Consider the following 53,494-nt stretch of genomic DNA (forward strand, 5'->3'; position numbering starts at 1 on the left):
AGAATTTGATATAGCTCTTAAATTGACGAAGCTTGCGCTTCATTCAAAAATTGTAAAACTTTTTTTGCCTCATCGTTCAGTTTTCAAAGACCAAATTGTTGTCGTGTTAGCGACTTTTTAATAATAGCGATTTGACTTATGAAAGTCAACCACTTTTTATTATTTTTTTTACTCCCTGATGTTTTTCTGCGTGAACAACATCAGCGACGTTTATTAATATATCAGTATCCTAAAAAATCGTCAACAATTTTTCTAAAAAAACTTTATTTTTTTTGCATCCACTTAATCAAAACACAAAATCGGTCGCTGAATCGCTCCAAATGACAAAGAACGATCCACGACCGATTAAATTTTATGATGACTTAGACGGCATCTGTTTTTTCGTTTTTTTCTTCGCCACTTCAGACGAAGCCGGTTCAGTGACTTGCCCCGTCTGTTGAAAGCGATGAAGCATCAATACTTGATAGGCATTCGCGAACACTAATGTTGCAAGGGCCGGCCAGAGTAATGGAATTTCATCCGTTGTTTGAAGGGCCGGAATCCATTCAATCAAAGTAATGACGGTCATTAAGAAAAGTGTCGGGATGAAAGCACTCATATTCGTTTGTTTCGCTTTACTCGCAGCAACTACCCAAGCGACAATTAATAACACAAGCATCTCGCCGATATAACGCCACATGTGATCATTTCCAAATGCGAGCATCCGTAAATAGACGGCATCAAAGATCGCAAAGGCGATTAACAACACCTGGACGCGATTCCATAGACGTGGCCCTCGGAATAAATCAAGACCGACCCGATGGATGATCAAATAGGCGAAGAAGCCCATCATACTGATCCCGGTCCATGTGCTCGAGTAACTAAGCGCAGTGACAATTGCCTCCCAAGACTGACTGACTAAATAACCCGGGTTCGCTAACAAGTTCATAAGGAACCCGAACAACGTCCCAAAAACGAGCGTTGTCCAAAACAAACGTAAAAATCCTTGTACTTTCATCTCTCACCGATTCACCCTTCTATTTGTTTAATGACTGCTTGCGCTAACTCGTCATACGCATGCTCAAATGGATGACCATCCCGATAGACAGAAGGTGCGAAGTCCTCTTCATTGTCATACGGTTGGCCAAGCGGAATTTGAGCAAGCAACTTACTCTTCAGTGCTTCTGATAGTTTTTCTCCACCACCATAACCGAATACGTATTCTTTTTCGCCTGTCAGTTTACTTTCGAAATAAGCCATGTTCTCAATGATACCTAGTAGTTTATGGTTCGTTTTAATCGCCATTGCCCCAGCACGAGCAGCAACGAAAGCAGCTGTCGCGTGAGGTGTCGTCACAATCAACTCCTGGCATGATGGGAGCATCGAATGGATATCAAGTGCGACATCCCCCGTTCCTGGCGGTAAGTCGAGCAATAGATAGTCTAGGTCGCCCCACTCGACGTCATTGAAGAAGTTATTTAACATTTTTCCGAGCATCGGTCCACGCCAGATAACGGGTGCATTGTCTTCAACGAAAAAGCCCATTGAAATGACCTTCACACCGAAACGCTCGACTGGAATGATCTTTTCGCCGCGAACAACTGGTCGTTCTTCGATGCCAAGCATATCCGGAACACTAAATCCGTAAATGTCCGCATCGATCAATCCAACCTTCTTGCCCGCTCGTGCAAGCGCGACCGCTAAGTTGACAGACACTGTAGATTTCCCTACCCCACCCTTACCTGAAGCGATGGCGATAAATGTTGTCCCTGAATTCTCACGAAGAATCGCCGGCTTTGTCGCTTCCTTCAAACTTTCGTCGTTCAATGCTTCAAAGCGAAGTCCAACCGTCTTAAAGCCTTTCCCCTTGAGCAATGTGACAATCTCTTGTTGTAATTGAAGCTGTTCCCCGCTCCCTGTTTGTCCGAGTGCCACTTTTACACTGACATAATCTTCTTTAATGCGGATGTCTTTTACCCCCGCTGTATCTCCAAGCGTTCGGTTGATCGTTGGATCAACGAGCCCCGCCAATTCCTCGCGTACTTGCTCTACTGTAAGCATATCGCTTCCCCCTTCTAACTGTTTCGATATCAGTATATCAAAAAAAGCGTTTTCTTGACGGCTTCGGAATCGACTATTTCAAACAAAAAACTCTCCACCCGAAAGGATGGAGAGTTCGAACCACACCGCGAAGATTAACGCTTCGAGAATTGTGGTGCGCGACGTGCTGCTTTAAGACCGTATTTTTTACGTTCTTTCATACGAGCGTCACGAGTTAAGAAGCCTTTTTCTTTGAGGCTTGGACGGAATTCTGGGTCCGCTTGAAGAAGCGCACGTGATACACCGTGGCGAATCGCTCCAGCTTGTCCAGTATATCCACCACCGTTAACGTTAACGATTACATCGTATTTTCCTTCTGTTTCAGTCAATACGAGTGGTGATTTAGCCATCATGATCAAAGTCTCATGACCGAAGTATTCTGAGATATCGCGGCCATTTACAACAACTTTACCGTCACCTGCAACGAGGTGAACGCGAGCCACCGAGTGTTTGCGGCGGCCTGTTCCGTAGTAACGTACATCTGCCATCGTTTAGTTCCTCCCTGTGTCTCGATTAACCGCGAAGTTCGTAAACTTCTGGTTTTTGTGCTTCATGCTTGTGTTCAGTTCCAGCGTAAACGTGGAGTTTGTTGAATTGTTGACGACCGAGTGATCCTTTTGGAAGCATCCCTTTGATCGCGAGTTCAAGCATACGCTCTGGACGTTTTGCGAGAAGCTCTTTTGCAGTTTGTGATTTCAAGCCGCCTGGATGACCTGAATGACGGTAGTAGATCTTGTCATTCAACTTGTTACCAGTCAATTTGATTTTCTCAGCGTTGATGATGATGACGTGGTCTCCGCAATCAACGTGTGGTGTGAAAGTCGGCTTGTGCTTACCGCGAAGAAGTGAAGCTACTTCACTAGTCAAACGACCAAGTGTTTTGCCTTCTGCGTCGATAAGGAGCCATTTGCGTTCTACTTCAGATGCTTTAGCCATGAATGTTGTGCGCATGTGGAATACCTCCTAGAAATGTCTGTTCACTTAATTTTTTGATGCTTTATCATAATCCTAGTTTACGGGGCTAAGATTGTGGTTCATCTCTAAATTTGAAAATGAAATGCCAATGAATATAATACGATTTTATAGAAGGAATGTCAATCTACTTTTTCATAATTCACATTCCACAAATATAAACCATGCGGGGGCGCGGTTATTCCCGCCATACGGCGGTCTCTCGCCTCCAACATTTGTGCGATGTCGGCAGGCTCATACTTGCCTCGCCCTATCTCGATGACTGTCCCTACCATAATTCGCACTTGATTGTACAAAAAGCCAGAACCCACGAAACGAAATATGATCTCATCATCTACTTCTAACACTTCCGTTTCATAGATAGTACGAACACGATCCTCGACCTCCGCCTTCGTCACTGAGAACGAAGTGAAGTCATGTGTTCCTACTAACAGCTTCATTGCTTGACGCATCGACTCTAGGTTTAGCGTGTAAGTAACGGTCGCAGCATAGTGTCGTCGAAACGGGTCCTCGGTCTTACGAATATAGTAGCGATATTCTTTTCGCTTGGCCCCGTAGCGAGCATGGAACATAGCATCAGCCTCTTCAGCCTGTTTGACATGGATATCATCCGGCAACATCGCGTTTAGCGCTTTGACGAATCGTTCCGCAGGCATCTGTAGCGACGTATCAAAGTGAATCACTTGTCCTAAGGCATGGACGCCGGCGTCTGTACGACCTGAAGCGACGATTTTTACCGGTTGACGATGCATGCGTGCTAACACCGTCTCAATCTCAGCCTGAACCGTATTGCCGTTCGGTTGTACTTGATATCCCGCATAGTTGGTCCCGTCATAGGCAACTGTCAATTTAATTCGTCTCATCCAATCCCTCTCAATCCAAACAATATGAGTGTCAGTACGACAAAGATAAACAACACCATCGTGTCACGCGTATGCCACTCCATCTCGCGCAATCTCGTCCGTCCTTCACCCCCACGGTAGCCACGCGCTTCCATAGCTGTAGCGAGGTCCTCAGCACGCTTAAACGCTGAGATGAATAATGGGATTAGTAACGGAATAACTCCTTTCAATCGAGACTTCCATGGACCGCTCATCAAATCGACGCCCCGTGCTTGTTGCGCTTTCATAATGCGGTCCGTCTCGTCCGCAAGAGTCGGTAGGAAACGGAGCGAGATGGAGAGCATTAATGCAATCTCATGGGCAGGCACACGAATCCGTTCGAATGGCCGGAGACCAGCTTCAATCGAGTCGGTTAATTCCATCGGTGTCGTCGTCAATGTCACGAGCGTCGTCAACATGACGAGATAGAAGAATCGGAGCGAGACGATCAGGCCCATGCGAACCCCTTCCGAATAAATTGCAACCGGTCCGAATTCGAAGAGGAGGGTGCCGTCACGATTGAATAACAACTGCAAGACCAATGTGAAGACGATTAAAAATAAAATCATGCGTAGCCCGTTCCATAAGTAGCGCCACGATAACTGCGATAGTTTGACCACAAACAACGTGAAAGACAGCAGAAACAAGTTCGTCCATAAATTATCTGCTAAAAAGACGACCGGGATGAACCCTAAAATGAAGAGCGTCTTCGCACGTGCATCGAGTGAGTGGAGCCACGAATGTCCCGGTATATATTGACCGATAATCATGTCGCTCCCCCTTTCAACCGTTCCGCGACCCAATCCGCCAGTTCGCTCTCAGTGCGTACGAGTGGAATTACAGTTTCTCCAAAAGCCGGTGCCATATCGCGGGCGAATCGTAAAACGTGCGGGATGTCGAGCTGGAGACGTCGCACGAGCGTCTCGTCTTGGAACAGGTCAAACGGATCTCCGTCAAACGCCACCTCGCCGCGCTCCATCACCACGACGCGTTCCGCATAGGCGAGCACATCATCCATATCGTGCGAAACGAGAATAAGTGTCAGATTCAATTCTTCTCGTAACCGTTTGAATAAGGCAAGCATATCCCGTCTTCCAATCGGATCGAGACCTGCTGTCGGTTCATCGACGATAAGGACGTCAGGACGACTCGCCAAGACCCCTGCAATCGCAACACGGCGCATTTGTCCGCCCGAGAGATCAAATGGGGAACGTTCCCAAAGTGATTCATCCAAACCAACGAGTCGAAGGGCTTCATGGGCACGTTCTTTCGCTTCGGCATCTGTCGCGCCAAAATTGCGCGGACCGAACATGACGTCGCGTTCGACCGTCTCTTCAAACAATTGATGTTCGGGATATTGAAAGACGAGCCCAACGCGACGCCGAAGCGGCAAGAGATTCTGCTTTTTATCACGACGCGAACGAATCGGTGTGACGGTGATGTCATCGACTACCACACGCCCGTCTGTCGGTCGTAATAATCCGTTCATATGTTGAACAAGCGTCGATTTCCCTGAGCCTGTATGCCCAAGAAACGCAACAAGCGCTCCCGACGGAATGGTTACATTCACATCGCGCAGCGCGGTTCGTTCAAACGGAGTATTGATTTGATATTGATATGTTACTTCTTCAATGCGTATCGGCATAGATGGTTCACCAACTCCGAATGTTGTAGCATCAAACGATCGAGTGGAATGCCACGCTCCTTCAGTTCGAGTTGCATCCGAACGATAAACGGGACATCTAATTGGATGTCACGAAGCGCATCTGGATGTTGAAACACGTCTTCAGGTGTACCGGTCATCGCAATCTTACCTTTCGATAATGCAATGATACGGTCGGCAAACAACACTTCGTCGAGCTCGTGTGTAATAGCGACAACCGTCATCCCTTCCGAGACGAGCTGTCGTACCGTTTGTAATACCTCTTGTCGCCCGATTGGGTCGAGCATCGAGGTCGCTTCATCGAGCACGAGGACACGCGGGCGCATTGCGAGAGCCGCAGCTATCGCAACGCGCTGCTTTTGTCCACCGGATAACTGATGCGGTTCACGGTCCGCTAGTTCCGATAATCCAACGCGCGCTAGACTGTCATCAATTCGACGAACCATTTCTTGACGTGGAAGTCCCATGTTTTCGAGAGAAAATGCCACATCATCGCGCACGGTCGCCCCAACAAATTGATTGTCGGGATTTTGAAAGACAACCCCAATCCGCGTCCGAACGTCCCACACGTCTGCGGCGTTCGACGGATCGAGTGTCTCGACGTGGACTTCCCCCTGTTCAGGAATGAGAAGTCCGTTCCACAATTTCGTCAGTGTCGACTTGCCAGAACCATTATGGCCGACAATCGCAAGCCATTCCCCTTTGTACACATCGAGCGATAGACCGTTAAGTGCCGGCTCAGATTGTCCAGGGTAATGAAATACGACATCCCGTACCATAATTTGTGCTTCCATAGGTCGACTCCTTTCTTATGTGGAAACAGGGCACTACGTCACCGCATGCCCTGTCGACTGCCTAATGAATTAGACGAGTTCGATGATTACAACTTCTGCACCATCACCGCGGCGTGGGCCGACTTTCATGATGCGCGTGTATCCACCTTGACGTTCAGCGTAGCGTGGTGCCACGTCTTCGAACAATTTTTGGATAGCGTCTTTTTCTCCAGCGTTCTCTTTACGAACGAATGAAGCTACTTGACGACGGGCATGAAGATCGCCACGTTTCCCAAGAGTGATCAATTTTTCAACGACTGGGCGAAGTTCTTTCGCTTTTTGTTCAGTTGTTTGAATGCGCTCGTTGATGATTAGGTCAGTTGCAAGATCACGCAAAAGCGCCTTGCGTTGCGAGCTTGTACGGCCAAGTTTCGAATAAGCCATTACATTTCCCTCCTTCGGTTGAACTTAGTCTTCTTTACGCAAGCCCAAACCGAGTTCGTCCAACTTGTGTTGAACTTCTTCGAGTGATTTACGTCCGAGGTTACGAACTTTCATCATCTCTTCCTCTGATTTGTTTGCGAGTTCTTGAACAGTGTTGATGCCAGCGCGCTTCAAGCAGTTGTACGAACGAACTGAGAGATCGAGTTCTTCAATCGTCATTTCGAGTACTTTTTCTTTTTGGTCTTCTTCTTTCTCGACCATAATTTCTGCATTGAGAGCTTCATCTGTCAAACCAACGAAGATGTTCAAGTGTTCCGTCAAAATTTTAGCCCCTAATGATACAGCTTCTTCCGGACGAATTGAACCATCTGTCCACACGTCTAATAAAAGCTTATCGAAGCTAGCGTCTTGACCGACACGTGTTTTGTCTACTTCGTAGTTCACGCGTTGAATCGGTGTATAGATCGAATCGATTGGAATGACACCAATCGGCATATCATCACGTTTGTTATCTTCTGCCTGGACGTAACCACGACCACGGCGAGCAGTCAAACGCATGCGAAGCGTCGCATTGTCAGCGAGAGTCGCGATGTAGAGCTCAGGATTCAAGATTTCAACGTCGCTATCATGGGTAATGTCTGCCGCAGTGACAGCACCGGCACTTGAAACGTTAATCTCAAGCGTTTTCTCTTCTTCCGAGTACACTTTTAGTGCTAACTTCTTGAGGTTTAGTACGATTTGAGTGACGTCTTCGACGACACCGTCAATCGTAGAGAACTCGTGAAGCACGCCATCGATTTGAACCGCTGTTACCGCTGCACCTGGGAGCGATGACAATAGAATTCGACGTAGTGAGTTACCGAGAGTAGTGCCATATCCACGTTCAAGCGGTTCTACTACGAATTTACCAAACGTAGCGTCCTCGCTGATTTCGACCGTTTCGATCTTTGGTTTTTCAATCTCGATCATCTGAACCCCTCCTTGAGTATATCCTGCCGTGCAGTTTGAACTGCTAAAGTATATGCTGTCGTGCTAGGTAAACCCTTCACACGTTCAAGCGATTATACGCGGCGACGTTTCGGAGGGCGGCAACCGTTGTGCGGAACTGGAGTTACGTCACGGATTGCAGTAACTTCAAGACCAGTAGCTTGGAGTGCACGGATAGCCGCTTCACGTCCAGCACCAGGACCTTTAACGTTAACTTCTACTGTACGCATACCGTTGTCCATTGCAACTTTCGCTGCAGTTTCAGCAGCCAATTGTGCTGCGAATGGAGTCGATTTACGTGATCCTTTAAATCCAAGGTTACCAGAAGTAGCCCATGAGATCGCGTTACCTTGCGTGTCAGTGATTGTGATGATTGTGTTGTTGAATGTAGAACGGATGTGTACCACACCGACTTCAACATGTTTTTTAACTTTACGTTTAGAACGTACGTTTTGCTTACGTTTCGCCATTGTTCAATTCCCTCCTTTACTTCTTCTTGTTCGCTACTGTACGGCGTGGGCCTTTACGAGTACGCGAGTTGTTCTTCGTGTTTTGACCGCGAACAGGGAGACTACGGCGATGACGGATACCGCGGTATGCGCCGATCTCGATCAAACGTTTGATGTTAAGTGAAACTTCACGACGAAGGTCACCTTCAACTTTGATTCCGTCAATTGCTTCACGGATACGGTTGAGTTCATCTTCAGTAAGGTCGCGTGTGCGTGTCTCTTCAGAAACGTTAGCTGCCTTCAAAATTTCTTGTGCTTTTGTTTTACCAATACCATAGATGTATGTGAGCGAAATAACGATACGTTTTTCGCGTGGAATATCTACACCAGCAATACGTGCCATGTGTGCACCTCCTCTGAAATTAACCTTGTTTTTGTTTGTGTTTCGGGTTTTCGCAAATTACCATTACTTTACCCTTACGACGAATGACTTTACATTTTTCGCAAATCGGTTTTACCGACGGTCTTACTTTCATGAGTATACCCTCCTCCTGGAAAAATCGGAGTTACTTATAACGGTACGTAATCCGCCCGCGAGTCAAGTCGTATGGAGACAACTCAACAGTTACGCGGTCACCTGGAAGGATCCGAATGTAGTGCATCCGAATTTTCCCTGAGACGTGCGCGAGCACCGTGTGGCCGTTTTCTAACTCCACTTTAAACATTGCGTTCGGAAGTGGTTCGACAACAGTGCCTTCCACTTCAATGACATCTTGTTTCGCCATCATTTATTCCCCTTTCTATATGAAAATCTTTAGGAGCACAGACGATCTATTGCCATCTACTGTGAGAGAAGGATCCATGACGGATCAGTATGGAACAATAGAGCCTCATTCACCGGAATCGAGTTTCGTTAAAATCTCGTATCCATCGTCTGTGATGGCGATGGTGTGCTCAAAGTGGGCGCACATGCTACCGTCCACTGTGACAACTGTCCAGTTATCAGTCAGTGTTCGAACATAGCGTTGACCAGCGTTCACCATTGGTTCAATGGCTAACGTCATCCCAGTCTTCAGGCGCGGCCCTTTCCCCGGTGGACCATAGTGTGGAATTTGCGGCTCTTCATGCAAATCTTGTCCAACACCATGACCGACGTATTCGCGGACGACAGAGAAATCATTTGATTCAACATATGCTTGAATCGCATGCGAAATATCTGTCAATCGCCCTCCAGCCTTGGCGTGCTCCAATCCTTTATACAGACTTTCTTCGGTTACGTCAAGTAGCCGCTGTGTCTCTTCTGAGATTGTTCCCACTGGATAAGTCCAAGCGGAATCTCCATGATATCCATTGTAGTAGGCACCGATATCGATTGAGATGATATCTCCATCTTTCAATACCCGTTTTCCTGGAATACCATGAACAAGCTCTTCGTTCACCGAAGCACAAACACTACCGGTAAAACCGTTGTAGCCTTTGAACGATGGTGTCGCACCTTGGCTGCGAATGTAATCTTCCGCAATCCGGTCGAGCTCAAGCGTCGTGATTCCTGGTTTAATGTGCTGTTTGAGCACCTGGTGCGTTCGAGCAACAATTTGCCCAGCCTCACGCATAATCGCAATTTCACGAGGCGTCTTCGTGATGATCATTCAGTATCACCAAGTAATGCTTTGACATCGGCATACACGACATCGATTGGACGATCTCCATCCAATGTACGAAGATACCCTTTTTCAGCGTAAAAGTCAATGAGTGGTTTCGATTGCTCGATGTTGACTTCAAGGCGACGGCGAACCGTTTCCTCTTTATCGTCTTCACGTTGCATAAGAGCCGACCCATCCACATCACAGATGCCTTCCACTTTTGGTGGGTTGAAGATCACATGATATGTCGCGCCACACGTTGGGCAGATCCAACGACCTGTCAAGCGTGGAACGAGAATTTCCGCATCCACATCGATGTTGACGACGTGGTCAATCTGTTTCCCCAAATCTTTAAGCAAACTTTCGAGTGCCTCTGCTTGAGCAACAGTACGCGGGAATCCATCGAGTAAGAAACCTTTTTCTGTGTCATCTTGACTAAGACGTTCCCGTACGATTCCGATTGTTACCTCATCCGGTACGAGTTCACCTTTATCCATGAATGACTTAGCTTCTTTACCGAGTGGCGTTCCGCCTTTGATTGCCGCACGAAACATGTCGCCTGTCGAAATGTGAGGGATTTGGTACTCTTCTACAATTTTAGCAGCTTGAGTCCCTTTCCCAGCACCCGGTAAGCCCATGAGTACTAGATTCATCTCGGTTAGCCTCCAGTTTTGATTTTCACGAAGATCTCGTAAACACGACAGGAAGGAAGGGTTGACCCTTCCTTCCGCTTTAACGGATAAAGCCTTTATAGTGTCGTTTTACAAGTTGACTCTCGATTTGTTTCATCGTTTCGAGGGCTACCCCGATGACGATCAATAAGCTCGTTCCTCCGATTTGAACGGAAGTTGGAAGACCGGCAAGCTTAATGAAGATTGTCGGCATGATCGCCACGAACGATAAGAAAATCGCTCCGAAGAAAGTCAATCGATACAGCAACTTCGTGATGTACTGTTCTGTTTGCGCCCCAGGACGAATCCCAGGAATATAACCACCTTGCTTCTGCAAGTTTTCTGCCATCTGCTCTGGATTCACCTGAACAAATGTATAGAAGTAAGAGAACGCAATGATTAACGCAACATAAATCGACATTCCGATTGGCGCCGTCGTGTCAAAGTACGTTTGTAATTTTTGCGTTGTCTCTGGAGAAGCAATGAAGCTTGCAACAGTTGGCGGTGTTACCATGAAGGAAATCGCGAAGATTACCGGGATAACACCTGCTGCGTTTAGCTTGATTGGCAAGTGCGTCGACTGTCCGCCCACTGGGGTACGGTTTGCCGTGCGTTTTGCATATTGGATTGGGATTTTGCGTGCCGCTTGTTGAACATAAATGATCCCAACCGTCACGGCCAAAATCACAAGGGCCAATACAACCAAGTAAACGATATTAATGAACAATGCATCTCCAGCGTTTTGGAGTTTTGTTTCATAAACCTGCGTAAAGATTCTTGGGAACCCGGCGACGATACCCGCGAAGATGATGATGGAAATACCATTCCCAACACCTTTCTCCGTTGTCATTTCACCAAGGAACATCAAGAACGCTGTACCCGCAGTGAGTACAATCGCGATCACAAAGTAAGTTGCCGTTCCCCATGTCTCATTGACGAGACCTGGGTACAGGCGGTTAAATCCAAACGACAATGATGTCGCTTGAACAAAGCCTAAGATGATCGTCCCATAGCGCGTGACCGTCGCTAACTTTTTACGGCCCGCCTCTCCTTGTTTGGCCCATTCGGCAAACTTTGGAACGACGTCCATTTGTAAAAGTTGCACAACGATCGATGCCGTGATGTACGGCATGATCCCCATTGCGAACAAGGAGAAGTTCTGTAAAGCATTTCCTCCAAACAAGTTCAAGAAGTCAAGAAGACCTCCTGAGTCAAAACGCAACACATCCGTATTCACCATCGGCACCGGGATATGAGCCCCGATGCGGAAAATGATGATGATTGCGAGTGTGAAGAGAATACGCTGTCGAATATCTTTCACGCGCCACATATTGGAGATCGTCTGAAACATCAGATCACCTCAACTGTACCGCCAGCTGCTTCGATCGCTTCTTTCGCTGCACCCGAGAACTTGTTGGCTTTTACAGTCAATTTAGTTTCAAGCTTGCCGTTGGCAAGAACTTTGATTCCGTCTTTAGCAGAGCTGACAACACCAGTCTCAATTAAGAGTTCTGGAGTAACTTCAGTACCTGCTTCGAAACGGTTAAGCGTGTCTAGGGAAACAACCGCATACTCTTTACGAGTTGGGTTGTTGAAACCGCGTTTTGGAAGACGACGGTAAAGTGGATTTTGTCCACCTTCAAATCCTGGACGAACGCCACCGCCCGAACGAGCTTTTTGACCTTTGTGTCCACGACCAGAAGTTTTACCGTTACCAGTCGCCATTCCGCGACCGACACGGTTACGTTCGTGACGTGAACCTGGAGTTGGCTTCAATTCATGGAGTTTCATAGTGGCACCTCCTTATTTATTAAAATCTTTATTATTCGTTGATTTCTTTTACAGTCACAAGGTGCGACACTTTGTTGATCATACCGCGCATCGCGACGTTGTCAGGGACAACGACCGTTTGATGCATTTTACGAAGACCGAGTGTACGTACAGTAACACGCTGACCTTCCGGACGACCAATAGTGCTGCGTGTGAGGGTGATTGCGAGTTTCGCCATGTCTAGTTCCCTCCCTTAGTTAAGAAGTTCTTCTACGCTTTTACCACGTAGTTTAGCAACTTCCTCTGCTTTTTTGAGCTCTGTCAAGCCTTGAACCGTCGCACGGACGATGTTGATCGGTGTGTTTGAACCTAACGATTTCGAAAGGATGTCACCTACACCTGCAAGTTCGAGCACCGCACGAACTGGACCACCAGCGATAACCCCAGTACCTTCAGAAGCTGGTTTCATGAATACACGACCTGCTCCGAATACTCCTGTGATTTCGTGTGGAATTGTTGTACCAACCATAGGTACTTGTACCATGTTTTTCTTAGCGGCTTCAATAGCCTTGCGAATCGCTTCTGGCACCTCTTGTGCCTTACCTGTACCGAAACCGACGTGACCATTTTTGTCACCTACGACTACGAGAGCAGCAAAACGGAAGCGGCGGCCACCTTTTACGACTTTCGCGACGCGGTTTACGGTAACAACGCGTTCTTCAAGTTGTTCCATGTTAACGTCTAACTGGCGCATCGAGTGTCCCCTCCTTTTTATTAGAATTTAAGACCTGCTTCACGAGCTGCTTCTGCAACAGCTTTGACGCGGCCATGATAGAGGTATCCACCACGGTCGAACACAACTGTGTCGATACCTTTCTCGAGTGCACGTTCTGCAGCAAGTTTACCAACAGCTTTCGCTGCTTCAACGTTACCGCCATTTGTAAGATCGAGAGCTTTATCTTTCGAAGATGCAGACACAAGCGTTGTTTGTGCCGCGTCATCGATAAGTTGAACGTAAATGTGTTTGCTCGAACGGAATACGTTCAAACGTGGACGAGCTGCCGTCCCCGTGATCGTACGACGTACGCGAGCATGACGCTTTTTACGAACTGCATTTTTATCTGCTTTTGTGATCATTTATGCCACTCCTTTCCGTTCATTTCGTGACGAATTACTTACCAGTCTTACCTTCTTTACGGCGAATACGTTCATCAGAGTAACGAACACCTTTACCTTTGTAAGGTTCTGGAGCACGGTACGAGCGGATTTGAGCAGCAACGTGACCGACGCGCTCTTTGTTAATCCCTTTTACGATGATTTGCGTGTTTGAAGGAACTTCGATTTCGATACCTTCCTCAGCAACGTACTCGATTGGGTGCGAGTAACCGAGGTTGAGGACGAGTTTGTTACCTTGCTTCGTAGCACGGTAACCAACCCCCGAGATCTCAAGTGTTTTTTGGAATCCGTTCGACACACCTTGTACCATGTTGGCAATAAGGGCACGTGTCGTACCGTGAATTGTACGGCTTTCTTTCGATTCGTCTGGACGAACAACCGTCAATTCGTTCTCTTCAATTTTGATTTCCAATGCCGGGTTAGCTGAAAGCGAAAGTTCACCTTTAGCACCTTTTACTGTGACCGTGTTGTCATTAGCAACTGTTACAGTAACGCCAGCAGGAATCGTAACTGGTTTTTTACCAATACGTGACATTGATTACACCTCCGTTCTTGTTAGAAAAGTGACTTACCAGATGTAGGCGAGCACTTCGCCGCCGACTTGTTGTTGGCGAGCTTCTTTATCAGTCATAAGACCTTTAGATGTCGAAAGAACTGCGATTCCGAGTCCTCCGAGTACTTTTGGTACTTCATCAGCTTTTGCGTATACACGAAGACCTGGTTTCGAAATACGTTTGAGACCAGTGATTACACGTTCGTTGCTTGCTCCATATTTAAGGAAAAGACGAAGTGTACCTTGTTTAGCGTCCTCGATATATTCAACATCGCGAATGAAACCTTCACGCTTAAGGATTTCAGCGATCTCACGTTTAATGTTCGAAGCTGGGAGCTCCATTTTTTCATGGCGAACCATGTTAGCGTTACGGATACGTGTAAGCATATCTGCAATAGGGTCTGTCATTACCATGCGATGTACCTCCTTTCACACTGTTAGTGGATTACCAGCTTGCTTTTTTAACACCAGGGATTTGACCTTTGTATGCAAGATCACGGAACTTGATACGGCTGATCCCGAATTTACCCATGTAACCATGCGGACGACCTGTGATGCTGCAACGGTTGTGCAAGCGTACAGGTGACGAGTTACGTGGCAATTTGCTGAGTCCGATATAATCGCCTTCAGCTTTCAACTTCGCACGCTTTTCAGCGTACTGGGCAACGAGTTTCTCGCGTTTAAGTTCGCGATTCACCATTGACTTTTTAGCCATGTTGTCGACCTCCCTTTAGATTATTTTTGGAATGGCATACCGAGAAGTGTGAGTAATTCACGTGCTTCTTCGTCTGTGTTTGCTGTTGTAACAACAACGATGTCCATACCGCGTACTTTAGATACTTTATCGTAATCGATCTCAGGGAAAATAAGTTGCTCTTTCACGCCAAGCGTGTAGTTACCGCGTCCGTCGAATGCTTTCTTCGATACACCGCGGAAGTCACGTACACGTGGAAGTGAAACAGTTACCAATTTGTCGAGGAAATCGTACATACGCTCGCCACGAAGTGTAACCTTCGCACCGATTGGCATACCTTCACGAAGCTTGAAACCAGCGATTGATTTCTTCGCTTTCGTTACGAGTGGTTTTTGACCAGAAAGAATTGATAATTCTTCCACTGCCATGTCAAGTGCTTTCGAGTTCGAAACAGCATCACCTACACCCATGTTGATGACGATCTTTTCGATTTTCGGTACTTGCATGACTGAGTCATAGTTGAATTTATCCATCATCGCTTTCACGATGTCGCTTTTATACTTCTCTTGCAAACGGTTCATAGTCGAATGGACCTCCTTTCGTCACGTTCTTCTTATTTATCGAGTACTTCGCCCGATTTCGCGACACGAACTTTTTTACCATCGACTACTTTGAAACCAACACGAGTTGGTTTGCCAGTTTTAGGGTCGAGTGGCATTACGTTCGAGACGTGAATTGGTGCTTCGATCTCAAGGATCCCGCCTTGTGGATTCGCTTGTGATGGTTTCGCGTGTTTTTTCATCACGTTTACACCTTCAACCAATACGCGGTTCTTGCTTGGCATAGCTTTGAGGATAACCCCTTGCTTGCCTTTATCTTTACCAGACATTACCTGGACTGTATCGCCTTTTTTAACATGCATCGTTTGCGCACCTCCTTATAGGATTGAAATTGGAAATTAAAGTACTTCCGGTGCCAACGAAACGATCTTCATGAATTCTTTTTCACGAAGTTCACGTGCAACTGGCCCGAAGATCCGTGTGCCGCGTGGGCTCTTGTCATCTTTGATAATGACTGCTGCGTTCTCATCGAAACGGATGTACGAACCATCTTTACGACGAGCGCCGCGTTTTGTACGAACGACAACTGCTCTGACAACGTCACCTTTTTTAACAACGCCACCTGGTGTTGCTTGTTTTACCGTTGCGACGATAACGTCACCGATGTTTGCAGTCTTACGACCAGAACCACCGAGAACCTTAATTGTCAACAGTTCACGCGCGCCAGAGTTGTCTGCTACTTTCAAGCGAGATTCTTGTTGAATCATGCGAGTGTACCTCCCTCCGGATGTTTAATAAATCCGAACTGTTATTAGATGATTACTGATTCTTCTACTACTGTTACAAGACGGAAACGTTTGTCTTTAGAAAGAGGACGTGTTTCCGCGATGCGAACGATATCGCCCACTTTAGCGACGTTGTTCTCATCGTGTGCTTTATATTTTTTCGTGTAGTTTACACGTTTGCCATAAAGTTTATGACGAACCTTTGTTTCTACTGCGACGACGATCGTTTTGTCCATTTTGTCAGACACGACGCGACCAGTGAACACTTTACGGTTGTTGCGTTCCATGAGTGTTACCTCCTCTCAAGAATCCGATGTAATTAGGCGTTGTTGATGCCGAGTTCGCGTTCACGAAGAATCGTTTTAGCACGCGCAATCGACTTGCGTACTTCACGGATACGAGCAGGATTCTCAAGCTGACCTGTAGCAAGTTGGAAGCGCAGGTTAAAGAGTTCTTCTTTCCACTCGCCCACTTTACCGTTGAGCTCTTCAGTTGTTGATTGACGGAGATCAGTTGCTTTCATTCGTATCACCACCATTTTCTTCACGTTTCACGAACTTACATTTCACTGGAAGTTTGTGCGATGCAAGACGAAGTGCCTCACGTGCCACTTCCTCAGATACACCTGCGATTTCGAACATTACTTTGCCAGGCTTAACTACAGCTACCCAGCCTTCTGGAGCACCTTTACCCGAACCCATTCGGACTTCGAGAGGCTTTTTAGTGTAAGGTTTGTGTGGGAAGATCTTGATCCACACTTTACCACCACGTTTCATATAACGTGTCATTGCAATACGTGCTGATTCGATTTGACGGTTTGTAATCCAGCTCGCTTCGAGAGCTTGGAGACCGAACTCACCGAAGTGTACAGTTGTGCCGCGTTTAGCGTTCCCGCGCATTTTACCACGGTGTACACGACGATATTTCACGCGTTTAGGTAACAACATAGTGTGTTGCCTCCTTCCTGAAAGAGTGTTTATTATTCAGCGTTTTTCGCTGTATTGTTTTTTGTTGGAAGAACTTCACCGTGGTATAACCAAACTTTTACGCCGATTTTACCGTAAGTTGTGTCAGCTTCAGCTGTTCCGTAGTCGATGTCGGCACGGAGTGTGTGAAGTGGAACTGTTCCTTCCGAGTATTTCTCTGAACGAGCGATATCAGCGCCACCAAGACGACCAGAAACTTCTGTTTTGATCCCTTTGATGCCTGTGCGCATCGAACGTTGAATTGATTGTTTCATTGCACGACGGAATGATACACGACCTTCCAATTGACGAGCAATGTTTTCTGCTACAAGCTTCGCTACAGCGTCAGCATTTTTCACTTCAACAACGTTGATGTGAACGCGTTTCCCGTCAGCGAGTTTTGTGATGTGTTTACGGAGTGATTCGATTTCAGAACCACCTTTACCGATTACCATACCTGGCTTCGCAGTGTGAAGCGAAATGTTCACGCGGTTTGCAGCGCGTTCGATTTCAACTTTAGAAACACTAGCATCCTTCATTTTGTTTTCGATGTATTCACGAATAACGAAGTCTTCATGAAGGAGATCAGCGTAGTCTTTCTCAGCGTACCAACGCGAATCCCAGTCTTTGATAACACCAACGCGAAGACCGTGCGGATTTACCTTTTGACCCACTACATATCCCTCCTTATTTCTCAGTTACCACGATGTGGATGTGGCTTGTGCGTTTGTTAATGCGGCTTGCGCGACCCATCGCACGTGGGCGGAAGCGTTTGAGTGTTGGACCTTCGTTGACAAAAGCTTCTGTTACAACAAGGTTCTCAATGTTCATATCGTAGTTGTGCTCTGCGTTAGCAATCGCTGATTTTAATACTTTCTCAACGACTGGCGATGCTGCCTTGTTTGTGTGAGCAAGGACAGAGAGCGCTTCGCCGACTTGTTTCCCGCGAATTAAGTCTACAACGAGACGTGCTTTGCGAGGAGCAAGACGGACCATATTAGCTGATGCTTTAGCTTGCATGGATTTGACCTCCCCTCAAATTACCGTTTCGTTTTCTTGTCTGATCCGTGACCTTTGTACGTGCGTGTTGGAGCGAATTCACCAAGTTTGTGACCAACCATGTCTTCTGTCACGAATACTGGTACGTGTTTACGACCATCGTGTACACCGAACGTGTGACCCATGAATTCTGGGAAGATCGTCGAGCGACGTGACCAAGTTTTGATGACTTGCTTCTCACCAGATTCGTTGATTTTATCAACTTTAGCGAGCAAGTGGTGATCTGCGAATGGACCTTTTTTCAAGCTGCGACCCATGTTAGAACCTCCCTTTGGAATGATTCGGGAACGGCCCTTTCGAACCGCCCGAGAATCATGTAGTAATTATTTCTTACGGCGACGAAGGATGTACATGTCGCTCGATTTGTTTTTCTTACGAGTTTTAAGACCAAGAGCTGGTTTACCCCAAGGAGTAAGTGGGCCCGTACGACCGATTGGCGCACGACCTTCACCACCACCGTGTGGGTGATCAACCGGGTTCATTACAGAACCACGTACTGTTGGGCGTTTGCCTAACCAACGTGAACGTCCTGCTTTACCGATGTTTACGAGTTCGTGTTCTTCGTTACCAACTGAACCGATTGTCGCGCGGCAAGTGCCGAGGAACAAACGTGATTCACCTGATTGAAGACGAACGATGACGTACTTGCCGTCACGTCCTTGGATTTGTGCCGATGCACCAGCCGCACGAACTAGCTGACCGCCTTTACCAGGCTTAAGCTCGATGTTGTGGATTGTTGTACCGACAGGGATGTTTACGAGTGGAAGAGCGTTCCCCACTTTAATATCCGCTTCAGGACCAGACATGATTTCCATGCCCACTTTGATGCCCTTAGGAGCGAGGATGTAACGTTTCTCACCATCTACATAGTTGATGAGTGCGATGTTAGCTGAACGGTTTGGATCGTATTCGATCGTTGACACACGTCCTGCAACGCCATCTTTGTTACGTTTGAAATCGATGATACGGTATTTACGCTTGTGACCGCCACCTTGGTGACGAACAGTCAAGCGACCTTGGTTGTTACGTCCGCCTTTTTTCGAAAGCTTTTCAGTTAACGATTTTTCAGGGCGATTCGTTGTAATCTCTGCAAAATCAAGAGATGTCATGTTACGACGACCGTTAGTGGTCGGCTTAAACTTTTTGATTGCCATCGAGGATTCCCTCCTTTTCTTCTAAGGTAGTTAATTAACCGAGGAAGTCGATTGTGTTGCCTTCAGCAAGAGTTACAATCGCTTTTTTACGGCGAGCTGTGTAACCAGCGTGACGACCGACACGTTTCGCTTTCGGTTTGTAGTTCATTGTGTTTACCGAAGCAACTTTCACGTTGAAGATTGTTTCGATAGCGTGTTTTACTTGCGATTTAGTCGCTTTTACGTCGATTTCGAAAACGTATTTGTTAGCTTCCATGAGGCTAACTGAACGTTCAGTAATGATCGGACGTTTGATGATATCGTATGCTTGTGCCATTATGCAAGCACCTCCTCTACCTTCGCAACCGCATCTTTAGTGAAGATGACTTTGTCGTTAGCAACGAGGTCAAGAACGTTTACGCCTGCTGCGTCGATCACAGTCACTCCTGGGATGTTACGAGCTGCGAGAGCGATAGTCTCATTGTAGTCCGCTGTGACTACAAGAGCCTTACGTTCTACTGATAAGCTGTTGAGTACAGCAGCCATATCTTTTGTTTTTGGTGCATCGAAAGCAAGGCCTTCGAGGACGATGAATTCGTTGTTTTGTACTTTCGACGAAAGTGCCGAGAGAAGTGCTAAACGACGAACTTTCTTAGGAAGTTTGTAAGAGTATGAACGTGGTGTTGGACCGAAGACTGTACCACCACCAACCCATTGTGGTGAGCGGATAGAACCTTGGCGCGCACGACCAGTTCCCTTTTGTTTCCATGGTTTACGGCCGCCACCGCGTACTTCCGAGCGACCTTTCGTATCGTGAGTACCTTGACGGCGTGATGCTTGTTGCATGACGATTGCGTCGTAAAGTACTGATTCGTTTGGCTCGATTCCGAAGATGGCTTCTGCCAATTCGATTTCGCCAACTTGTGAACCTGTTTGGTTAAGCAAAGCTACTTTAGGCATTCGTAATTCCTCCTTTCCGTGCAGTTAATTAGTTACCTTTGACCGCTGTTTTGATGATAACGTTCGATTTACGAGCGCCTGGAATAGCACCTTTCACGAGGAGAAGGCCGCGTTCCACATCAACTTTAACGATTTCAAGGTTTTGAATTGTTTTACGCTCTCCACCCATTTGACCAGGAAGAAGTTTCCCTTTGAATACGCGGTTAGGAGCGACAGGACCCATCGAACCAGGACGACGGTGGTAGCGCGAACCGTGAGCCATTGGTCCACGTGATTGTCCGTGACGCTTGATCGCACCTTGGAATCCTTTACCTTTCGATGTACCTGTAACGTCTACTAATTCACCTGCAGCGAAAATGTCTGCCTTAATCTCTTGACCGATTTCGTATCCTTCTACTGAAGTACGAACTTCTTTGATGAAGCGCTTAGGTGTCGCGTTTGCTTTCGCAGCGTGACCTTTTGATGGTTTGTTTTGACGTGATTCTTTGATGTCTCCGAAACCAAGTTGAACTGCTTCGTAACCGTCTGTATCAACTGTTTTAAGTTGAAGAACGACGTTACCTTCGACAGCAACTACTGTTACCGGTACAACTTCGCCTGCTTCGTTGAAGATTTGAGTCATACCAAGTTTTGTTCCTAAGATTCCTTTAGCCATGAGATACACCTCCTGTTAATAATTAATTGTCTCTTCTGGCTAGTATCTACTATATGAAGAATTAAAGTTTGATTTCGATGTCTACACCTGATGGTAACTCGAGACGCATAAGCGAATCGACTGTTTTCGGTGTTGGGTTTACGATGTCGATCAAGCGTTTGTGTGTACGCATTTCGAACTGCTCACGAGCATCTTTGTACTTGTGGACCGCACGAAGGATCGTGTAAATCGATTTTTCAGTTGGGAGCGGGATTGGACCCGATACCTTTGCACCTGAACGCTTCGCAGTTTCAACGATTTTCTCAGCTGATTGATCGAGAACGCGATGGTCATATGCTTTTAAACGAATACGAATTTTTTCATTTGCCATGTTTATTTCCCTCCTTTGTCGCCTACTTTAAAAATAGACAATTCTCCGCGGAAATTTCCACACCGGCCATGGCAATGCTGCCTGGCGTGTCATAACCTCCCGCTTCAACGCAGCGTGCTTGTGTCAGCAGAGGCATCCGATCATTGCAAATCAACGATTGGACCCATGTTCTGCTATAAAGTCTCTCACCACTCGCACAAACACTTAATCATTATATCTAATCTGGTCATGGAATGCAAGATTAGATTTTTGAAGTCGCCGGTTGTCTGATGAGTTGCTCAACGTTCCCTAATGTAACAAGATTTACGAGCTTTTGCAAGTAAAAATTCATTCTTTTATTGAACTATTTTTCAAACGAACTCCCATGTCAACTCTACCTAGCGTTTCATTAACCCGCCAAACCGCTCTGTTACCTCTTCTATGACCGATTGCGGGGCTCGTTTCAAACAGTCTTTGACAATTCCTTCATTAATAGAGTTTGTCTTGAAATAACTGACCAATGACGCTAGTTTATCCTCACGCCCGATGACCGTGTAAAGGACGACCCACTCCTCTAGGTGCATCCATTGCCCATCTGGTTCAATGAAAGGATGCGTATAGATTCCGTCTGTGCACTTCATCCGGAAACTAGACATGACGTCCACATCCGTTCTCTCGAATACGTACTCTCCAAAGTAGGTGGTTACGTATGCCTCGTGCGGGTCAGAGGTTTTCTTCTCCCCGGCGCGACTTAGTATGCAATCGATCTTTTCAAACTGATCCGGTTCAACAAAGACATCGATGTCATTCGTTACCTCGACGATGCCATGATGCTTTAACAGTTGTGAGCCACCGATGCGATACTCAATCCCATTCAGGCGACAAATTGTCTCCAATTGCTTCAGCATGACGTCACTCCTTTCTCGTATGCCTCATCTTACCATGTCATCATGAAAACACAAAAAAGCAGCCCGCATATTGCGGACTGCTTGAAGTTGTTCAGATGAGTCAATCGATTACTCGATGATTTCTGTTACTGAACCAGCACCTACAGTACGGCCACCCTCACGGATAGAGAAACGTGTACCGTCTTCGATCGCGATTGTAGAAATCAATTCGACCGTCAACTCGATGTTGTCTCCTGGCATTACCATTTCAGTACCTTCTGGAAGGTGAACGATACCTGTTACGTCAGTTGTACGGAAGTAGAACTGCGGGCGGTAGTTCGCGAAGAATGGCGTGTGACGGCCACCCTCTTCTTTAGAAAGAACATAGATTGATGCTTTGAATTTAGAGTGTGGTGTGATTGAACCTGGCTTAGCAAGTACTTGTCCACGCTCGATGTCCTCACGTGATACACCACGGAGAAGTGCACCGATGTTGTCGCCAGCTTCAGCGTAGTCGAGAAGCTTACGGAACATCTCTACACCAGTACATACAGTTTTCTTAGTTTCTTCTGTAAGACCAACGATTTCAACTTCGTCGTTGACGCGGAGAACACCACGCTCAACACGACCAGTCGCTACAGTACCACGACCAGTGATTGAGAATACGTCCTCAACAGGCATCATGAAGTCTTTATCAGTGTCACGAACTGGTTCTGGGATGTACTCATCAACAGCGTTCATGAGTTCCATAACTTTTTCTTCCCACTGAGCTTCACCGTTAAGTGCGCCAAGTGCAGAACCTTTGATTACAGGGAGGTCGTCGCCTGGGAAGTCATATTCAGAAAGAAGTTCACGGATTTCCATTTCAACGAGTTCGAGGAGCTCTTCATCGTCTACCATGTCAACTTTGTTCATGAAGACTACGATGTAAGGAACACCTACTTGACGTGAAAGAAGGATGTGCTCACGTGTTTGTGGCATTGGGCCATCTGTTGCAGATACAACGAGGATTGCTCCGTCCATTTGAGCAGCACCAGTGATCATGTTTTTAACATAGTCAGCGTGTCCTGGGCAGTCAACGTGTGCGTAGTGACGCTTTTCAGTTTCGTACTCGATGTGAGCTGTTGCGATTGTGATACCGCGTTCGCGCTCTTCTGGAGCACCATCGATTTGGTCAAACTTAGTAGCTGTTTTACCTTGTGCACGTGAAAGTACAGCAGAGATTGCTGCAGTCAAAGTTGTTTTACCGTGGTCAACGTGGCCAATTGTACCAATGTTAACGTGCGGCTTAGAACGGTCGAATTTTTCTTTACCCATTCTAGATTCCTCCTCTATTAAACGATTAGTTTTATTTAACTAGGAAGACGTAGGTTACTTTTAACATACGTCCTCCTTAGCTTACAACAATCAATCTAGCGATACAACCGTTATTAGCCGTTCGCTTTTTTGACGATTTCTTCAGCAATTGATTTCGGTACTTCTTCGTAATGATCGAAGTGCATCGAGTACGTTCCACGTCCTTGCGTACGTGAACGAAGTGATGTTGCGTAACCGAACATTTCAGAAAGTGGAATCATCGCTTTAACGACTTGAGCGTTACCGCGAGCTTCCATACCTTCTACGCGTCCACGGCGTGACGTAACGTCACCCATGATGTCACCCATGTATTCTTCTGGGATAACAACTTCAACACGCATCATTGGCTCAAGGATAACAGCTTTCGCTTGGTCCTTAAGTTGTTTAACCGCCATCGAAGCAGCAACTTTAAACGCCATCTCGTTCGAGTCGACATCGTGGTACGATCCGAATACGAGACGAGCTTTAACGTCTACTACTGGGTAACCAGCGAGGATACCGTTTTCGAGAGCTTCTTCAATCCCGTTTTGAACAGCTGGGACGTATTCACGTGGTACAACACCACCGACGATCTTGTTCACGAACTCGAATCCAGCGCCTTCTTCGTTCGGCTCGAATTCTACGACAACGTGACCGTACTGACCGCGTCCACCAGACTGACGAACGAATTTCGAATCGATCTTCGCAGCGCCACGGATTGTTTCACGGTAAGCAACTTGTGGTGCACCAACGTTAGCTTCTACTTTGAATTCGCGACGCATACGGTCAACGAGGATGTCAAGGTGAAGCTCACCCATACCAGAGATGATCGTTTGACCAGTCTCAGGGTTTGTTTCAGTGCGGAATGTTGGATCTTCTTCTGCGAGTTTCGCAAGAGCTTGACCCATTTTATCTTGGTCTGCTTTCGATTTAGGCTCGATTGCAACCGAGATAACTGGTTCTGGGAACGTCATTGACTCGAGAACGATGTTATCTTTCTCAGTACAAAGCGTGTCACCAGTAGTCGTGTCTTTGAAACCAACAGCAGCGGCGATGTCACCAGCGAATACCATTGGAATCTCTTCACGGCTGTTTGCGTGCATTTGAAGGATACGACCGAGACGCTCACGCTTCCCTTTAGTCGAGTTCTTCACGTATGATCCTGCTTCAGCTGTACCAGAGTACACGCGGAAGAACGTCAATTTACCGACGTAAGGGTCAGTCATAACTTTGAACGCAAGTGCTGAGAATGGAGCTTCATCAGAAGGCTCACGTGTGATTTCTTCTTCTGTATCGAGGTTGATCCCTTTGATTGACTCGACATCAACTGGTGATGGGAGGTAATCAACAACGGCGTTAAGCATAAGCTGAACACCTTTGTTCTTGAAGGCAGAACCAACGAGTACAGGGTAGAATTCAACGCTAAGTGTCGCTTGACGGATCGCAGCTTTCAATTCTTCAATTGAAATTTCTTCACCTTCAAGGTACTTCATCATCAATTCTTCGTTGAAGTCAGCAACACCTTCGATCAATTGACCGCGAAGTTCTTCAGCTTGGTCAGCCATGTCAGCTGGGAAGCCATCAATCACTTCGATGTCAGTACCGAGGTCGTTGTTGTACATGTAAGTCTTCATTTCAACGAGATCGATGATCCCTTTGAAGTTGTCCTCTGCTCCGATTGGGAGTTGAATCGCGTATGCGTTCGCATTAAGGCGCTCATGAAGCGTCTTCACAGAGTACAAGAAGTCTGCGCCGATTTTATCCATCTTGTTGACGAATACGACACGTGGTACACCATATGTCGTCGCTTGACGCCATACAGTTTCTGTTTGTGGTTCTACACCTGACTGAGCGTCAAGTACAGCAACAGCACCATCAAGTACGCGAAGTGAACGTTCAACTTCTACTGTGAAGTCTACGTGTCCAGGTGTATCGATGATGTTTACACGGTGACCATTCCACTGTGCAGTTGTCGCAGCCGAAGTGATCGTGATACCACGCTCTTGCTCCTGCTCCATCCAGTCCATTTGTGAAGCACCTTCGTGCGTTTCACCAATTTTATGGATACGACCTGTGTAATAAAGAATACGTTCAGTTGTTGTCGTTTTACCGGCATCGATGTGAGCCATGATCCCGATGTTACGAGTATTCTTTAGGGAGAATTCTCTTGCCATACTGGGTATTCTCCTTCCGCATATTTGATTTTCGTGTGTTGGCACACGATATGATTATACCCGAAAGCCACTCCGTTAAGCCACGCTTGGCGGAGTGGACTTTACGATTAAATTACCAACGATAGTGAGCAAACGCTTTGTTTGCCTCTGCCATCTTATGCATGTCTTCGCGTCTCTTAACAGATGCACCAGTGTTGTTGGCTGCATCCATGATTTCGTTCGCGATACGTTGCTCCATCGTCTTTTCGTTGCGGAGACGAGCGTAGTTCACGAGGTAACGAAGACCAAGTGTTGTACGGCGCTCTGGACGAACTTCAACAGGAACCTGGTAGTTAGCTCCACCTACGCGGCGTGCCTTAACTTCAAGTACAGGCATGATGTTGTTCATTGCTTCTTCGAACACTTCCATAGGCTCTTTGCCTGAGCGTTCAGCGATGAGGCCAAATGCGTTGTAAATGATAGTTTGAGCTGTACCTTTTTTACCGTCTAACATGACACGGTTAATGAGGCGAGTTACCAATTTCGAGTTGTAGATCGGATCTGCGATAACGTCACGACGTTCTGCACGGTTTTTACGCATCCGAGTACCCTCCTTTCAAGATTTCAATTGTATTTTTAGTTGGCGAGAATTACTTCTTCGCAGCTTTCGGACGTTTCGTACCGTATTTAGAACGGCCTTGCATACGTCCGTCCACACCTGCAGTGTCAAGCGCACCACGAACGATGTGGTAACGTACCCCTGGTAAGTCTTTTACACGTCCTCCACGGATAAGAACAACGCTGTGCTCTTGAAGGTTGTGGCCAATACCTGGGATGTACGCAGTCACTTCGATTTGGTTAGTCAAACGAACACGAGCATACTTACGAAGCGCCGAGTTCGGTTTCTTCGGAGTCATTGTACCAACACGTGTACAAACACCACGCTTTTGTGGTGAGCTCACGTTTGTTTGTGACTTGATGAAACTGTTGTAACCTTTGTTAAGTGCTGGAGAGTCAGATTTAACGACTTTCGATTTACGTCCTTTACGGACTAACTGGTTAATAGTAGGCATCTTTGAAGATCCTCCCTTCCTGAATGTTGCTATTTTCTAGTCCCACCGACCCGGGTGGTTCATTTAAGGTCATAACGAAACGTTTTTACGAGGCGTAGGCATTCCATGACCTCGCAAAAACGTGAGTTATACCTTGAAAGTGGCAATTGTAGCAGCCAAACCTTCCCGTAGAAAGTTCGGATGGACGTCCAAGTAGCTTGCCGACTGCTGGACACCGTTGTCATCGACAACAACCGATTGGCGGCACTAAATCATAGTAGCACCACCAACCTGCGCTGTCAAGACGTATTTTATTCGACCGTTGTATCTTCGAGAGCAACTGGTGCCTCATCTTCTTCAAGTTTCACATCACGGTAGACAGCCATTCCAGTACCAGCCGGAACGAGTTTACCGATAATGACGTTCTCTTTGAGTCCAAGGAGGTAGTCGCGCTTCCCTTTGATTGCCGCATCAGTCAAGACACGAGTCGTTTCTTGGAACGAAGCTGCTGAGAGGAACGAATCTGTCTCAAGCGAGGCTTTCGTGATTCCAAGTAGGACCGGTTTTGCAGTCGCCGGGTGTTTCCCGTCACGAATCGCACCTTTACACGCTTCTTTGAAGACGCTGATGTCGACAAGTGATCCAGGAAGAAGTGGCGTGTCACCAGACTCGATAACTTTAACACGACGAAGCATTTGGCGAACCATAACCTCAACGTGCTTATCACCAATTTCTACCCCTTGCATCCGATAAACTTTTTGAACTTCTTGGAGAAGATAGTTTTGAACACCAGATACACCACGGACGTTCAGCAATTCTTTCGGATCGATCGAACCTTCCGTGAAGACTTCACCGGCTTCAACTGTATCACCAATTTGGACGCGGAGACGAGCTCCGAATGGAATCGTGTATGAACGTGTCTCACTGAATCCTTCGACCGTGAGCTCACGCTTGTCACGTGATTCAGTGAAGTCGATGACCGTACCAGAGATTTCCGAGATGACCGCTTGACCTTTCGGGTTACGGGCTTCGAATACCTCTTGGATACGTGGAAGACCTTGTGTGATATCGTCTCCGGCAACCCCACCAGTGTGGAAGGTACGCATTGTAAGCTGCGTTCCTGGCTCACCGATCGATTGCGCGGCGATGATACCGACGGCTTCTCCGACTTCAACGTTTGATCCAGTCGCCAAGTTGCGTCCGTAACATTTCTTACATACGCCGTGTGACGTGTTACATGTGAAGGCTGTACGAATTTCAACTTGTTCAACACCCGCATCAACGATGATGCGTGCGATATCTTCTGTAATCAATTCGTTCTTATCGATCAACACTTCGCCCGTTTCAGGGTGTGTGACCGTTTCGAACGATGTACGTCCGACGAGTCGGTCGTACAAGCTTTCGATTTCTTCCGTACCCTCGCGGAGTGCAGACACACGGATTCCGCGGTCTGTTCCACAGTCTTCTTCACGGATGATGACATCTTGCGCCACGTCAACAAGACGGCGCGTCAAGTAACCTGAATCGGCTGTCTTCAAGGCTGTATCGGCAAGACCTTTACGAGCCCCGTGAGTCGAGATGAAGTACTCTTGAACCGTCAGACCTTCACGGAACGACGATTTGATTGGAAGTTCGATGATGCGACCAGATGGAGCGGCCATCAAACCACGCATACCCGCAAGCTGCGTAAAGTTAGATGCGTTACCACGGGCACCAGAGTCAGACATCATGAAGATCGGGTTCAAGCGGTTGAGGGATTTCATCAATCGAGATTGAATTTCATCCTTCGCTTCGTTCCAAGCACGTACTACGCGCTCGTAACGCTCATCTTCTGTGATGAGACCGCGACGGAACGACTTCATGATTTGGTCGACTTGAGTTTGTGCCTCATCCAAGATTTCCTGTTTGTCAGGAAGTACGATGATATCAGCAATCCCAACCGTTACACCCGCTTTTGTCGAGTGCTTAAAGCCAAGATCTTTCATCCGGTCAAGCATGCGGCTTGTTTCAGTCGTTTCAAACTTCTGGAACACTTCCGCGATGACTTTCCCGAGGAATCCTTTTTTGAACGGATCGATGATTGGACGTGATGCGATTTCTTCCGCAACGTTCGTCCCTTTGTCGATGAAGTACTTGTCAGGCGTTGCTTCCTGCAAGTTTTCCATCGTTGGCTCGTTCAAGTAAGGGAACGTATTTGGCAAGATTTCGTTAAAGATCATCTTCCCAACTGTCGTAATGAGCAATTTCTCGTTCTGTTCGTCTGTGAACGTCGGATTGTTGAGCGTACGTGCCGGAAGAGCCACACGCGAGTGCAAGTGGACATATCCGTTTTGGTAAGCAATCAACGCTTCGTTGACGTTCGAAAACACTTTTCCTTCACCGACGGCATCTTCACGTTCAAGTGAGATGTAGTAGTTACCGAGGACCATATCCTGCGATGGTGTAACAACCGGTTTACCGTCTTTCGGGTTCAAAATGTTCTGTGCAGCGAGCATGAGAAGGCGTGCTTCCGCTTGTGCTTCTGCAGAAAGTGGAACGTGGACAGCCATTTGGTCACCATCGAAGTCGGCGTTATAAGCCGTACATACGAGTGGGTGAAGGCGAATCGCACGACCTTCAACAAGAATCGGTTCGAATGCTTGAATACCAAGGCGGTGAAGTGTCGGGGCACGGTTCAAGAGAACCGGATGCTCACGGATGACTTCTTCAAGGACGCCCCAGATTTCAGGTTGCATCTTCTCGATTTTACGTTTTGCGTTCTTAATGTTTGAAGCGATGCCGCGACCGACAAGTTCTTTCATTACGAACGGTTTGAAGAGCTCAAGTGCCATCTCTTTTGGAAGACCACACTGATACATCTTCAAGTTTGGTCCTACGACGATAACCGAACGTCCTGAGTAGTCGACCCGTTTACCGAGAAGGTTTTGACGGAAACGACCTTGTTTCCCTTTCAACATATGTGAAAGCGATTTGAGCGGACGGTTACCAGGACCTGTTACCGGACGACCACGACGACCGTTGTCGATGAGAGCGTCAACCGCTTCTTGAAGCATACGCTTCTCGTTTTGCACGATGATATTCGGCGCGCCGAGGTCGAGCAAACGTTTGAGACGGTTGTTCCGGTTGATGACTCGACGATACAAATCGTTCAAGTCAGATGTCGCAAAGCGTCCTCCGTCGAGCTGTACCATTGGGCGAAGCTCTGGCGGGATGACAGGAAGTACTTCAAGGATCATCCAGTCTGGATTGTTTCCTGAAGTGAAGAACGCGTCAAGAACTTCCAAGCGCTTGATCGCACGAGTACGACGCTGACCTTGGACAGTTTTCAACTCTTCACGAAGCTCACCCACTTCTTTTTCAAGATTGACGTCTTGAAGAAGTGTACGGATTGCTTCAGCACCCATGTCTGCTTTGAAGTCGCTACCGTATTTTTCACGATAGAGACGGAATTCTTTTTCCGAGAGAAGTTGTTTCTTCTCAAGCGGTGTGTCACCTGGTTCTGTTACCACGTAAGATGCGAAGTAAATGACTTCTTCAAGTGCACGTGGTGACATATCGAGAACAAGCCCCATGCGGCTTGGAATCCCTTTAAAGTACCAGATGTGCGAAACTGGTGCCGCGAGCTCGATATGGCCCATTCGCTCGCGACGCACTTTCGCTTTCGTCACTTCAACGCCACAGCGGTCACAAATGACTCCTTTATAACGGATTCGTTTGTATTTCCCGCAGTAACATTCCCAGTCTTTCGTAGGACCGAAGATTCGTTCACAGAACAATCCGTCCTTCTCTGGTTTAAGTGTACGATAGTTGATCGTTTCCGGCTTTTTGACTTCACCGTAAGACCACGAACGGATCTTCTCTGATGAAGCCAAGCCGATTTTCATATATTCAAATCGATTAACATCTACCAAGGGGCCGACCTCCCTTTTCGCCTTATTCCTCTTCCGTAACAGTCGGTTGAACGACTTGTTCTAACGCCGATGTTGCGTTCGGGATGTTGTCGTCATCTTCATCTTTCATTTCGACTTCTTCATCATCCGCTGACATCATCTTGACTTCCATACCGAGAGCTTGAAGCTCTTTGATCAAGACGCGGAATGATTCAGGAACGCCCGCTTTTGGAACGCTCTCGCCTTTCACGATGGCCTCATATGCTTTCACACGACCGACCGTGTCATCCGACTTGATTGTCAAGATTTCTTGGAGCGTGTAGGCTGCACCGTACGCTTCAAGAGCCCAAACTTCCATCTCTCCGAAGCGCTGACCACCGAACTGTGCTTTACCACCGAGCGGTTGTTGCGTAACGAGTGAGTATGGTCCTGTCGAACGAGCGTGAAGTTTATCATCAACCATGTGCGCGAGTTTGATCATGTACATGACACCGACAGAGACGCGGTTATCGAACGGTTCACCCGTACGACCATCATAGAGACGCGTTTTCGCATCTTTATCCATACCAGCCTCTTCAATCGTTGCCCATACGTCTTCCTCACGCGCTCCATCGAATACAGGTGTTGCCACTTTGATGCCGAGCTTCTTCGCTGCCATTCCAAGGTGGAGTTCAAGTACTTGACCGATGTTCATACGCGATGGTACCCCAAGCGGGTTGAGCATGATGTCAACCGGTGTACCGTCTGGCATGTATGGCATATCTTCTTCAGGGAGGATCCGCGAGATAACACCTTTGTTACCGTGACGTCCCGCCATCTTATCCCCTTCGTGAATCTTACGTTTTTGAACGATATAGACACGTACCATTTGGTTGACGCCTGGAGACAACTCGTCGCCGTTTTCACGGTCGAACACTTTGACATCCAAGATGATTCCGTCTCCGCCGTTTGGTACACGAAGTGACGTATCACGTACTTCACGTGCCTTCTCACCGAAGATTGCGTGCAAGAGACGTTCTTCCGCCGTCAACTCCGTAACGCCCTTAGGTGTTACTTTACCGACGAGGATATCGCCATCCTTGACTTCAGCTCCGATGCGGATGATTCCGCGATCGTCCAAGTTACGAAGTGCGTCATCTCCGACGTTTGGAATATCACGTGTGATTTCCTCTGGTCCAAGTTTCGTGTCGCGTGACTCTGACTCGTACTCTTCGATATGAATCGACGTGTACACGTCATCTTTCACGAGACGCTCACTCATGATAATCGCATCCTCATAGTTGTAACCATCCCATGTCATGAAGGCAACGACAACGTTACGACCGAGCGCGAGCTCACCCATATCCATCGACGGACCGTCCGCAAGGATTTCTCCTTTTTCGACACGATCGCCAGCTGCGATGATTGGTTTTTGGTTATAGCATGTTCCTTGGTTCGAACGGACATATTTTTGAAGTTTGTAACGGTCCAAATCACCTGAAACCTCAGAACCGTTTATGTCAGACATACGACGGATCAAGACCTCACGCGCTGTGACGCGTTCAACGACACCTGGGTATTTCGCAACAATTGCTGCACCAGAGTCTTTCGCAGACACATACTCCATTCCAGTACCGACAATCGGCGAATCTGGTTGAAGAAGTGGTACTGCTTGACGTTGCATGTTCGCTCCCATGAGGGCACGGTTTGAGTCATCGTTCTCAAGGAACGGGATACATGCTGTCGCAGCAGAAACAACCTGTTTCGGCGATACGTCCATGTAGTCCACTCGGCTTGGCTCGACTGACAAGTTTTGTCCGCGGAAACGGCAAAGAACTTGTTCGTCTGCAAAGTGACCATCCTCTGTGAGCGGCATGTTTGCCTGTGCGACGACGTAGAGATCTTCCTCATCGGCGGTCATATATTGAATTTCACTTGTGACAAGACCTGTTTCCGGGTCGACACGGCGATATGGTGCTTCGATGAAACCGTACTCGTTCACTTTCGCATAAGACGAAAGTGAGTTGATGAGTCCGATGTTCGGGCCCTCTGGCGTTTCGATTGGACACATCCGACCGTAGTGGGAATAGTGAACGTCTCGAACTTCGAAACCAGCACGCTCACGTGTCAAACCACCCGGTCCAAGTGCAGAGAGACGACGTTTGTGCGTAAGCTCTGCGAGCGGGTTCGTTTGGTCCATGAACTGTGACAATTGCGAGCTACCGAAGAACTCTTTAAGCGATGCGATAACCGGGCGGATGTTAATGAGCGCCTGAGGTGTAATCGCATTTTGATCTTGAATCGACATACGTTCTTTTACAACACGTTCCATACGAGAAAGCCCGATCCGGAATTGATTTTGGAGAAGTTCTCCGACTGAACGAAGACGACGGTTTCCTAAATGGTCGATGTCATCTGTTGTTCCGACTTCATGAAGTAAGTTAAAGAAGTAGTTGATTGAAGCGATAATATCAGCCGGCGTAACATGTTTGATACTGCGGTCGATATTGCCATTTCCGATGATGTTCAAGATACGCTCTCCATCTGGGTCATCTGGTGAGATGACTTTGATTGATTGAAGACCGAACGGTTCGCCTTCAGCGACGCCGCCAGTCGGTTCCGCATCGACATAACCGAGGCCGCTCTCCAAATGTGGGAGGATACGATCTAAGTTGCGACGGTCGAGGACTGTTCCAGCTTCAGCGAGTACTTCGCCTGTTTCCGGGTCCACGAGCGTTTCCGCTAATTTTTGACCGAACAAACGGTTCTTAAGATGAAGTTTCTTGTTCATCTTATAGCGACCAACGTTCGCTAAGTCATAACGTTTCGGGTCGAAGAAACGTGATACGAGAAGTGATTTCGCGTTTTCTACAGTTGGTGGTTCACCAGGGCGTAGACGCTCGTAAATCTCGATCAACGCTTTCTCTGTAGACTCTGTATTATCTTTTTCAAGGGTGTTACGAAGATATTCGTCATCACCGAGAAGGTCGATAATTTCTTGGTCCGTACCGAATCCGAGGGCACGCAACAACACCGTTACCGGAATTTTGCGGGTACGGTCGATACGAACATAAACGATATCTTTGGCATCTGTTTCAAGTTCGAGCCAAGCACCACGGTTCGGGATGACGGTTGCGCCAAATCCACGTTTACCATTTTTATCGAGTTTAGCGTTGTAATACACGCTCGGTGAACGGACAAGCTGGGAAACGATGACGCGTTCTGCACCATTAATAATAAATGTTCCCGATTCTGTCATGAGCGGGAAATCTCCCATGAACACTTCTTGTTCTTTGAGCTCACCTGTCTCTTTGTTTTGGAGACGTACTTTTACGCGAAGTGGCGCAGAATAAGTAACGTCGCGCTCCTTCGATTCATCGATCGAATACTTCGGCTCGCTGAGCGAGTAATCGATGAACTCCAACACGAGGTTTCCTGTGAAGTCGGAAATCGGTGAAATGTCTGTGAACATTTCCTTCAATCCTTCACGCAAGAACCACTCGTAAGAAGCAGTTTGAATTTCAATCAAATTCGGAAGCTCTAAAACCTCACTGATACGGGCAAAGCTTCTTCTCTGACGGTGACGACCGTACTGAACAAGTTGACCAGTCAACTGATTCACCTCTCAGACCCCCAATTCTTTAGCGAATTTTTCGGGCGTAATAATCGAACATTGTCATTGAATGTCGCTCGTTTTCCGTCTCTAAAAAGCAGCAGACACGGCAGTTTCAAGCGAATTCCATTCCAATGGCATTTTATAATGTTAGCATATACGTTATAGCGAGTCAACAAGACTTCACCGTTTGTCAAGACCGAATTGCTCGGAAAATAAAGTAACCCTTCTCTTTCGCGACCGTTTCGACTTGACTAAACACCTCTTCTAATAACTTTTTAGCAGAAGGCGCTCCTTGTTTCTTTTGAATGACGACATAAATTGCTCCTCCATCGACCAAATGCGCATGTGCTTCACGCAAGATCGTATGGACGACTTGTTTTCCCGCACGAATCGGCGGATTGGTGACAATGGCGGCAAACCGTTCTCCCCCCACCGCGTCATACGCGTGAGAAAGCCGTGTTTCGACCGTCACTCCATTACGGGCGGCGTTTTGCTCAGAGAGCGCCAGCGCACGCTCATTTACATCAATGAGCAATGCTTCACGCCCAGAGGCATCGGCAAGCGAGATCCCCATCGGACCATAGCCGCAGCCTACGTCTAAAATGCGTCCTGACACCTCAGGTACTTCAAACGATTCAATTAAAAGACGTGACCCAAAATCGACCGATCCTTTCGAGAACACACCGCGGTCCGAAGTGAAATGATACTGTTTCCCTCGTAACTCATACGTCCATGTCTCCGGGGCACTTTCCGAACGTGGATCGTTCGTATAGTAATGATCTCCCATGCGTCGAACCTCCTAACCCATTCTTCAAGGAAATAAAAGAAGCTCGCCATGGCGAGCTTCTATAGGTTGTGAAGTTGAATTACTTAACTTCAACAGATGCGCCAGCTTCTTCAAGCTTAGCTTTGATTGAATCAGCGTCTTCTTTAGAAACGCCTTCTTTGACTGGAGCCGGAGTTCCGTCAACGAGTCCTTTTGCTTCTTTAAGACCGAGGCCTGTGATTTCACGAACAGCTTTGATGACGTTGATTTTACCAGCGCCAGCGTTTGTGAGGATTACGTCGAATTCAGTTTGCTCTTCAGCTGCTGCGCCTGCGCCAGCACCTGCAACTGCTACTGGAGCTGCTGCTGATACGCCGAATTCTTCTTCGATTGTTTTTACGAGTTCGTTAAGTTCGAGAACCGTCATTGATTTGAGGTCTTCGATGAATTGCTCTTTGTTGAAAGCCATTATGGTTTTCCTCCTTTGATGTTGTAAAAAGTTTTTAAGTTACGCTACGCGACAAAAATTAAGCTGATTGCTCTTCTTTTTGTTCTGCGATTGCATTTGTTGCGACTGCGAGCCCACGGATTGGAGCTTGAAGTACGCTGAGAAGCATCGAGAGAAGACCATCGCGTGATGGAAGTTCTGCAAGGGCTTTGATTTCTTCGAGTGAAGTCACTTTGCCTTCGATGATTCCGCCTTTAAGTTCGAGCGCTTTGTGATCTTTCGAGAAGTCATTCAAGATCTTCGCTGGAGCAATAACGTCTTCGTTTGAGAAGGCGATTGCTGTAGGACCAGTGAAGACTTCGTCAAGACCTTCGAAGTTCGACTGAATAGCTGCGCGGCGAAGAAGACCGTTCTTGTAAACTTTGAACTCAATTCCAGCGTCACGGAGTGATTTACGGAGTGTAGTCACTTCTTCAACTGTAAGTCCGCGGTAGTCAACAACAACTGTTCCCACGCTCGCTTGCATTTTTTCAGCGATTTCATCGACGAGTGCCGATTTCTGAGCTACGATTTTTTCGTTTGCCATGTGTTTGCACCTCCTAGTCAATTCTTATACCGGACGAGAGGCTGCTCTCCAAAAGAAATCCCTCGTATGAAGACATACGAGGGCGTAATTGTTTGAAAGTAAACCTGTGACAACAGGCTCAAGTTCGAGCAAAGACACCTCGGAAGGGTTTACGGACCGATGTCCACCTTCTGTCTACGGTAATCCAACATATTCGGTTGAACGTGTATTACTTTATCAGCGGTGTCACACGTTGTCAACAATTTATTTCAACAAAATTACTTAAGGAAATCCGCAGTCGCTACACGGATCCCAGGACCCATTGTAGATGAAAGCGCGATGTTTTTAAGGTAAGTTCCTTTTGCAGTAGCAGGCTTCACTTTCATGAGTGTTTCGAGAATTGTCTCGATGTTCTCAGAGAGTTTAGATGCTTCAAATGATTTCTTACCAACTGGAACGTGGATGTTACCAGCTTTATCAACACGGTATTCAACTTTACCAGCTTTGATGTCCGCGATTGCTTTTTCTACATCAAAAGTAACTGTTCCTGTTTTCGGGTTAGGCATGAGGCCTTTAGGTCCGAGAACACGACCGAGTTTACCAACTTCACCCATCATGTCAGGTGTCGCAACGATGACATCGAAGTCGAACCATCCTTGTTGGATTTTGTTGATGTACTCAGCGTCACCAACGTAGTCTGCTCCAGCAGCTTCCGCTTCTTTCACTTTCTCACCTTTAGCGAAGACGAGAACTTTTTGTGTTTTACCAGTACCGTGTGGAAGTACAACGGCACCACGGATTTGTTGGTCTGCTTTCTTCGGATCTACGCCGAGACGGACAGCAACTTCGATTGTTTCATCGAATTTAGCAGTAGCTGTTTTTTGAACGAGCTCGACAGCTTCGGCGAGGTCGTATGACTTCGTGCGGTCAACAAGCTTAGCTACTTCTTGGTGTTTTTTACCCATGATCTTTTCCTCCTTGTGGTTAGCGGAATTTCCTCCCACATAATGAAGGGATTGAAGGTGAGCAGTATTCACCGACAACCCCAGAGACTATCAATTAGTCTTCGATTACAATACCCATACTACGTGCAGTACCTTCAACCATAAGCATCGCTGTTTCTACAGATGATGCGTTAAGGTCAGGCATTTTAAGTTCAGCGATTTCGCGAACTTTGTCACGCTTAACCGTTGCTACTTTCTTACGGTTTGGTTCACCAGAACCACTCTCGATACCAGCAGCTTTCTTCAAGAGAACTGCAGCTGGTGGAGTTTTCGTAATGAATGTAAACGAACGATCTTCGTATACCGTGATGACTACAGGAATAATCAATCCGGCTTGGTCTTGTGTACGAGCGTTGAACTCTTTACAGAATCCCATGATGTTAACACCTGCTTGTCCAAGTGCTGGACCTACCGGTGGAGCTGGGTTAGCTTTACCAGCTGGGATTTGAAGTTTAACGAGTTTAGAAACTTTTTTCGCCACGAGACACACCTCCTTAAGTCTAAAATGTGGTTTCTTGGACGTTGTGCGCCCTCCCACTCAATCTATTAGGTCGAGTTTGTACCGAAATAAAGCACAACATCAAACATTTCCGATTGTACCATCCGTTTTACGGATTAGCAAGTGGGTTTAGTTAATTTTCTGAACTTGTTCGAAATCAAGCTCAATTTTTGTTTCGCGACCGAACATATCGACCACGACTTTGAGCTTCTCTTTGTCAGCTTCGATTTCGTCAATCGTACCTTCAAAGTTCTCGAACGCGCCTTCTTTCACACGGACAAGGTCACCGAGTTCGTAATTGTAACGATCTTTCTTCTCGATGAGTCCCATTTGCGACAAGACATTTGTCACTTCATCCGGTTGAAGCGGGATCGGCTTGGCCCCACCGCCGGTTGAACCGAGGAAGCCGGTGACGTTAGGCGTGTTGCGGACAACATACCATGAATCGTCAGTCATGACCATCTCTACGAACACATAGCCCGGGAAGTTTTTGACTTCACGCTCTTTGATTTTCTTCTCGCCACTCTTTAATGTGACTTCTTCTTGTGTCGTTTCAGTCGGGACGAGGACGCGGAAAATTTTATCTTCCATGTTCATCGAACCGATTCGACGTTCTAGGTTTTCTTTGACGTTATTCTCAAAACCTGAGTACGTCTGGACAACAAACCATTGTTTCTCCACGGCTTTCACCTCTTCCTTAGTTAATCAATAAATTGACGAGATAGCTGACTCCAGTATCTACGCCGAACACGAACAGGCCAATCACGACAACGGTCGCGATGACGGTAATGGTATATTTCGTGAGTTCTTTACGAGTAGGCCAACTCGTTTTCTTCAACTCTTTCCATACGTCGCGCAAAAAGTTCATGGTAGCTTCCTCCTACATTGAATGCCAATCTACGTTACTTTGATTCCCGATGCATCGTATGCGCATTACAGCGGCGACAAAACTTTTTCATTTCAAGTCGTGTCGACACACCATCTTTCTTTGTCGTCGAATACTCTCGAGACCCGCATTCTGAACAAGCGAGACTTACTTTCTTTGCCATTCATAAGCGCCCCTTTCGACTACTCTCTCTTAAAAAAGAGCGAAAAAAAAACGCCTCCTGTAAATGGCGTCTACGGACAAGGCGCTACTTTTAAAGTATCACATAGGAGGCACGCGGTCAATAATCGGTTAGCTTGTAAGCGTCCGAACATCGACATGGCGTTCAAATTTCTTCTTCACACGCTGTAACGCATTATCAATTGATTTGACATGACGATCCAAGTCGTCTGAAATCTCTTGATAAGAACGTCCGTCTAAATAAAGACGCAATACTTTCCGCTCCAAGTCACTTAAAATTTCTTCCATCTTCTCTTCCATGAACGTTTGCTCTTCCTGTGTCACAATCAATTCCTGAGGGTCGGTAGGATGTGGAGGCAAGATAACATCAAGCAATGTTCGATCGGATTCTTCATCAAAAATCGGTTTATCGAGCGAAACGTATGAATTGAGCGGAATGTGCTTTTGACGTGTCGCCGTCTTGATTGCAGTAATCATCTGACGTGTGATGCACATTTCAGCAAAGCTTTTGAATGACGCGAGCCGTTCGTCTTTGTAGTCACGCACCCCTTTGTAAAGACCGATCATGCCTTCTTGGACGATGTCCTCATGATCTGCCCCAATCAAAAAGTATGAGCGCGCCTTCGCCCGCACAAAATACCGGTATCGTTCAATCAAAAACTCAAGCGCATCGCTATCCCCTTCGTTTCGCGCCAATAAGACCAACTCTTCGTCTGACATTTTTTCAAACTGTTCGTACGGCCATCCGTTCATGCTCGTTCCCCCCCGGCGATTGATCCTGAACTATGTAAGGTTTTGTCCCATTATAGGACTCCCTACTCCTATGCGTCAAACAAATTTCTAAAAATTCCGTCAATTGAATAATGTGTAACTCATATATTTAATAGTATACAACATTCCTTTGCAAAAAAATGTCAAAATCGAAACAAAGACGAGTCCATTCCATGAACTCGCCCGTGATTTCAGTCACCTTTTGATTTACGTCGTCGCATTTCTTCAAAGCGCGCTTGAATGTGCGGAGGAATATCGATTGTCTTTCGATTGGATTGTTCCTTTTCTAACGACATCCGTTGTTGCTCAATCAGTGTTTTCGCATGCTTCCAATCTTTTAACAGCTCGGTCGCAGGAACGCGTAATGCACCTTGACCAAAAATAACCCATTGCTCGGTGAAATCGTTTGTCGCAACGAATAATGTCACGAGTCGGTCATCGACCAATTCATGCGCTCGTCGCTCAATCCATTCGTCAGCTGTCTCATTTTCTTTCGTATAAATGACATCGACACGACTGCGCTTCTCTTTTGCTTCACGACCATACCGCATATGAGCATCAAACACGATTGTGACCTCTTTGCCGGATACAGCTTGATATTCTGCCATCGCTTCAATCAAGAGGTTGCGCGCCTGATCAAAATCTACATCGCGCAAACTTCTTAAATGTGGCCACGCTCCGATAATGTTATATCCATCTACAAGAAGGAGCTCGCGTTTTAGAATACTCATGCTAACGGGTGGCGTGAGCGATGCACTTCGTACAGAAGGAGCGCTGCTGCAACAGATGCGTTGAGTGACGTGACATGACCGACCATCGGTAAATGGACGAGGAAGTCACACGATTCACGCACGAGTCGGCTCATCCCCTTGCCTTCACTTCCGATGACCACGACAAGCGGCATATTTCCATCTAATCGACGATAGTCCTGACTCTCTTTCGCATCGGTCCCGACGACCCATAGTCCTTTTTCCTTCAATTCTTCAAGCGTTCGCGTCAAATTCGTCACGCGCGCAACTGGAATATACTCAATCGCCCCAGTCGACGCTTTGGCGACCGTTTGGGTCAAACCAACCGAACGGCGTTTTGGAATAATGATTCCGTGTGCCCCGATTGCATCTGCCGTCCGTAAAATCGAACCTAGATTATGCGGGTCCTCTAGCTCATCCAACAGGATGATGAGCGGTGTTTCCTCTTTTGAAGCAGCGAGTGCAAACATATCCTCAATCGTTTTGTATTCATAAGCCGCTATGGCTGCAACGACACCTTGGTGATGCTCACTGCCTGCCATCTTCTCGAGTTTCGTTTTGGGTACGAAAGAAACTTGAACTGATGCTTCATTCGCCATCGCAATGATTTGGGCGAGCGGGCCTTTTTGTTGCCCTTCCATAATAAACACTTTGTTCATGTCACGGCCGCTTCGAAGTGCTTCGAGTACGGGATTTCGGCCATAAAGGAAGTCAATCCCTTCCTCCATCACGTCCACTTCTTTATAATCCGGACGCTCGGCTTTCTGGCGACGTGCACGTTCTGGTCGTTCACCACGAGGGCGGTCAAATGTTCGTTTCTCCGCTCCCCGCTTTCCGTCATGTCGATTCGAACGATTCGGCTTCGAGTCGTTCGAACGCTTGTTTGATGAGTTCTTCAAGACGATCCCTTCTTTCTGTCAAATAGATATATCCAATCAACGCCTCGAACGCTGTGGAGTAACGATAAGTGTGAACATCAACCCGCTTCGGGATTGATCCTGATTTCGCATTCTTACCACGTCTGACGATGGCTTGCTCTTCTTCCGTCAATAAGTCCATTTCTAGCCAATGGGTCACGACGCTCGCCTGTGCCCGTGCATTGACGTAGCGGACCGCGCCCCGGTGTAAATCGTTCGGACGCGTCAATCCTTTCTCGAGCAACCGTTTCCGTACGGCCAATTCATATACCACGTCCCCCATGTAGGCTAGGGCGAGGGCATTCATTTGTTTCGGTTGCATCATAACCGCTTCCACCGAACCCCTTGGGCCGTGTCTTCGAGTTGGATGTTTTGTTCTTTTAGTAAATCACGAATCTCGTCGGCTCGGGCAAAATTACGTGCCGCCCGTGCATCATTTCGTTCTTGAATCAATCGGTCAATCTCGGCATCCAGTAGTTCTTTTTCTTCTGCCAACGTCAAACCGAGCACACCCGTCAATTCATCGAATAGTGAAAGAACCTGCTCGAGTGTCGCTTTTGCCACATGGTCCGCTTTCGCATAAATGTTTGCTTCTCGTGCTAAGTCAAATAAGACCGTCACAGCGTTTGCTGTATTGATGTCATCATCCATCGACTCAATGAAAGCCGTCTTGATCGATTCAAGTTTCCGTTCCATCGACTCGCTCGGTTCACCGAGTCCGGCTGTTACCGATAAACGGTATTCAATGTTTTGATATGCTTCTTTAATTCGGTCCCACCCGTTCGCCGCTTGTTCGATCAATTCACGGCTATAGTTGATGGGATGACGGTAATGAACAGACAACATGAAGAAACGTAGTACCATCGGATCGACTTCCTTCAGTGCTTCATGGACGAGGAGGAAGTTTCCGAGTGACTTAGACATCTTCTCGTTTTCAATATTGATGAACCCGTTATGCAACCAATAGTTGGCGAACTTCGCATGATTGCAAGCTTCTGACTGGGCAATCTCGTTCTCGTGGTGTGGGAATTTTAAATCATGCCCACCCGCATGGATGTCGATCGTTGCCCCGAGATGCTTTTTCGCCATCGCCGAGCATTCGATATGCCAGCCCGGACGTCCTTTGCCCCATGGACTATCCCAAGACGGCTCATCCGGTTTGGCTGCCTTCCATAAAACGAAGTCGAGCGGGTCTTCCTTTTTCTCCCCAACATCGACGCGTGAGCCTGCCCGCAAATCTTCAATCGATTGCTGACTTAGTTTCCCGTATGTTTCAAACTTCTTCGTCCGGAAATAGACATCGCCTTCGGATTCATAAGCGAACCCTTCCGTCTCTAACTGACGAATGAACTCGATAATCTCTTCCATTGTATCGGTAACACGTGGATGTACGTCCGCAGGTTGCACGTTAAGGGCTCCTGTATCCGCTAAATATGCGTCAATGTATCGATTCGTCAACGTTTCGGTGTCTTCACCTAATGCGTTGGCGGTACGAATGATTTTGTCGTCCACGTCCGTGAAGTTCAAGACGTATTTCACCTCATACCCACGATACGTCAAATAGCGACGAACTGTATCAAAGGCAATCGCCGGACGGGCATTGCCGACATGGATATAGTTATAGACGGTTGGTCCACAAACATACATCGATACTTTCCCCGGAACAATCGGGACAAACGGTTCTTTTTTATTCGTGAGACTGTTGTACAGCTGAATCATGTGTCTTCTCCTCCATTCGCTTTTCAAGCGTCTCTAATTTATGTTGAAGTTCTGCCACAGCATTTTCAAGACGTTCTTGGCATTCGCGGTCCGGATCAGGCAGGCGGTGATCTAAGTCGTGTTGTTTCACACGTTTGCCGTTTCGAATAACGACCCGACCCGGAATCCCGACCACAGTCGAATCAGACGGTACATCATTCAAGACGACGGAACTTGCCCCGATTTTGACGCAATCGCCAATCGTGATGTTTCCAAGCACTTTTGCCCCGGCTGAAATGAGGACGTCACTTCCAATCGTCGGGTGTCGCTTCCCTTTTTCTTTCCCGGTTCCACCGAGTGTGACGCCTTGATAAATCGTCACATCATTTCCGATAATGGCTGTCTCTCCGATGACGACGCCGAAACCGTGATCGATAAATACCCGGTTACCGACAACTGCGCCAGGATGAATTTCAATCCCGGTCACCCAGCGACTGAACTGGGCTAATAACTTAGCCACTAGCTTCACGTTTCGTTTCCATAATCCGTGTGCGATGCGATGTGCCCAAATAGCGTGCAATCCTGGATACGTCATTGCGACCTCCACTTTTGATCGAGCGGCAGGGTCTAGTTCCAGGACAGTCCGCAAGTCTTCGCGTACACTGCTCCAAAATCCCATAATCGATATCTCCTTTTCTTATACAAAAACAAAGACGCCCCTGTGCCAAGGCACAGAGACGCCGTAAGCGCGGTTCCACTCTGTTTGGGAAAAGTGTTCCCCTCTCAAATCCCGTTAACGCCGAGTCACGGCCTCGACTACATATCGCCGAGACGGCTCCGAGGTGCACTTCTTCGGGGGACACATCTAGAACTCCCAGCCTAGGTCCTAGTCTCTGCAACGTGTCGTACCGCTTACTTTCCTCATCGATGCCTTTATTACGCTAATAAAGTTGTCAGACGCTTCAATACACGCTCTTTTCCAATTAATGAAATGGCGTTCGGGAGTTCTGGCCCATGTGTTTGTCCTGTCGTGGCGACACGGATCGGCATGAACAAGTTCTTTCCTTTTTGACCGGTAGCTTTTTGAGTCGCTTTCGTCGCCGCTTTAATCGCTTCCGGTGTGAAGTCTTCGATTCCTTCGAGTTGCTGTTTGAACTCTGCAAGTACAGCAGGTACCGTTTCACCTGAAAGGACAACATTCGCTTCCTCGTCATACTCGATTTCATCTTTGAAGAACAAGTCTGTCAACACGACAATCTCTGCCCCGTGCGTCATTTGTTCTTTATACAATGCGATCAAGTTTGTCGCCCAATCCGCTTCTTCGACAGATACCGCCTCGGGTAATCGTCCTGCTTCTTGTAAGAATGGTAAACTGAGTGCCACCACTTCGTCAAGCGTGGCCTTCTTCATGTATACACTGTTGATCCAAGAAAGTTTTTGTTGGTCAAACACAGCCGGACTCTTCGACAATCGGTTCGCATCAAACATTTGAATGAACTCTTCTTTTGAGAAGATTTCTTCTTCCCCGACTGGTGACCAGCCAAGAAGAGAAATGAAGTTGAAGAGCGCCTCAGGCAAGTAACCGAGATCGGCATACTGTTCGATGAACTGGATAATCGATTCGTCACGTTTTGACAACTTCTTGTGTTGGTCGTTATAGATGAGGGTCATGTGACCAAACTCCGGGTACTCCCAACCGAGCGCATCATATACCATCATCTGTTTTGGTGTGTTTGCGATGTGGTCATCCCCACGCAATACGTGACTGATGTTCATCAAATGATCATCTACGACAACAGCGAAGTTGTATGTTGGAATCCCATCTTGTTTCACGATGACCCAATCTCCAAAGTCTTTCGATTCAAAGGAGACGTCTCCTTTAACGACATCCGTCCACTTATACGTCACGCCTTCTGGCACCCGAATTCGAATCGATGGCTTGCGGCCTTCCGCTTCAAATGCTTCACGTTCTTCGACAGTGAGGTTACGGTGCGCACCCGAGTAACGCGGTGCCTCTCCACGAGCGATTTGAGCTTCACGCTCCGCTTCGAGCTCTTCAGATGTCATGTAACATTTATAAGCAAGACCTTTGCTCATCAACTCATTGACATATTTCTCATAAATCGCAAGACGCTCCATTTGGTAATATGGACCGTAGTCGCCGTCACGGCCTGGACCTTCATCCCAGTCGATGCCAAGCCATTCTAAGTACTTCATTTGACTTTCGACACCGTTCAACACGTTCCGTTTTTGGTCAGTATCTTCAATTCGAAGAATCAATTTCCCGCCTGCATGGCGAGCAAATAAGTAGTTAAACAACGCAGTCCGCGCATTTCCGATATGGAGATGCCCCGTCGGACTAGGCGCATAGCGTACACGCACTTCACTCATAATAGTTCCACCTTTCTTCTCTTCTGCCCAAATAGTATACCATTTCTGTCAAGCCCGGTTGAGTAAGATGACCGCCTGTGCTGCGATTCCTTCTTCTCGTCCAGTGAAGCCGAGCTTCTCCGTCGTCGTCGCTTTCACGTTTACCTGTTCAATATCCGCTTCAAGAAGATCTGCGATGACCGCGCGCATCTCATCAATATAAGAACGCAGCTTCGGACGTTGTGCCATGACCGTCGCATCCACATTTCCGAGGACATATCCTTGGTCTTTCACAAGTTGCCATACGTGGCGAAGTAACACTTTCGAATCCGCATCTTTGAATTCAGGATCTGTATCAGGAAAATGCTTCCCGATATCGCCTGCCGCAATCGCTCCGAGCGCCGCATCGGCAATCGTATGGAGCAACACATCCGCATCAGAATGACCGAGAAGTCCACGCTCGTGTGGGATTTCGATTCCACCTAATATTAACGGACGTCCTTCCGCAAATGCATGTACATCAAATCCTTGACCAATTCTCATTGTAAATCCCCCTTCGCTAAAATCGCATCGCCAAACAGTAAATCCTCTGGTGTCGTCATCTTAATATTATGGTAATCTCCAGGGACCACTTGTACCGTTTCACCGAGCCATTCGAATAAACTGGCATCATCCGTTCCTAGCACCTGTCGTTCTACTGCTTTTTCATGCGCTGATAAAATCGCCTTGGCCTGAAAAGCTTGCGGTGTTTGTGCCAACCACAAGTTTTCACGGGGCACGGTTTGTTCGATTTGGTGACGCTCCACTTGTTTGACCGTATCCTTGACCGGTACCGCTAAAATAGCTCCACCTTGTAACGCAGCTTCTGCCACTTGATGCAGCTGTTCGCGTTTCACAAACGGACGAGCGCCATCATGAATCATCACAATCGTATCCGTTTCAACAACAAGCAGTCCTGCGTAGACACTCTGTTGTCGTTCTTCTCCGCCAATTACATATGTAATCGGCGTATCGATATGTGCCATCATCGCTTCAAACCAGTCACGTTCCTCTGGACGAATCGCTAAAACGATATGTTCACACCATGGATCGGTATCAAACGCTTGTAACGTCCATGCGATAATCGGCTTGCCTCGTAACGACAACATGAGTTTGTTCGCATCTGCTCCCATCCGCTTCCCTCTTCCCGCAGCCGGGATGACGACTGTATAAGCTACCATGTAAACACCTCTCTTCGTGAAAAAAGAGAGCGCTCCCGCGTCTCTTTTTTGTTCATTATTCCGGACGTGCAAAAATCATTCGACCTGCAGACGTCTGTAAGACACTCGTCACGACGACAGGAAGCGTCTTCGAAATCAACTTCCGTCCACCTTCCACGACAACCATCGTCCCATCTTCAAGATAGGCGACGCCTTGATTTTGCTCTTTTCCTTCTTTAATGACTGTCACGACCATCTCTTCGCCAGGAATGACGATTTGTTTGACGGCATTCGCTAAGTCATTGATATTCAATACCGGGACATTCCGTACTTCACACACTTTGTTTAAGTTATAGTCATTCGTGACAACAATACCATTTTTAAGTTCAGCCAATTTGATTAATTTGATATCGACTTCCGGTACATCTTCAAAGTCGCCATCATAAATTTCAACTTGGATGCGCTTGTTCTCCTGCAGTTCTTTTAAAATGTCGAGACCCCGACGACCACGATTTCGTTTTAATGTATCCGAAGAGTCGGCGATGTATTGGAGCTCTCCGATCACAAATTGCGGAACAATCAATGTCCCTTCCACGAATCCAGTCGTCGCAATATCCGCGATCCGACCGTCGATGATGACGCTCGTATCCAAGATTTTATCGTTAGAACGTTGAACCGGTTCAGCCGCCGGCTTCTCCCGTTCGCTCTTCACAAATAGTTTAATCCATTCGTTACGCTTCCGATAGCCGACCGCGAAACCAAAGTAACCAAACAGTGCCGTGACAAAAATCGGGACGATTTTACTCAGTAAGAAAATATTCGTGACTTCAAGCGATACACTGATCAAAAAGGCGATCAAGAGCCCGATGATAAGACCGATCGAACCGAATAAGATATCTCCCACCGGTAAACGGACGAGCCGTTCTTCGACAAAACGAATAAATGCAACAACACCATCTGTTAAGAATAAACTAAGAATGAAGAAGATAAGTCCACCAATCAAACTTGCTACGTATGGAATCGTTAACCACTCCGGCACATTCATGCCAAGGTCTGCTAATAAAAGCGTCGCTTCGATGATTCCGAACCAACCCACGACGAGTCCAATCAAAATAAATCCGATTCGTACAGCAATCTTCACTCATTCCACCTCCTTTTATATGAAATAAAATTTCAAAAAATAACACTTTCATTGTAACACGATTTTTTAATCACGTTCGTTACAAAGCGTTACAAACTGCCAGTGGCGACCCATCAAAATGGGATCGCCAACTGGAGTGCTTCATCCACTGTTCCGACACCGACCACCTCAATCCCTGCCGGAGCGGTCCATCCACCCATATTATTTTTCGGGATGATGGCCCTTGTAAACCCTAACTTTGCCGCCTCGGCAACACGTTGTTCGATTCGTGATACGCGCCGCACTTCTCCCGTCAATCCGACTTCTCCGATGCAGACATCCGTCGGCCGAGTCGGGCGATCGCGAAAACTAGAGGCGATTGAAATACAAATCGCAAGGTCAATCGCCGGTTCATCCAATTTGACACCACCGGCCGCTTTCAAATAAGCATCCTGTGTTTGAAGCAGAAGACCGGATCGTTTCTCGAGCACGGCCATGAGAAGCGCGACCCGATTTTGATCGATTCCCGTCGCCATTCGTCTCGGGTTCCCGAATGAGGTAGGGGAGATAAGTGCCTGCAGTTCGACGAGCACCGTCCGTGTCCCTTCCATCGAAGCAACGACCGTAGAGCCTGATACCCCTGCGGTTCGCTCTTCTAAAAAGATTTCGGACGGGTTGAGGACTTCTTCTAACCCACTCTCTTTCATCTCGAAAATCCCAATTTCATTCGTTGAACCAAACCGATTTTTCACCGCCCGCAAAATACGGAATGTATGATGACGTTCGCCTTCAAAGTAAAGCACCGCATCTACCATGTGTTCGAGTAAGCGCGGTCCTGCAATCGACCCTTGTTTCGTCACATGTCCGACAATGAAGACAGCAATCCCTCGCGTCTTCGCAATCTTCATGAGCGCCGCCGTACATTCTCGTACTTGTGACACACTGCCCGGAGCAGATTGAATCTCATCCATATACACCGTCTGAATCGAGTCGATGATGACAAACCCCGGCTGTTCTTCATCGATGACCCGTTCAATCATCAGCATGTCTGTCTCCGCGAGCACGAACAAGTCTTCGGTCGGTAAGCCGAGTCGTTCCGCGCGCAGTTTCGTCTGTTTGAGCGACTCCTCACCCGAAATATATAACACTTTTTTGCCGCTATGGGCTAAATGGGCACTGACTTGTAGCAAAATCGTCGACTTTCCGATTCCTGGGTCACCCCCGACTAAGACAAGGGAACCCGGGACGATTCCTCCACCGAGCACACGGTCAAATTCACGACTATTCGTGTGCACACGCGTCTCTTCTTGTGAGACGACGTTTGATAGACGTTCCGGTTTCAATTGTCGAGACGAACTATGGACAAATGCTGCACCGCGTTTGGCTTTCTTTTCTTCCACAAATTCTTCCACAAGCGTATTCCATTCATTACAACCTGGACAGCGCCCCATCCACTTCGCTGATTCATATCCACACGATTGGCAGACGTATTTCGTTTTAATTTTGGCCATAAGCTTCCTTCCTGTCTAAAAAAAGCTCCCTCATGAACAGTGAGGGAGCTGAATGATTTACTGAACGACACCTTCGTTACGAACGACAAACTCTCCATCTTGTACGTCGAGCGCAACTTTACTACCTTTGGTAATCGTACCGCCGAGCATTGCTTCTGAGAGACGGTCTTCCACTTCTCGCTGAAGAGCACGACGGAGGGGACGGGCCCCGTATTCCGGATCGTAGCCGACATCGGCAATCTTCTCGAGCGCCGCATCTGTCATGCTGAAATCAACACCCTGTTCGGCGAGACGTTTCTTAAGTGTCTCAGCCATAAGTTTGATGATTTCTTGGATGTGCTCTTTTTGAAGTGAATGGAAGACTGTGATTTCGTCAATTCGGTTCAAGAACTCAGGTCGGAACGCTTTTTTCAATTCCTCGAGCACTTTGTCTTTCATTTCCGTATACTCACGTTTCACATCATCTTCGACTGTGAATCCAACATATTTATTTCGTTGAAGCGCTGCTGCCCCGACGTTTGACGTCATGATGATGACGGTATTTCGGAAGTCGACCGTGCGACCTTTTGAGTCCGTCAAGCGACCGTCGTCTAGCACTTGAAGTAAGATGTTAAATACTTCAGGGTGTGCTTTCTCAATTTCGTCAAGAAGAATGACCGAATATGGTTTCCGGCGTACTTTCTCGGTTAATTGACCACCTTCTTCGTAACCAACATAGCCCGGAGGCGAACCGACGAGACGACTTGTCGCATGTTTCTCCATGTACTCTGACATGTCGATTCGAATAATCGCATCTTCATCGCCAAACATCGCTTCGGCAACTGCGCGGGCGAGCTCGGTTTTCCCGACTCCGGTCGGTCCGAGGAAGATGAACGAACCGATTGGACGTTTCGGATCTTTCAATCCGGCACGGGCACGACGGATAGCACGAGAAATCGATTTCACTGCATCGTCTTGACCGATGACACGATTGTGAAGAATCGATTCGAGTTTGAGGAGACGGTCCGTCTCTTCTTCGGCAATCTTTGTGACCGGTACTCCTGTCCAGTTTGCGACAACTTGAGCGATATCTTCTTTCGTCACTTCAAGTTTTTCGTTCCCTTGCTTATTCTGCCACTCTGCTTTCAATTCTTCTAATTCATCACGTAATTTTTGCTCCGTATCGCGAAGGGACGCTGCTTTTTCAAACTCTTGGCTTTGAACAGCAGAGTCTTTTTCTTTACGAATCGACTCGAGGCGCGATTCCAACTCTTTCAAGTTCGGCGGCGCTGTGAAAGAACGAAGTCGTACTTTTGATGCGGCTTCATCGACGAGGTCAATCGCCTTGTCCGGTAAGAAGCGATCCGAAATATAACGGTCAGAAAGGACGACCGCCTCATGAATGGCTGTGTCTGTAATCGTTACACGGTGGTGTGCCTCATAGCGGTCGCGTAAACCGAGAAGGATTTGCTCAGCCTCTTCTGCCGTCGGCTCGTTCACTTGAATTGGTTGGAAGCGTCGTTCAAGTGCTGCATCTTTCTCAATATACTTCCGGTACTCGTCGAGTGTTGTCGCCCCGATACATTGAAGTTCACCACGGGCCAATGACGGTTTGAGGATGTTCGACGCATCAATCGCGCCTTCAGCGCCTCCTGCACCAATCAATGTATGCAATTCATCGATGAAGAGAATGACGTTTCCAGCCTGGCGAATCTCATCCATGACCTTTTTCAAACGATCTTCGAACTCACCACGATATTTTGTACCGGCCACGAGCGTACCCATGTCGAGTACCATGACTCGTTTGTTACGAAGTGTCTCAGGGACTTCGTTGTTGATGATTTGTTGAGCAAGGCCTTCGACTACCGCGGTCTTCCCGACACCCGGCTCACCAATAAGAACCGGGTTGTTCTTTGTCCGACGAGACAAGACTTCGATAACACGTTGAATCTCACCTGCGCGTCCAATCACCGGATCTAAACGTGATTCTCTGGCTTGTTGCGTCAAGTCGCGTGCCAACCCATCAAGCGTTGGTGTTGCAGCGCTTGCGCCTGGTTGCGAAGCATTTGAAGAAGACTCGGTATTCCCGAGGAGCTGCAGTACTTGTTGACGTGCTTTCGTCAAACTGATTCCTAGGTTATTGAGGACGCGCGCTGCGACACCTTCCCCCTCACGAATCAATCCGAGAAGGATGTGTTCCGTTCCGACGTATGAATGTCCTAATTTTCTTGCTTCATCCATCGAGAGTTCAATGACTTTTTTCGCACGTGGTGTGTAGTGAATCGTCGATCCGTTCTCAGAACCACGTCCAATCAATGACTCGACTTCTTGTTGAATCTTTTCAGATGTCAGTCCTAGTGCGAAGAGTGCTTTCGCCGCAATCCCTTCTCCTTCCCGAACCAATCCTAATAAAATATGTTCTGTACCAATATTATGATGGCCAAGACGTACGGCTTCCTCTTGTGCTAAAGCTAATACGCGCTGTGCTCGCTCTGTAAATCGTCCAAACATCATTGACAAAACCTCCTTATAGTTGGATCAAACTAAGCCTTGATCTAACGTACGACGAACGAGTGTCGCTCGTTCTCGATCCCGCTCTTGTGTAGATAATGTTTTCCCGAAATGTTTTTGTAGAAAACCTGATTGTAACCGAACAATCAACTCGTGAAACTTCGGCGGGCTCCAATCAGACAAAATTCCAAGGTCACTTGCTAAATGTAAATCAGATAATCGTTCAACTGCTTCGGTGGAAGAGAGTAATTTAGCATATCGTAATATACCATATGACCGATAAAATCGATCTTCTAACTCTTCCTGTCGATTCGCAATGAGTTCTTCACGCGCATGCCGTTCTGCCTGAATCACTTGTTCTGTCACTTCCATAAAATCAGCCAACAGTTGTGATTCATGACTACCTAGTGTCCGTTGATTCGACAGCTGGAACAAGCGTCCGGCTGCATCGCTTCCTTCACCATACCGACCGCGAATCGTATAACCGAGTTTTCGAAGTTCCCGTAAAATCGGACCAATCCGACCCGTTAGCGTGAGTCCCGGTAAGTGTAACATGACCGAAGCTCGGAGTCCTGTTCCGATATTGCTTGGACATGTCGTCAAATAGCCTAACTGTTCATCAAAAGCATAAGAAAGTGACTCCGCGCATAATGCGTCTGCTTGTTTCGCTAATTCGAACGCCGCTTTCACTTGATAGCCGGGAAGCAACGTTTGAATTCGCAGATGGTCTTCCTCGTTGATTAGTACACTGATGGTTTCATCTTCACTTAAGAAGACCGCACTTTCTTCATTAGTAGCAACAGCCGGGCTAATCAAATGTTTCTCCATTAATGCTTGTCGTGTCACTTCATCATAATCACGCATATGAAGATATTCAAATCCCTTCAACCCGCGTAGACGTCCCTCTAAACGATCGCAAAGTTGACGTTCTCCTTCTTTAGAAAGGGCCGGTGAAAACACGGTGTCTTTGACGTTACGTGCCAGTCGGATTCTTGTGGAGACGACCAAATCATCAAGTTTGGCACGTTCTTTCATTTTTGGACCGAGTGGATGTGTTAGGAAAGGTTCCATTAGCCATCTCCCTGCCCTTCTAATTGCTTCATTTCTTTTTGAATACGTGCTGCCCGTTCATAATCTTCTTGTTCGACAGCACGGGTCAACTCCCCTGCTAACTTTTCAAGCCGCTCCTCAATCCGTTCATACGGTGTTCGTAGATGGTCAGGAATCGAACCGATATGACGATCGTGTCCTTGTTGATATTGACGGGTGATTTTTATCAGTTCATCCCGGAATACGGTATAACACGTAGCGCACCCTGCTTTTCTTACACGCAACAAGTCTTGGCGGGTCATCTGACAAGTCGGACAACGCTTCACGACCGGGACATAACCCGTCATGAGTTCTACCGTACATTGTCGACATAAGTGTCTTTTCACAGGTACATCTTGTTCCATGACAACGACTTCATTGACAGCCGGTCGCTGTTTACAACGTTCGCATAACATACGACTTATCCTCCATTACGGTAACGAAGTACTTTCATTAGTGCCAGTAACTGTTGACGTCGGATAAAGAAGCGATCGTCAACCTGTAAGTTTAACGCTTCATCTGATAAGAGATGATAAATCAACTGAGCTTCTTGCTCGTGCAACATTTGTTCTTCCACTAATCGAACAAGAACATTTTCGACGAGCTGTTCATTCAGACGTGGATGCTCAAGAATGACATCCATCAAACTAGAAAGGAGATCTTGCTTTTCATGCAAAGTGACGCGACGAATGCGAATATATCCGCCACCGCCACGTTTACTTTCTACTAAATATCCTTTTTCGACGGTAAAACGTGTGTTGATGACATAATTGATTTGGGATGGGACACATTCGAATCGTTGCGCGATATCTTGACGTTTAATTTCAATCGCATTCGCCTGACTTTCTTTCAACACTTGCTTCAAATACTGTTCAATGACATCCGAAATATTTCTCATCTCCACCACCCTCTGACCATCTTTGACTTTTGACTATATTTTATCATTGATTTAAAAAAAGGCAAATGAAAAGCGATGTTCTCCATGGAGAACATCGCTAATATACAAAAAGACGACCGAGCGTATGCTCGGTCGTCCTCTGCGTTGTTGCCTGGCAACGTCCTATCCTCACAGGGGGAGATCCCCCAACTACTTTCGGCG

The 53,494-nt window shown here is 47.1% G+C and carries 68 protein-coding genes and 2 other annotated features; all 68 genes read right to left on the bottom strand.

Features of this window, described 5'->3' with window-relative positions:
• Window positions 1-352 precede the first annotated feature (352 nt).
• The gene (locus KNO96_RS13500; protein WP_235181820.1) at window positions 353-973 is read right to left on the bottom strand and encodes a KinB-signaling pathway activation protein; all 621 of its coding nucleotides are present in this window, start codon (window positions 971-973) and stop codon (window positions 353-355) included.
• A 35-nt stretch (window positions 974-1,008) separates the two neighbouring features.
• Window positions 1,009-2,040, bottom strand: coding sequence for a P-loop NTPase (locus tag KNO96_RS13505; RefSeq protein ID WP_214704367.1), 1,032 nt, complete (start codon window positions 2,038-2,040; stop codon window positions 1,009-1,011).
• A gap of 134 nt (window positions 2,041-2,174) precedes the next feature.
• A complete protein-coding gene (gene rpsI, locus KNO96_RS13510) occupies window positions 2,175-2,567 on the bottom strand; it encodes a 30S ribosomal protein S9 (protein WP_012727644.1) in 393 nt (130 codons plus the stop codon).
• 25 nt (window positions 2,568-2,592) lie between these two features.
• Window positions 2,593-3,030: a 50S ribosomal protein L13 gene (gene rplM, locus KNO96_RS13515; RefSeq protein ID WP_026824852.1), complete on the bottom strand. Its 438-nt coding sequence runs from the start codon at window positions 3,028-3,030 to the stop codon at window positions 2,593-2,595.
• Window positions 3,031-3,173: 143 nt separating this feature from the next.
• Complete coding sequence (gene truA, locus KNO96_RS13520) at window positions 3,174-3,914, bottom strand: tRNA pseudouridine(38-40) synthase TruA (protein ID WP_214704369.1); 741 nt, start codon at window positions 3,912-3,914, stop codon at window positions 3,174-3,176.
• Window positions 3,911-4,702, bottom strand: a complete 792-nt coding sequence (locus KNO96_RS13525; RefSeq protein ID WP_026824850.1) for an energy-coupling factor transporter transmembrane component T family protein — start codon at window positions 4,700-4,702, stop codon at window positions 3,911-3,913. The genes truA and KNO96_RS13525 overlap by 4 nt, the downstream gene beginning before the upstream one ends.
• Complete coding sequence (locus KNO96_RS13530; protein ID WP_026824849.1) at window positions 4,699-5,577, bottom strand: energy-coupling factor transporter ATPase; 879 nt, start codon at window positions 5,575-5,577, stop codon at window positions 4,699-4,701. Before KNO96_RS13530 ends, KNO96_RS13525 begins: the two co-directional genes overlap by 4 nt.
• Window positions 5,553-6,389: an energy-coupling factor transporter ATPase gene (locus KNO96_RS13535; RefSeq protein ID WP_214704372.1), complete on the bottom strand. Its 837-nt coding sequence runs from the start codon at window positions 6,387-6,389 to the stop codon at window positions 5,553-5,555. Before KNO96_RS13535 ends, KNO96_RS13530 begins: the two co-directional genes overlap by 25 nt.
• Before the next feature lie 69 nt (window positions 6,390-6,458).
• Entirely contained in the window at window positions 6,459-6,812 is a 354-nt protein-coding gene (gene rplQ / locus KNO96_RS13540) for a 50S ribosomal protein L17 (protein ID WP_012727650.1), read from the bottom strand.
• Window positions 6,813-6,836: 24 nt separating this feature from the next.
• Window positions 6,837-7,781 (bottom strand): DNA-directed RNA polymerase subunit alpha, encoded by a 945-nt coding sequence (locus KNO96_RS13545; protein ID WP_026824847.1) that lies wholly within the window; start codon window positions 7,779-7,781, stop codon window positions 6,837-6,839.
• 92 nt (window positions 7,782-7,873) lie between these two features.
• Window positions 7,874-8,269 (bottom strand): 30S ribosomal protein S11, encoded by a 396-nt coding sequence (gene rpsK, locus KNO96_RS13550; RefSeq protein WP_021066624.1) that lies wholly within the window; start codon window positions 8,267-8,269, stop codon window positions 7,874-7,876.
• A gap of 16 nt (window positions 8,270-8,285) precedes the next feature.
• Window positions 8,286-8,651 (bottom strand): 30S ribosomal protein S13, encoded by a 366-nt coding sequence (gene rpsM / locus KNO96_RS13555; RefSeq protein ID WP_012727653.1) that lies wholly within the window; start codon window positions 8,649-8,651, stop codon window positions 8,286-8,288.
• A 19-nt stretch (window positions 8,652-8,670) separates the two neighbouring features.
• Window positions 8,671-8,784: a 50S ribosomal protein L36 gene (gene rpmJ, locus KNO96_RS13560; RefSeq protein WP_003156543.1), complete on the bottom strand. Its 114-nt coding sequence runs from the start codon at window positions 8,782-8,784 to the stop codon at window positions 8,671-8,673.
• 30 nt (window positions 8,785-8,814) lie between these two features.
• Window positions 8,815-9,033 carry a translation initiation factor IF-1 gene (gene infA / locus KNO96_RS13565; protein ID WP_021066622.1) on the bottom strand — a complete coding sequence of 73 codons (219 nt, stop codon included), beginning with the start codon at window positions 9,031-9,033 and terminating at the stop codon, window positions 8,815-8,817.
• Between the two features lie 105 nt (window positions 9,034-9,138).
• Window positions 9,139-9,897 carry a type I methionyl aminopeptidase gene (gene map / locus KNO96_RS13570; protein ID WP_026824846.1) on the bottom strand — a complete coding sequence of 253 codons (759 nt, stop codon included), beginning with the start codon at window positions 9,895-9,897 and terminating at the stop codon, window positions 9,139-9,141.
• Window positions 9,894-10,544, bottom strand: a complete 651-nt coding sequence (locus tag KNO96_RS13575) for an adenylate kinase (RefSeq protein WP_026824845.1) — start codon at window positions 10,542-10,544, stop codon at window positions 9,894-9,896. Before KNO96_RS13575 ends, map begins: the two co-directional genes overlap by 4 nt.
• Window positions 10,545-10,623: 79 nt before the next feature.
• The gene (secY, locus tag KNO96_RS13580) at window positions 10,624-11,913 is read right to left on the bottom strand and encodes a preprotein translocase subunit SecY (protein ID WP_026824844.1); all 1,290 of its coding nucleotides are present in this window, start codon (window positions 11,911-11,913) and stop codon (window positions 10,624-10,626) included.
• Window positions 11,913-12,353, bottom strand: coding sequence for a 50S ribosomal protein L15 (gene rplO, locus KNO96_RS13585; protein ID WP_012727658.1), 441 nt, complete (start codon window positions 12,351-12,353; stop codon window positions 11,913-11,915). The genes secY and rplO overlap by 1 nt, the downstream gene beginning before the upstream one ends.
• 31 nt (window positions 12,354-12,384) lie before the next feature.
• Window positions 12,385-12,570 (bottom strand): 50S ribosomal protein L30, encoded by a 186-nt coding sequence (gene rpmD / locus KNO96_RS13590; RefSeq protein WP_012727659.1) that lies wholly within the window; start codon window positions 12,568-12,570, stop codon window positions 12,385-12,387.
• A gap of 15 nt (window positions 12,571-12,585) precedes the next feature.
• Window positions 12,586-13,086 carry a 30S ribosomal protein S5 gene (rpsE, locus tag KNO96_RS13595; protein ID WP_012727660.1) on the bottom strand — a complete coding sequence of 167 codons (501 nt, stop codon included), beginning with the start codon at window positions 13,084-13,086 and terminating at the stop codon, window positions 12,586-12,588.
• A 20-nt stretch (window positions 13,087-13,106) separates the two neighbouring features.
• Window positions 13,107-13,469, bottom strand: a complete 363-nt coding sequence (gene rplR / locus KNO96_RS13600; RefSeq protein ID WP_012727661.1) for a 50S ribosomal protein L18 — start codon at window positions 13,467-13,469, stop codon at window positions 13,107-13,109.
• Between the two features lie 34 nt (window positions 13,470-13,503).
• Entirely contained in the window at window positions 13,504-14,043 is a 540-nt protein-coding gene (gene rplF / locus KNO96_RS13605) for a 50S ribosomal protein L6 (protein ID WP_026824843.1), read from the bottom strand.
• Window positions 14,044-14,076: 33 nt separating this feature from the next.
• Window positions 14,077-14,475 (bottom strand): 30S ribosomal protein S8, encoded by a 399-nt coding sequence (gene rpsH, locus KNO96_RS13610; RefSeq protein WP_026824842.1) that lies wholly within the window; start codon window positions 14,473-14,475, stop codon window positions 14,077-14,079.
• Window positions 14,476-14,506: 31 nt separating this feature from the next.
• Window positions 14,507-14,776, bottom strand: coding sequence for a 30S ribosomal protein S14 (gene rpsN / locus KNO96_RS13615; RefSeq protein WP_012727664.1), 270 nt, complete (start codon window positions 14,774-14,776; stop codon window positions 14,507-14,509).
• A gap of 20 nt (window positions 14,777-14,796) precedes the next feature.
• Window positions 14,797-15,336 (bottom strand): 50S ribosomal protein L5, encoded by a 540-nt coding sequence (gene rplE, locus KNO96_RS13620; RefSeq protein WP_026824841.1) that lies wholly within the window; start codon window positions 15,334-15,336, stop codon window positions 14,797-14,799.
• Between the two features lie 32 nt (window positions 15,337-15,368).
• A complete protein-coding gene (rplX, locus tag KNO96_RS13625) occupies window positions 15,369-15,677 on the bottom strand; it encodes a 50S ribosomal protein L24 (protein ID WP_026824840.1) in 309 nt (102 codons plus the stop codon).
• Between the two features lie 36 nt (window positions 15,678-15,713).
• A complete protein-coding gene (gene rplN, locus KNO96_RS13630; protein ID WP_026824839.1) occupies window positions 15,714-16,082 on the bottom strand; it encodes a 50S ribosomal protein L14 in 369 nt (122 codons plus the stop codon).
• 44 nt (window positions 16,083-16,126) lie between these two features.
• Window positions 16,127-16,387, bottom strand: coding sequence for a 30S ribosomal protein S17 (gene rpsQ, locus KNO96_RS13635; protein WP_012727668.1), 261 nt, complete (start codon window positions 16,385-16,387; stop codon window positions 16,127-16,129).
• 32 nt (window positions 16,388-16,419) lie between these two features.
• Window positions 16,420-16,623, bottom strand: a complete 204-nt coding sequence (gene rpmC, locus KNO96_RS13640) for a 50S ribosomal protein L29 (protein WP_026824838.1) — start codon at window positions 16,621-16,623, stop codon at window positions 16,420-16,422.
• Window positions 16,610-17,047, bottom strand: a complete 438-nt coding sequence (gene rplP, locus KNO96_RS13645; RefSeq protein ID WP_012727670.1) for a 50S ribosomal protein L16 — start codon at window positions 17,045-17,047, stop codon at window positions 16,610-16,612. Before rplP ends, rpmC begins: the two co-directional genes overlap by 14 nt.
• A gap of 32 nt (window positions 17,048-17,079) precedes the next feature.
• Window positions 17,080-17,739, bottom strand: a complete 660-nt coding sequence (rpsC, locus tag KNO96_RS13650; RefSeq protein ID WP_026824837.1) for a 30S ribosomal protein S3 — start codon at window positions 17,737-17,739, stop codon at window positions 17,080-17,082.
• 13 nt (window positions 17,740-17,752) lie between these two features.
• Window positions 17,753-18,085 (bottom strand): 50S ribosomal protein L22, encoded by a 333-nt coding sequence (rplV, locus tag KNO96_RS13655; protein ID WP_024372186.1) that lies wholly within the window; start codon window positions 18,083-18,085, stop codon window positions 17,753-17,755.
• Window positions 18,086-18,105: 20 nt separating this feature from the next.
• On the bottom strand, window positions 18,106-18,381 hold the full coding sequence (rpsS, locus tag KNO96_RS13660; RefSeq protein WP_026824836.1) for a 30S ribosomal protein S19: 276 nt from the start codon (window positions 18,379-18,381) through the stop codon (window positions 18,106-18,108).
• Between the two features lie 66 nt (window positions 18,382-18,447).
• Window positions 18,448-19,278, bottom strand: a complete 831-nt coding sequence (rplB, locus tag KNO96_RS13665; protein ID WP_026824835.1) for a 50S ribosomal protein L2 — start codon at window positions 19,276-19,278, stop codon at window positions 18,448-18,450.
• A gap of 34 nt (window positions 19,279-19,312) precedes the next feature.
• Window positions 19,313-19,594 (bottom strand): 50S ribosomal protein L23, encoded by a 282-nt coding sequence (gene rplW / locus KNO96_RS13670; protein ID WP_026824834.1) that lies wholly within the window; start codon window positions 19,592-19,594, stop codon window positions 19,313-19,315.
• Window positions 19,594-20,217, bottom strand: coding sequence for a 50S ribosomal protein L4 (gene rplD, locus KNO96_RS13675; RefSeq protein ID WP_026824833.1), 624 nt, complete (start codon window positions 20,215-20,217; stop codon window positions 19,594-19,596). Before rplD ends, rplW begins: the two co-directional genes overlap by 1 nt.
• A 28-nt stretch (window positions 20,218-20,245) precedes the next feature.
• The gene (rplC, locus tag KNO96_RS13680; RefSeq protein WP_026824832.1) at window positions 20,246-20,872 is read right to left on the bottom strand and encodes a 50S ribosomal protein L3; all 627 of its coding nucleotides are present in this window, start codon (window positions 20,870-20,872) and stop codon (window positions 20,246-20,248) included.
• A gap of 61 nt (window positions 20,873-20,933) precedes the next feature.
• A complete protein-coding gene (rpsJ, locus tag KNO96_RS13685) occupies window positions 20,934-21,242 on the bottom strand; it encodes a 30S ribosomal protein S10 (RefSeq protein ID WP_026824831.1) in 309 nt (102 codons plus the stop codon).
• Window positions 21,243-21,619: 377 nt separating this feature from the next.
• A complete protein-coding gene (locus tag KNO96_RS13690) occupies window positions 21,620-22,129 on the bottom strand; it encodes a hypothetical protein (RefSeq protein ID WP_214704374.1) in 510 nt (169 codons plus the stop codon).
• A 108-nt stretch (window positions 22,130-22,237) separates the two neighbouring features.
• On the bottom strand, window positions 22,238-23,425 hold the full coding sequence (gene tuf / locus KNO96_RS13695; RefSeq protein WP_026824829.1) for an elongation factor Tu: 1,188 nt from the start codon (window positions 23,423-23,425) through the stop codon (window positions 22,238-22,240).
• Between the two features lie 113 nt (window positions 23,426-23,538).
• On the bottom strand, window positions 23,539-25,617 hold the full coding sequence (gene fusA / locus KNO96_RS13700) for an elongation factor G (protein WP_214704375.1): 2,079 nt from the start codon (window positions 25,615-25,617) through the stop codon (window positions 23,539-23,541).
• 112 nt (window positions 25,618-25,729) lie between these two features.
• Entirely contained in the window at window positions 25,730-26,197 is a 468-nt protein-coding gene (gene rpsG, locus KNO96_RS13705; protein ID WP_026824827.1) for a 30S ribosomal protein S7, read from the bottom strand.
• Between the two features lie 49 nt (window positions 26,198-26,246).
• A complete protein-coding gene (rpsL, locus tag KNO96_RS13710; RefSeq protein ID WP_012727683.1) occupies window positions 26,247-26,669 on the bottom strand; it encodes a 30S ribosomal protein S12 in 423 nt (140 codons plus the stop codon).
• A 290-nt stretch (window positions 26,670-26,959) separates the two neighbouring features.
• Entirely contained in the window at window positions 26,960-30,559 is a 3,600-nt protein-coding gene (gene rpoC / locus KNO96_RS13715; RefSeq protein ID WP_214704383.1) for a DNA-directed RNA polymerase subunit beta', read from the bottom strand.
• Window positions 30,560-30,581: 22 nt separating this feature from the next.
• Window positions 30,582-34,130: a DNA-directed RNA polymerase subunit beta gene (rpoB, locus tag KNO96_RS13720; RefSeq protein WP_214704404.1), complete on the bottom strand. Its 3,549-nt coding sequence runs from the start codon at window positions 34,128-34,130 to the stop codon at window positions 30,582-30,584.
• Window positions 34,131-34,323: 193 nt separating this feature from the next.
• Entirely contained in the window at window positions 34,324-34,920 is a 597-nt protein-coding gene (locus KNO96_RS13725; RefSeq protein WP_026824824.1) for a class I SAM-dependent methyltransferase, read from the bottom strand.
• Window positions 34,921-34,999: 79 nt separating this feature from the next.
• Window positions 35,000-35,368: a 50S ribosomal protein L7/L12 gene (rplL, locus tag KNO96_RS13730; protein ID WP_026824823.1), complete on the bottom strand. Its 369-nt coding sequence runs from the start codon at window positions 35,366-35,368 to the stop codon at window positions 35,000-35,002.
• 58 nt (window positions 35,369-35,426) lie between these two features.
• Window positions 35,427-35,933: a 50S ribosomal protein L10 gene (gene rplJ, locus KNO96_RS13735; RefSeq protein ID WP_026824822.1), complete on the bottom strand. Its 507-nt coding sequence runs from the start codon at window positions 35,931-35,933 to the stop codon at window positions 35,427-35,429.
• 44 nt (window positions 35,934-35,977) lie between these two features.
• Window positions 35,978-36,131: a sequence feature (ribosomal protein L10 leader region), on the bottom strand.
• Between the two features lie 59 nt (window positions 36,132-36,190).
• Window positions 36,191-36,877: a 50S ribosomal protein L1 gene (gene rplA / locus KNO96_RS13740; RefSeq protein WP_026824821.1), complete on the bottom strand. Its 687-nt coding sequence runs from the start codon at window positions 36,875-36,877 to the stop codon at window positions 36,191-36,193.
• 94 nt (window positions 36,878-36,971) lie between these two features.
• Window positions 36,972-37,397, bottom strand: a complete 426-nt coding sequence (gene rplK / locus KNO96_RS13745; RefSeq protein ID WP_012727690.1) for a 50S ribosomal protein L11 — start codon at window positions 37,395-37,397, stop codon at window positions 36,972-36,974.
• Between the two features lie 147 nt (window positions 37,398-37,544).
• Complete coding sequence (nusG, locus tag KNO96_RS13750) at window positions 37,545-38,096, bottom strand: transcription termination/antitermination protein NusG (protein WP_026824820.1); 552 nt, start codon at window positions 38,094-38,096, stop codon at window positions 37,545-37,547.
• 16 nt (window positions 38,097-38,112) lie between these two features.
• Window positions 38,113-38,283 carry a preprotein translocase subunit SecE gene (gene secE, locus KNO96_RS13755; protein WP_012727692.1) on the bottom strand — a complete coding sequence of 57 codons (171 nt, stop codon included), beginning with the start codon at window positions 38,281-38,283 and terminating at the stop codon, window positions 38,113-38,115.
• Between the two features lie 34 nt (window positions 38,284-38,317).
• Complete coding sequence (rpmG, locus tag KNO96_RS13760; protein ID WP_026824819.1) at window positions 38,318-38,464, bottom strand: 50S ribosomal protein L33; 147 nt, start codon at window positions 38,462-38,464, stop codon at window positions 38,318-38,320.
• Window positions 38,465-38,592: 128 nt separating this feature from the next.
• On the bottom strand, window positions 38,593-39,234 hold the full coding sequence (gene sigH, locus KNO96_RS13765) for an RNA polymerase sporulation sigma factor SigH (protein WP_026824818.1): 642 nt from the start codon (window positions 39,232-39,234) through the stop codon (window positions 38,593-38,595).
• A 209-nt stretch (window positions 39,235-39,443) separates the two neighbouring features.
• Complete coding sequence (locus tag KNO96_RS13770; protein ID WP_026824817.1) at window positions 39,444-39,983, bottom strand: NYN domain-containing protein; 540 nt, start codon at window positions 39,981-39,983, stop codon at window positions 39,444-39,446.
• A complete protein-coding gene (gene rlmB, locus KNO96_RS13775) occupies window positions 39,980-40,729 on the bottom strand; it encodes a 23S rRNA (guanosine(2251)-2'-O)-methyltransferase RlmB (protein ID WP_214704406.1) in 750 nt (249 codons plus the stop codon). The genes KNO96_RS13770 and rlmB overlap by 4 nt, the downstream gene beginning before the upstream one ends.
• 109 nt (window positions 40,730-40,838) lie before the next feature.
• Window positions 40,839-41,243 carry a Mini-ribonuclease 3 gene (locus KNO96_RS13780; protein ID WP_026824815.1) on the bottom strand — a complete coding sequence of 135 codons (405 nt, stop codon included), beginning with the start codon at window positions 41,241-41,243 and terminating at the stop codon, window positions 40,839-40,841.
• Window positions 41,240-42,637, bottom strand: coding sequence for a cysteine--tRNA ligase (cysS, locus tag KNO96_RS13785; RefSeq protein ID WP_214704385.1), 1,398 nt, complete (start codon window positions 42,635-42,637; stop codon window positions 41,240-41,242). The genes KNO96_RS13780 and cysS overlap by 4 nt, the downstream gene beginning before the upstream one ends.
• Window positions 42,606-43,295: a serine O-acetyltransferase gene (gene cysE / locus KNO96_RS13790; protein ID WP_026824813.1), complete on the bottom strand. Its 690-nt coding sequence runs from the start codon at window positions 43,293-43,295 to the stop codon at window positions 42,606-42,608. Before cysE ends, cysS begins: the two co-directional genes overlap by 32 nt.
• A gap of 51 nt (window positions 43,296-43,346) precedes the next feature.
• Window positions 43,347-43,553: a binding site (T-box leader), on the bottom strand.
• Window positions 43,553-45,010: a glutamate--tRNA ligase gene (gene gltX, locus KNO96_RS13795; protein ID WP_214704408.1), complete on the bottom strand. Its 1,458-nt coding sequence runs from the start codon at window positions 45,008-45,010 to the stop codon at window positions 43,553-43,555. It overlaps the preceding feature by 1 nt.
• 45 nt (window positions 45,011-45,055) lie before the next feature.
• A complete protein-coding gene (gene ispF, locus KNO96_RS13800; RefSeq protein WP_214704392.1) occupies window positions 45,056-45,529 on the bottom strand; it encodes a 2-C-methyl-D-erythritol 2,4-cyclodiphosphate synthase in 474 nt (157 codons plus the stop codon).
• Window positions 45,526-46,206 (bottom strand): 2-C-methyl-D-erythritol 4-phosphate cytidylyltransferase, encoded by a 681-nt coding sequence (gene ispD, locus KNO96_RS13805; protein WP_214704395.1) that lies wholly within the window; start codon window positions 46,204-46,206, stop codon window positions 45,526-45,528. The genes ispF and ispD overlap by 4 nt, the downstream gene beginning before the upstream one ends.
• 55 nt (window positions 46,207-46,261) lie before the next feature.
• A complete protein-coding gene (locus tag KNO96_RS13810; RefSeq protein WP_012727703.1) occupies window positions 46,262-47,326 on the bottom strand; it encodes a PIN/TRAM domain-containing protein in 1,065 nt (354 codons plus the stop codon).
• A 113-nt stretch (window positions 47,327-47,439) separates the two neighbouring features.
• A complete protein-coding gene (gene radA / locus KNO96_RS13815; protein ID WP_026824809.1) occupies window positions 47,440-48,816 on the bottom strand; it encodes a DNA repair protein RadA in 1,377 nt (458 codons plus the stop codon).
• A gap of 57 nt (window positions 48,817-48,873) precedes the next feature.
• Window positions 48,874-51,309: an ATP-dependent Clp protease ATP-binding subunit gene (locus KNO96_RS13820; RefSeq protein WP_214704397.1), complete on the bottom strand. Its 2,436-nt coding sequence runs from the start codon at window positions 51,307-51,309 to the stop codon at window positions 48,874-48,876.
• A 24-nt stretch (window positions 51,310-51,333) separates the two neighbouring features.
• Complete coding sequence (locus KNO96_RS13825; protein WP_026824807.1) at window positions 51,334-52,377, bottom strand: protein arginine kinase; 1,044 nt, start codon at window positions 52,375-52,377, stop codon at window positions 51,334-51,336.
• Window positions 52,377-52,811 carry a UvrB/UvrC motif-containing protein gene (locus KNO96_RS13830; protein ID WP_026824806.1) on the bottom strand — a complete coding sequence of 145 codons (435 nt, stop codon included), beginning with the start codon at window positions 52,809-52,811 and terminating at the stop codon, window positions 52,377-52,379. Before KNO96_RS13830 ends, KNO96_RS13825 begins: the two co-directional genes overlap by 1 nt.
• Before the next feature lie 5 nt (window positions 52,812-52,816).
• Window positions 52,817-53,293, bottom strand: a complete 477-nt coding sequence (locus KNO96_RS13835; RefSeq protein WP_026824805.1) for a CtsR family transcriptional regulator — start codon at window positions 53,291-53,293, stop codon at window positions 52,817-52,819.
• Window positions 53,294-53,494: the final 201 nt, after the last annotated feature.

Source organism: Exiguobacterium sp. s89, from assembly GCF_018617735.1.
GTDB lineage: Bacteria > Bacillota > Bacilli > Exiguobacteriales > Exiguobacteriaceae > Exiguobacterium > Exiguobacterium marinum.

Bases quoted from the DNA above. Each gene is read 5' to 3' on its own strand.
- KNO96_RS13505 (WP_214704367.1), bottom strand. From the start codon at position 2,040: ATGCTTACAGTAGAGCAAGTACGCGAGGAATTGGCGGGGCTCGTTGAT.
- rpsI (WP_012727644.1), bottom strand. From the start codon at position 2,567: ATGGCAGATGTACGTTACTACGGAACAGGCCGCCGCAAACACTCGGTG.
- rplM (WP_026824852.1), bottom strand. From the start codon at position 3,030: ATGCGCACAACATTCATGGCTAAAGCATCTGAAGTAGAACGCAAATGG.
- truA (WP_214704369.1), bottom strand. From the start codon at position 3,914: ATGAGACGAATTAAATTGACAGTTGCCTATGACGGGACCAACTATGCG.
- KNO96_RS13525 (WP_026824850.1), bottom strand. From the start codon at position 4,702: ATGATTATCGGTCAATATATACCGGGACATTCGTGGCTCCACTCACTC.
- KNO96_RS13530 (WP_026824849.1), bottom strand. From the start codon at position 5,577: ATGCCGATACGCATTGAAGAAGTAACATATCAATATCAAATCAATACT.
- KNO96_RS13535 (WP_214704372.1), bottom strand. From the start codon at position 6,389: ATGGAAGCACAAATTATGGTACGGGATGTCGTATTTCATTACCCTGGA.
- rplQ (WP_012727650.1), bottom strand. From the start codon at position 6,812: ATGGCTTATTCGAAACTTGGCCGTACAAGCTCGCAACGCAAGGCGCTT.
- KNO96_RS13545 (WP_026824847.1), bottom strand. From the start codon at position 7,781: ATGATCGAGATTGAAAAACCAAAGATCGAAACGGTCGAAATCAGCGAG.
- rpsK (WP_021066624.1), bottom strand. From the start codon at position 8,269: ATGGCGAAACGTAAGCAAAACGTACGTTCTAAACGTAAAGTTAAAAAA.
- rpsM (WP_012727653.1), bottom strand. From the start codon at position 8,651: ATGGCACGTATTGCTGGTGTAGATATTCCACGCGAAAAACGTATCGTT.
- rpmJ (WP_003156543.1), bottom strand. From the start codon at position 8,784: ATGAAAGTAAGACCGTCGGTAAAACCGATTTGCGAAAAATGTAAAGTC.
- infA (WP_021066622.1), bottom strand. From the start codon at position 9,033: ATGGCGAAACAAGATGTCATTGAAGTGGAAGGCACTGTTGTCGAACCA.
- map (WP_026824846.1), bottom strand. From the start codon at position 9,897: ATGATCATCACGAAGACGCCTCGTGAAATTGCGATTATGCGTGAGGCT.
- KNO96_RS13575 (WP_026824845.1), bottom strand. From the start codon at position 10,544: ATGAATCTAGTACTCATGGGCTTACCGGGTGCTGGGAAAGGGACTCAA.
- secY (WP_026824844.1), bottom strand. From the start codon at position 11,913: ATGTTTCAGACGATCTCCAATATGTGGCGCGTGAAAGATATTCGACAG.
- rplO (WP_012727658.1), bottom strand. From the start codon at position 12,353: ATGAAACTCCATGAATTGAAGCCAACTCCAGGTTCACGTCACGAACGT.
- rpmD (WP_012727659.1), bottom strand. From the start codon at position 12,570: ATGGCGAAACTCGCAATCACCCTCACACGCAGCACTATTGGTCGTCCG.
- rpsE (WP_012727660.1), bottom strand. From the start codon at position 13,086: ATGCGCCAGTTAGACGTTAACATGGAACAACTTGAAGAACGCGTTGTT.
- rplR (WP_012727661.1), bottom strand. From the start codon at position 13,469: ATGATCACAAAAGCAGATAAAAATGCAGTTCGTAAAAAGCGTCATGCT.
- rplF (WP_026824843.1), bottom strand. From the start codon at position 14,043: ATGTCACGTATTGGTAAAAAACCAGTTACGATTCCTGCTGGCGTTACT.
- rpsH (WP_026824842.1), bottom strand. From the start codon at position 14,475: ATGGTAATGACAGACCCTATTGCAGATATGCTTACACGTATCCGTAAC.
- rpsN (WP_012727664.1), bottom strand. From the start codon at position 14,776: ATGGCTAAAAAGTCAATGGTGAATCGCGAACTTAAACGCGAGAAACTC.
- rplE (WP_026824841.1), bottom strand. From the start codon at position 15,336: ATGAACCGTTTGCAAGAGAAGTATAAAAGCGACATCGTGAAAGCGATG.
- rplX (WP_026824840.1), bottom strand. From the start codon at position 15,677: ATGCATGTTAAAAAAGGCGATACAGTCCAGGTAATGTCTGGTAAAGAT.
- rplN (WP_026824839.1), bottom strand. From the start codon at position 16,082: ATGATTCAACAAGAATCTCGCTTGAAAGTAGCAGACAACTCTGGCGCG.
- rpsQ (WP_012727668.1), bottom strand. From the start codon at position 16,387: ATGGAACGCAACAACCGTAAAGTGTTCACTGGTCGCGTCGTGTCTGAC.
- rpmC (WP_026824838.1), bottom strand. From the start codon at position 16,623: ATGAAAGCAACTGATCTCCGTCAATCAACAACTGAAGAGCTCAACGGT.
- rplP (WP_012727670.1), bottom strand. From the start codon at position 17,047: ATGTTGTTACCTAAACGCGTGAAATATCGTCGTGTACACCGTGGTAAA.
- rplV (WP_024372186.1), bottom strand. From the start codon at position 18,085: ATGCAAGCTAAAGCATCAGCTAATATGGTCCGTCTTGCTCCTCGCAAA.
- rpsS (WP_026824836.1), bottom strand. From the start codon at position 18,381: ATGGGTCGCAGCTTGAAAAAAGGTCCATTCGCAGATCACCACTTGCTC.
- rplB (WP_026824835.1), bottom strand. From the start codon at position 19,278: ATGGCAATCAAAAAGTTTAAGCCGACCACTAACGGTCGTCGTAACATG.
- rplW (WP_026824834.1), bottom strand. From the start codon at position 19,594: ATGGCACAAGCATACGATATCATCAAACGTCCGATCATTACTGAACGT.
- rplD (WP_026824833.1), bottom strand. From the start codon at position 20,217: ATGCCTAAAGTAGCTTTGCTTAACCAAACAGGTTCACAAGTTGGCGAA.
- rplC (WP_026824832.1), bottom strand. From the start codon at position 20,872: ATGGCTAAAGGAATCTTAGGAACAAAACTTGGTATGACTCAAATCTTC.
- rpsJ (WP_026824831.1), bottom strand. From the start codon at position 21,242: ATGGCAAATGAAAAAATTCGTATTCGTTTAAAAGCATATGACCATCGC.
- KNO96_RS13690 (WP_214704374.1), bottom strand. From the start codon at position 22,129: ATGCTGAAGCAATTGGAGACAATTTGTCGCCTGAATGGGATTGAGTAT.
- tuf (WP_026824829.1), bottom strand. From the start codon at position 23,425: ATGGGTAAAGAAAAATTCGACCGTTCTAAGCCGCACGTTAACATTGGT.
- fusA (WP_214704375.1), bottom strand. From the start codon at position 25,617: ATGGCAAGAGAATTCTCCCTAAAGAATACTCGTAACATCGGGATCATG.
- rpsG (WP_026824827.1), bottom strand. From the start codon at position 26,197: ATGCGTAAAAACCGTGCAGAACGTCGTGACGTTATCGCAGATCCGATC.
- rpsL (WP_012727683.1), bottom strand. From the start codon at position 26,669: ATGCCTACTATTAACCAGTTAGTCCGTAAAGGACGTAAATCGAAAGTC.
- KNO96_RS13725 (WP_026824824.1), bottom strand. From the start codon at position 34,920: ATGGGAGATCATTACTATACGAACGATCCACGTTCGGAAAGTGCCCCG.
- rplL (WP_026824823.1), bottom strand. From the start codon at position 35,368: ATGGCTTTCAACAAAGAGCAATTCATCGAAGACCTCAAATCAATGACG.
- rplJ (WP_026824822.1), bottom strand. From the start codon at position 35,933: ATGGCAAACGAAAAAATCGTAGCTCAGAAATCGGCACTCGTCGATGAA.
- rplA (WP_026824821.1), bottom strand. From the start codon at position 36,877: ATGGGTAAAAAACACCAAGAAGTAGCTAAGCTTGTTGACCGCACGAAG.
- secE (WP_012727692.1), bottom strand. From the start codon at position 38,283: ATGAACTTTTTGCGCGACGTATGGAAAGAGTTGAAGAAAACGAGTTGG.
- rpmG (WP_026824819.1), bottom strand. From the start codon at position 38,464: ATGGCAAAGAAAGTAAGTCTCGCTTGTTCAGAATGCGGGTCTCGAGAG.
- sigH (WP_026824818.1), bottom strand. From the start codon at position 39,234: ATGAACGGATGGCCGTACGAACAGTTTGAAAAAATGTCAGACGAAGAG.
- KNO96_RS13770 (WP_026824817.1), bottom strand. From the start codon at position 39,983: ATGAGTATTCTAAAACGCGAGCTCCTTCTTGTAGATGGATATAACATT.
- rlmB (WP_214704406.1), bottom strand. From the start codon at position 40,729: ATGGAGGAAGGGATTGACTTCCTTTATGGCCGAAATCCCGTACTCGAA.
- KNO96_RS13780 (WP_026824815.1), bottom strand. From the start codon at position 41,243: ATGATGCAACCGAAACAAATGAATGCCCTCGCCCTAGCCTACATGGGG.
- cysS (WP_214704385.1), bottom strand. From the start codon at position 42,637: ATGATTCAGCTGTACAACAGTCTCACGAATAAAAAAGAACCGTTTGTC.
- cysE (WP_026824813.1), bottom strand. From the start codon at position 43,295: ATGGGATTTTGGAGCAGTGTACGCGAAGACTTGCGGACTGTCCTGGAA.
- ispF (WP_214704392.1), bottom strand. From the start codon at position 45,529: ATGAGAATTGGTCAAGGATTTGATGTACATGCATTTGCGGAAGGACGT.
- ispD (WP_214704395.1), bottom strand. From the start codon at position 46,206: ATGGTAGCTTATACAGTCGTCATCCCGGCTGCGGGAAGAGGGAAGCGG.
- radA (WP_026824809.1), bottom strand. From the start codon at position 48,816: ATGGCCAAAATTAAAACGAAATACGTCTGCCAATCGTGTGGATATGAA.
- KNO96_RS13820 (WP_214704397.1), bottom strand. From the start codon at position 51,309: ATGATGTTTGGACGATTTACAGAGCGAGCACAGCGCGTATTAGCTTTA.
- KNO96_RS13825 (WP_026824807.1), bottom strand. From the start codon at position 52,377: ATGGAACCTTTCCTAACACATCCACTCGGTCCAAAAATGAAAGAACGT.
- KNO96_RS13830 (WP_026824806.1), bottom strand. From the start codon at position 52,811: ATGTTATGCGAACGTTGTAAACAGCGACCGGCTGTCAATGAAGTCGTT.
- KNO96_RS13835 (WP_026824805.1), bottom strand. From the start codon at position 53,293: ATGAGAAATATTTCGGATGTCATTGAACAGTATTTGAAGCAAGTGTTG.